Genomic DNA, 57,671 nt, shown 5'->3' on the forward strand with positions numbered 1-57,671 from the left:
ATTATACAGATTCCACAGGAATCAATCACGATAAATTCAGTTTTGGGTTAAAGAAATCGCTTTTTAATTTCATGCACGGAATCTGTTTTGATTACGAATTACAAGATTGGTTCGATTTTAAAATCCCAAAAACTAAAATTGATCCCGATTTTATTTTTAATGCCCTTGAAGAAGGAAATGATTTCAACACAAAACCAAATGCAAAAGTGGTTTGGCTTGGCGGAAGACCTTCGATAGAACATTTTACAAAATCAAAAAAAGGAAATTCATGGGAAATGATGAGTTTTACTTTTCACGATAAAAAAGAAAGTTTCAATCTTCAGACCAACAAAAATGAAGGTGAATGGCTGGTAGAAATTTTAAATAAAATTTCAATTTCTAATGCTAAGAATTATACTTTTCAGGAAATAAAAACAGACTTCGAAACTGAAATAGAGGACTTTGAATTGTTTTGGTATTCAAAGCCGGTTAATACTTTACGAGAGTTTGGGTTGTTGGTCTTGTAGTTTTTTTTTAGGATTTTTCTTATTTTTACTTAAAAATAGAATCTTAATAAATTATGCTCATTCAAGAAGGTTTTCATACTTACTACATCTATATTTTAACGAATAAACCTAGATCCGTTTTCTACACTGGAGTTACCAATAACTTAAGAATTAGATTAAGTCAGCATCAAGAAAATATTTTACTAAAGAAAAGGACATTTACATCAATGTATAATGTTCAATTTTTATTGTACTATGAAAAATTTACGTGGATTCATGAAGCGATTGCTCGTGAGAAAGAAATTAAAGGGTGGGATCGGAAAAAGAAATTAGAACTTATAAAAACAATTAATCCTGACTTTGATTTTTTGAATTACTTATTTGAATAGGATTACGGAGCTACTTGCGGGGATTCCTCGTTCCTCGGAATGACAAACTGGACGTAAACTCTTGATTTATTAATTAAATTATTGACAAAGTAACCGCAAAGTATGTCATTCCGAGGAACGAGGAATCCCCGCAAGAAGCTCGACAAAGATTAGCAAGATTGTATTATTCATAAAGTATGTCATTCCGAGAAACGAGGACACGAACGATAGTGAACTGGCGAAGCAATCCCCGCAAGTAGCTCGACAAAGATTGGAAAATTGTGCAAAGAAGTTCAAAGGAATAAAATCAATACTCCACAAAAGTACCATCCGCAGGAACCGCCGTTTTAGATAACAAGTCATTTTCAGATAAAGCATTTTTTAATTGTTCTCTTGTAGTCGGACAATGATTCAAAGCTTCTAAATGATTGGCGAAAACTTTTCCGGGTGCCAATGCCGTAAACTTCAAAATATCATTCATTCGCATTAGTAATGGCTGACCAATATCAAGTCTTGCAGTTCCGCAGGCGACAGTTGCAATATCAGGTTTAAGTTCAACCAAAACTTTTTGAACATGTGCTGTAAAAATAGTATCAGAACTTATATAAATTGATTTTTCATTTGGTAATTCGAGATGAAAACCCATCACATCGCCCATCAATTTTGCTATAAAACCATAACCGTGAATAGCTGGAATTCCTGTGATTTTTCCGCCTAGAAATGGTTGAGGTTCCCAATAATTTAAAGTTTGAGTGATGTTTAAGCCTCTTTTCGTAAGTTCTTTTTCAATTTGAACACTACAGATGACCGGAATGCTTTTACGTCTTAAAAAGACCTCTCCGGCTTTGTCAATATGATCGGGATGCAAATGTGTAATGAGGCAGTGCGTCACCTTGCTCAAAATTTCCCTGCTGTTTTTAGGCAAAGAAACCCTCGGATTTCTATGTGGTTTATAACGAAAGATGGTGAATGGCGGAATCGTTTTTCTTTTTCCTAACATCGGATCAACTAAAATCACTTGTTGATCAGTTTCAATAACTAATGTGGCGTTACGTAAATGATGTAATTTCATATCGGGGAAAATTAGATATTAAAAATACAAAATTTTTAAAACAATTAAAGTCAATTATTTACATTGTAAACCGAAATCCAATTCCGTGCAGATTTTCTATCGAAATACCGTTTTCATTTGCCAGGATTTTACGCAGTCGCGAAATAAAAACATCCAGACTTCTTCCCATAAAATAATCATCAGTTCCCCAAAGTGAGGTTAAAATTTGTTCTCTTTTTAAAACCGAATTTTTATTATCAAGAAATAATTTCAATAATTCGGCTTCGCGCTGCGTCAGGCCGATTTTTTCATTTTCATTAAATAGAATGAAGTTTTTGGTGTCAAAATGATATTTTCCGATTTCGTAAACTGCTTTTTCTATCGGAATATTTTTCTGCGAACGCTTTAAAAAAATCTCGATTTTCAAAAGCAATTCTTCGATGCTAAAAGGCTTTACCAAATAATCATCAGCACCCAATCGCAATCCTTTTATGCGGTCTTCTTTTAGCGTTTTTGCTGAAAGAAATATAATCGGGATATCAGTATTGGTTTTTCTGATTTCAGTTGCCAATTCAAAACCATCCATTTTCGGCATCATAATATCGAAAATGCAAATGTCAAAATTTTCTTTTTTGAAGGTTTCCAAACCAAGTTGTCCGTCAGGGCAATGAATAACTTCATAATTATTCTGCTCCAGATTATCTTTGGTCAAAAACGCTAAAGTTTCATCATCTTCGGTATAAAGTATTTTGAATTGTTTCATTTTTTATAAGGAATTGACAAGGTTATAGTGATGCCTTTTTCAGAATTATTTTCGGCTTTTATTTTCCAGTTTTGAAGGTTGCAAATCTCTTTTACATAATACAAACCAAGTCCGAAACCATTTACTTCGTTACTTTTTTCGTTTTGGGCGCGATAAAATTTATCAAAGATAAAAGGAATATTTTTAGGAGAAATTCCGATTCCGTTATCAATAAAAGCCACTTTTAAAATTTGGTTTTCTAAGGCGATTTGAATATTAATATCAGGTTTTTCATTGCAATATTTTACAGCATTGTCAAGCAGATTATAAACCAGATTGTTAAAATGAAAAACATCTGTTTCGATTTGATAATCTCTTGAAAGTGTTTCGATTTGGATTTTGGCGTCAGGGTATTTCATCTGAATATTTTCAATCGTTTCTTCAATAATCGGAACAATTAAAACAGTTTCTTTTTTTAGTTCTAAAGGCGCATAATCAGCTTTAGAAATGTTTAGAATCTTCTCAATATGATTGTTCAGTTTATTACTTTGATTGATAATAATGTCGGTATAAGTATGCAGTTTTTTATCTTCTTTAATCGGATTTTGTTCAATTAAATATTTCGAAGCAATTAAAATTGAAGACAACGGCGTTTTGAATTCATGCGTCATATTATTGATAAAATCGCGTTGTAATTCAGAATATTTCTTTTGCTGTAAAAGCGTAAAAATCGAATACACATAAATCAATAAAATTAGAATCAAAGCAATGGAAAGGATAAACCAAAAACGCATCGAACTGAATAAGTAAGTCGTTTCATTAGGAAAACGAACCGCAAAATAGTAAACCAAATCTTTGTGTTTTGGGAAAGAAACTGCTTTTTTATCTTTTCCTTTTTCAGAAGATGAAATGTACTTTCCATAAACCATTTCATCACTTTGACAATTGTAGACCGCATATTCAAAATCAGTTGTAATATGCATTTTCTTGAATTCTGACCTCAGATAAAATTCTAAAATATCAGGTTCAAAAGCATTTTCGATGTTTACGATATAATAATCGTTAGAAATTTTTCGAACAGGATTTTGACAAGATGGCTCATGGTCTTTTCCATTGTATAATTTTCTGGCAACTTCAAGTAAAGCGATATTGGCTTTCTGACTCAGTTTTTTTTGTTCTAAAGTAAAAGCCTCTTTGGTCCAAAGCAATTGTGCCACCAATATGCTGATAATGGCGATCAATCCTAAGAGGATAATACTATTGAGTTTATTTATTTTCAAGAAAAGAGTCTTTTTTAGAATGTAATATTAATGAAAATTATAGTTAAAAATAGCGATTAACAAGTCGTTAACAAAGATTTGAAACCGGTTAACAGCGATTTGATTTTGTCTGAGGTACTTTTGAAATAGAAATTCGAACTATAAACCATTAAATATAATAACTATGAAAATTATTAAAATCTCGATATTGGCTTTAGCTTTAGGTCTAATGTCTTTTTCAGCAATTGTTCCTGTAAAAGTTCTTGCTTCTAAAATTGAGGCTACAGCTTCAACAATTGCCTGGAAAACTGAAACTGTTGATGTAGGTGAAATTCCGCAAGGAACACCAAAAGCAATTGTATATGAATTTAAAAATACAGGAAAAACTGCTATTGTAATTACAAATGTTCAGGGATCTTGCGGATGTACTGCTACAGATTATACAAAAGAACCAATTTTACCTGGTAAAATGGGAAAAATCACAGCAACATATAATGCAGCAAACAAAGGAGCTTTTACAAAAACAGTAACAGTAACAACAAATGCTGAAACAACTCCAAAAATTCTTACCCTCAAAGGAACGGTAATCTAAATAAAGGTTGATTATAAAGGGGAAAACTTCAAATATGTAATGTATTTGGAGTTTTTTTTATGTTCTTTTTTGAATTTGGATTGTATTGAAATTTTATGTTTGTAAAGGCTGTATTAATTTTTTTACAAACGGTTTTTTTTCACCAAAACTTTTTTATTTTTATTAAAAATATTTTTATGAAAATTTTGTCCCCGATTGTCGCTGTTGTCGTTCTGTTTCTGGTTTTTTCATGCAACTCCAAATCAGAAAAAAAAGAAGAAGAGTTACAGAAAACTACAGTGAAAGTAGTACCGGAGCTTAAAATTACAATTGATAGTGTTGAAATTTCTAAATTTTATGAAGCATATCCTAAATTGGCTAAATTTCAAAAAGGAGCTTTAGCCTTGTACAAAAAGAAAAACTCAACTCAATTGTGGCTGGATAATAAAGGCATTGTAGAGTTTGGCCATACATTATTTAATAAATATAAAGGATTAGAGCAAGAAGGTTTGAAGGCCAATTTTCCTTATAATGAAAAGATTAATCCTCTTTTTGAAAATACTTCTGAAAATAAATTATCAAAAGTGGATACAGACTTGATGATCACCAATTTGTATATCTATTACGCACTAAAAGTTTCTGGAGTTGATGAAAAAACAACAAGGTCATTAGAATGGCTTTTACCTCGAAAAAAGGTAAACTATCAGGTATTTTCAGACTCGATTTATAAAAAAGCTACGATAAGCGATGACAAAAAGAGCAAAATGTTCAGCCAATATTATAAACTTCGTGATGCCCTTCATCAATACAGAGAAATTGAAAAAAAAGGTGGCTGGAAAACAATTGAAGTTGGTGAGGATTTTAAAAATTTTAAAATAGGGGATTCTGTTGCTGCTATTGGGCAAATCAGGGAACGACTTTACATTAGCGGAGATTTAAAAGAAAATAATAAAAGTAATGTATGTGATTCGGTTTTGATTGGAACAATGAAGAACTTCGAAGTGCATCATGGATTTACTCCGAAAAGTATAATTTTAAAAGAACATATCGACGAATTGAATGTTCCTGTTTCAGAGAGAATCAAAACCATTATCGCTAACATGGAGCGCTGTCGCTGGATTGATCCTGAATTAGAAAAAGGCAAAGAATATATTGAAGTTAATATCCCGGAATTTAAATTGTATTTGATTCGCGATCATGAAATTGCTTTGACCTCCGCTGTTGTTGTTGGAAAAGCAATGACTAAAACTGTTATTTTCAGTGGAATGATGAATAATATCGTCTTTAGTCCGTATTGGAATGTTCCCACAAGTATCATCAATAAAGAAATCAAACCCGGAATGGCCAAAAATAAAAATTATCTGGCACAGCGAAATCTGGAGTGGAATAATGGCGCAGTTCGACAGCTTCCGGGGAAAAATAATTCACTTGGTTTAGTGAAATTTTTATTCCCAAATTCTAATAATATTTATCTGCATGATACACCTTCAAAAAGTTTGTTTGGTAGCGAAAGCCGTGCTTTTAGCCATGGATGTGTCCGTGTTCAAAAACCTAGGGAATTAGCAATCGAACTTTTGAAACAAGACCCGAAATGGACTCCGGAACGAATTGACAAAGCAATGCACGCCGGAAAAGAAAATTGGGTTTCCCTAAAAAAGAAAATTCCTGTTTATATTGGATATTTTACTGCTTGGGTAGATAGAAAAGGAGAACTTAATTTTTATAAAGATATTTATCAGAGAGACGAGAGTCTGGTGAAATTATTGACCGAGGAATAGTATAAAAAAAGTTGCCACGAATTTCACGAATTTTCACGAATTTTTAAACTCAAGATTGGAAAATTAATTTGTGAAAATTTGTGAAATTCGTGGCGAAAAAACTATTTTGATAAGACATCAATACATTTGTAAAATCGTTTGGTATAATGTTCTGTAGCAAGGGAAGTAATCGTGACGCTGTTTACTTTTCCTGATGAAGCATGAATAAATTTTGACTGCATTCCGTTTGCTTCGCAGATAATTCCGAGATGCCCAATTACGGTTTTGTCTTTATAGCCATAAAAAACTAAAATATCTCCCACTTTAAAATCCTCAGGATTTAATTTGGTTCCTATATCTTTATATTGGCCTGAACTTCTGGGCAAGCTGACATTAAAATGATGAAAGACATAGCTGATAAAACCAGAACAGTCGAATCCTTTTTTTGGATCATTTCCCGCATATAAATAAGGTGTTCCCTGATATTTTTTTGCGTAGGCAATAATAGAATCACGGTCAATTTCTGTTTGTGTTTTTTGAATTTGGACTAATTCACTTTTATGATCTTCTTTTGAAGTGAAACACGAACATAGAATAGCTGTTGAAAAGATGGATATATAAAAGATTGATTTCATTTTTCGTATAGTTGTTTCCTATAAAGATAGGTTGTTTTTAGTTAGCAAAGAAGTGGTTTTAATTGGTTTTGTAGGAATAAAGAATGAAAATTTACTGTTTGATGTATTTATGTGGTGTTTTTTTATTGCTTTTTGATGTTTTAGTACATTAATGTGTAGTTGATTTCAAATATATTTGTGAATACTATTTAGATTTTAACAAATAAATTATGTTTATCAAAAAATTACCTCTTTTAATTTTGCTTTTGATGATTTCGGCTGTTTCGAATGCTCAAAGTAAAACCAATACATTTTTGTACGCTGGCCGTGTTGAAAAACTGCAGGACAATAAAGTTATCTTAATCGGAACGGCTTCTTCAGTGTCTTTCAATTTTACCGGAAATGAATGTTCGATTACATTGCAAAGTGTTGATGCTTATCAACATCACGATTATGTTTCAATAGTTTTGGACGGAAAATATCTTGGGAAAATAAGAATTGAAAAAGGCACAGCACAAACTTTTCCAATAAAAATTGCTACTCCTAAAAAAGAGCATCATATCGAAGTTTATAAAAATACCGAAGCACATACAGGTGGAATTTTATTCGCCGGAACGACTGCAAAACTGACTTCAATTTCGGCAAAAAAGAAAAAGAAAATCGAATTTATAGGAGATTCTATAACGTGCGCGGCAGCAAGTGATTCGGTTGATTGTGATAAAGGTGAATATATGGATCATCATAACAGCTATTATGCTTACGGACCAGTACTTGCAAGAGAAATTGATGCTGATTATTTAGTAAGTTCCGTTTCCGGAATCGGAATGTATCGTAATTGGAATGATGAAGGTAAAGACGTCGCGATTATGCCGGATGTTTATCAGAATTTGTATTTGACCAAAGACGAATCGAAACCTAAATATGATTTTGCTTTTGAGCCAAAAATCATCAGTATTGCGTTAGGAACGAATGATTTTTCTAACGGAGATGGTAAAAAAGAACGTTTGCCTTTTAATCCTGAAAAATATGTTTCGAATTACATTAATTTTATAAAAATGCTTTACGAACACAATCCGAAAGCACAAATTGTAATTACAAATAGCCCGATGGTAAACGGAAAAAACGCAGTGGTTTTTGAAGATTGCCTGAACAAAGTCAAAGAAGCTTTTTCGTCTGATAAAAGTCATATGCCCATCTTGATTTTTAAATTCAAACCCATGACTGCAAAAGGTTGTTTAGGACATCCAGATGTTGCAGATCAGAAAGTGATGGCAGATCAATATGCGCCGTTTTTAAAAAAACTGCTAAATGAAAAATAATATATTTACGTTTGTTTTCTTTCTGATGATTTCCAGTACTATGATGGCAAATGTTTCCCTTCCGAATATTTTTGGCGACAATATGGTGTTGCAGCGCAATTCTGAAGTGAAAATTTGGGGTTGGGGAAATCCAAAAGAAGAAATCAAATTGGTTTCAAGCTGGAACAATCAGGAATACAAAGTTACAGCGAACAATCAGGCACAATGGGAACTTCATATTAAAACACCTGAAGCCGGCGGACCTTACACAATTTCTATAAAGGGATATAATGAAGTCATACTGAAAAATATCCTGATTGGAGAAGTTTGGGTTTGCTCCGGACAATCGAATATGGAAATGTCGGCAAGCTGGGGAATCGACAACGGCGACGAAGAAATGAAAAATGCCACAAATCCTAATATTCGTTTTTTTACCGTTCCGAAATTAACGGCTACTACACCTCAAAATAATCTTTTGGGAAACTGGACAGAATCGACTCCGGAAACCATGAAATATTTTAGCGCCATTGGTTATTTTTTTGCCAAACGTTTGCGCGAAGATCTAAAAAATGTGCCAATAGGGTTAATTTCTTCAAATTGGGGCGGAACTCCGGCTGAAATCTGGATGCCCGAAGAAGTCGTTCAAAACGACCCTGTTTTATTAGAAAATGCCAAAAAACTCAACGAACAGGAATACGGACCAAGACAACCCGGACGTGCTTACAACGCGATGATTTATCCTTTAGTTGGATTTAAAATTGCCGGAACGCTTTGGTATCAGGGCGAATCGAATGTAGGTTCTTTGGTTTATGACAAAACGTTATCGGCTTTGATTACCTCGTGGAGAAAAGCGTGGCAGGACGAATTTCCTTTTTATTTCGTTCAGATTGCACCTTATAAAACCGGAAGCAATAATTTCTCTAATGTTACGGTAAGAAACTCGCAACGAAAAATTTTAAATGAAGTTCCGAAAACCGGAATGGTTTTGACAAGCGATATTTCGGACACGATTGATATTCATCCAAAAAATAAGAAATCGGTTGGGATTCGTTTGGCGAATTTAGCTTTAGCCGAAGTATATAAAAGCAATTCGAATTTGGTAAACGGACCACTTTTTAAAGCGATTAAAATTGAAAAAAATAAAGTGATCGTTTCTTTTGATTATGCTGAAGGATTGTATTTCAAGAATAAAACTTCGAATCAATTTGAAGTGGCCGGAGCCGATGGGGTTTTTCATTTGGCAGAAGCTTCGATTAAAAATAATGAGGTGATTTTGACGAGTAAGAAAGTTCCAAATCCGCTGAAAGTGAGATTTGCGTGGGGAAATACAATTCAATCTGATTTGTTTAATAAAGTGAATTTGCCGGCTTCTTGTTTTATTACGGAGTGAAGGGAATTCGAGCATAGAAAATAGAGTAAAGAATCAAGAGCAAAGATTTTAGACTTTAGATTTTGTGTTCATTTCTTGTAAACTTAGAATCTTAGTCCCTTAGAACCTTAGCCCCTAAAAAAAAACACTATGAAAAATAAAAAAGTACTAATTATTGGGGTTTTTGCCCTGTTTATTGTTGGAAATATGAATGCACAAAATAAGCCTTATCTGGATAAAAATAAAACTGTAGAGGAACGCATTAATCTGCTTTTGCCGTTAATGACTTTGGAGGAAAAAGTGGGGCAAATGAATCAGTATAATGGTTTTTGGGATGTGACGGGACCCGCTCCAAAAGGCGGAACTGCGGAATTGAAATATGAACATTTGCGAAAAGGCTGGGTAGGAAGTATGCTGACGGTTCGGGGTGTGAAAGAAGTTCGTGCGGTGCAGAAAATTGCCGTTGAAGAAACGCGTTTAGGAATTCCGTTAATCATTGGTTTTGATGTGATTCACGGGTATAAAACTTTAAGTCCGATTCCGCTGGCAGAAGCCGCGAGCTGGGATTTGGAAGCGATTAAAAAATCGGCGGCGATTGCTGCTGATGAAGCTTCGGCATCTGGAATCAACTGGACTTTTGGTCCTAATGTAGATGTTGCCAATGACGCGCGCTGGGGTCGTGTGATGGAAGGTGCGGGTGAAGATCCTTATTTAGGAAGTAAAGTTGCCATTGCGAGAGTAAAAGGTTTTCAGGGAGAAACAATTGCTGATTTGGCTAAAGTAAATACGATTGCAGCATGTGCCAAACACTTCGCTGCTTACGGTTATGTTGAGGCTGGTTTGGAATATAATATTGTAGATCTTAGTAATTCGAAATTGTACAATTCGGTTTTACCGCCTTTTGAAGCGGCGGTTCAGGCTGGAGTTCGTACGTTTATGAATTCGTTTAATACGCTGAATGGAGTTCCGGCAACTGGAAATGCATTTTTGCAAAGAGATATTTTGAAAGGAAAATGGAAGTTTGATGGTTTTGTGGTTTCGGATTATGCTTCGGTTCGTGAAATGATCGCGCATGGTTACGCAAAAGATGAAGCTGATGCCACTGCAAAAGCGGCAATCGCAGGTTCTGACATGGATATGGAATCATATTTGTATGTAGCGAAACTGGCTGGTTTGGTGAAAGAAGGGAAAGTAAAAGAATCCGTGATTGATGATGCTGTTCGAAGAATTTTACGAGTGAAATTTGAATTAGGTTTGTTTGATGATCCGTACAGATATTGTGACGAAAAGCGTGAAAAAGCAACTGTTGGAAATAAAGCCAACAATGATGGTGTTTTGGACATGGCGAAGAAATCGATTGTATTGTTGAAAAATGATAAAGATTTACTTCCGTTAAAGAAATCCGGACAAAAAATCGCTTTGATCGGAGCGTTGGCAAATGATAAAAACAGTCCATTAGGAAGCTGGAGAATTGCGGCAGATGATAATACTGCAGTTTCAGTTTTGGAAGGATTGCAACAATATAAAGACAATCAGCTGGTTTTTGAAAAAGGGGCAGATTTGCTTTCTCAAAAGGCTACTTTTTTGACGGAAACTGTTTTCAATACAACTGATAAAAGCGGATTTGAAGCAGCAAAAACGGCTGCTAAAAATGCTGATGTTGTAGTAATGGTTTTAGGAGAATACGGTTTTCAGAGTGGGGAAGGACGCAGCAGAACGGATCTTAATTTACCGGGTATTCAGCAAGAATTGTTGGAAGAAATTTATAAAGTGAATCCAAATATTGTACTGGTTTTAAACAATGGTCGTCCGTTGAGTATTCCGTGGGCTGCTGAACATGTTCCGGCAATTGTTGAAGCGTGGCAGTTGGGAACTCAAACCGGAAATGCAGTGGCGCAGGTTTTATACGGAGATTACAATCCGAGTGGAAAATTGCCAATGTCGTTTCCTAGAAATGTCGGTCAGGTGCCAATTTATTACAACAAATACAGCACCGGAAGACCGGTTGACAGTGATAAAAATGTGTTTTGGTCACATTATATGGATGTGGAGAAAACACCTCAGTTTCCGTTTGGTTTTGGATTGAGCTACACGAAATTTGATTATAAAAACCTGAAAGTGAACAAAGCTTCTTTTGCAAAAGGAGAAAATGTACAGGTTAGTGTTGAGGTTACCAATTCAGGAAATTATGACGGGAAAGAAGTGGTGCAATTGTATATTCATGATGAATTTGCGAGCATCGTTCGTCCAATTAAAGAATTAAAAGGTTTCGAATTGGTAAACCTGAAAAAAGGTGAAACTAAAACTGTAACTTTTACTTTAACGGAGAAGGAGTTAGGTTTTTATAATAATGAAGGAAACTATTTAGTAGAACCGGGAACTTTTAAAATTTTGGTAGGAGGAAGCTCTGATAAAGGTTTAGAAGGTAGTTTTGAGATAAAATAGTAATTTGCCGCGAAGACACTAAGATACAAAGTTTTTAATCTCGGCAAAGTTGCTAAGTTTTTTTTCGCCACGAATTCACGAATTTTTAAACAATAAATTCGTGAATTCGTGGCGATTTCTTTTCTCGCAGATTTAGCAGATAAGGCAGATTTTTTTATCTCTTAAATCTGCAAAATCTGCGAGAGTTTATACTGTAAATGCTGATGCGGCAAGAATATGTTCTTTTTTTAATTCAGGAAAATCTTCGATGATTTCTTCAAAAGACATTCCAGTAGATAACCAGGAAAGAATGTCTGAAACACAAATTCGGGTTCCAATAATTACAGGTTTACCAAATCGTATGTCAGGATTAATCGAAATTAAATTTTGCCAATTATTTTCCATAGTTTTATAATTTAAACAAATTTACAAAAATTAAGTACTATTTCGTTTTAAAATATTCAGGTTAGTTTTTTACCTTTAAAACCTATTAAAATACAACCATAAATAAAAATAATGAAATATAACAGATGCGGAAAAAGCGGGTTATTGTTACCTGAAATTTCTTTAGGATTGTGGCACAACTTTGGGTCAGTAGATAATTTTGACAATGCAGAAAGTATTGCAGTAGAGGCTTTTGATAAAGGAATTACTCATTTTGATTTGGCTAATAATTACGGACCGGTTCCGGGCTCTGCGGAGACTAATTTTGGTAAAATCCTGTGGCATAATTTTCAGGGAAACCTTCGCGATGAAATCATCATTTCGACTAAAGCTGGTTATACAATGTGGGATGGACCTTACGGAGACTGGGGTTCACGTAAATATTTATTGTCTAGTTTAGACCAGAGTTTGAAGAGAATGAAGGTTGATTATGTTGATATTTTCTATTCGCATCGTCCTGATCCTGAAACTCCTATTGAAGAAACTATGATGGCTTTGGATTATGCTGTAAGAAGCGGAAAAGCATTGTATGTTGGGATCAGTAATTATTCTGCAGAGCAGACGAGAGTTGCAGTTGATGTTTTAAAGCAGCTAGGAACGCCCTGTTTAATTCATCAGGCAAAATACTCCATGTTGGTTCGTTGGGTTGAAGAAGGTTTGTTAGATGTTTTAGAAGAAAAAGGAGTGGGCTGTATCGCGTTTTCGCCTTTGGCACAAGGGCTTTTAACGGATAAATATCTAAACGGAATTCCGGAAAATTCAAGAGCACATAATCCAAACGGGCATTTGAAAGAAGATGAAGTTACAGTAGAAAGAATTCAGAAATTAATTCAGCTGAATGAAATTGCTCAAAACAGAAATCAATCTTTGGCACAAATGGCTTTGGCTTGGCTGCAAAAAGACAAACGAATTACTTCGGTTTTAATTGGTGCAAGTTCTGTTAGACAATTAAATAATAATATTGAATGTTTGCAAAGTCTTGATTTTACACAAGATGAATTGAATGCGATTGAGAAGATTTTAGCGTAAAATGTATTTTGTGAAATGTGTTTTGTAAAATGATATAAAAAAATGGACAATTATTTGTCCATTTTTTGTTTACGATTCAAACCCGACAGGTTTTAAAAACCTGTCGGGTTTATATTGTGACGCAATATTTATTTTATAATCATCGCCAAACCTCCGCCGTTTGCTAATTTATATTTTAATTTCGTTGTCGAATCAACGGTTATAATTTCCTTTTTATAATCTGTTGCGGCTTTGTCGGCATTTAATCCATCGGAGAAAATTTCGGCTTGGAATTTTTTGCCTTTTTCGAGGAAAGAAAAATCAATTGTAATATCTCTGGAATCCCAATTTGTAATGGCGCCTAAATACCAAATGTTTGCTTTTCTGCGGGTAATGGCAATATGTTTTCCAACTTCGCCGTCTAAAGCCACAGTTTCATCAAAAGTGGTCGGAATCTTAGCTATAAAATCAGTGCTTTCCTGTTCCTTCATATAAGCACTTGGACTGTCGGCCATCATTTGCAAAGGTGCTTCAAAAATAGTGTAAAGCGCCAATTGATGACATCTTGTTCCCTGACTCATCGGGTTTGAATGACTTGGTTTGAATTCGCTTTTAGTCGCATTACGCATCGCGCCAGGCGTATAATCCATTGGTCCAGCCATCATTCTGATAAACGGAATCGAGCAATCGTAAGTCGGAACATCATCGTTTGGTGTCCACTTATTATTTTCCAATCCTTTAACTCCCTCGAAGTTTAGGATATTCGGAAAAGTTCTCTGAATTCCGGTTGGTTTGTACATGCCGTGAAAATCCAAAAGCAATGTATGGTTCGCTGCTTTTTGTGCAATATCATAAACCGAATTCACCATTTTGGCATCATCACGATCAATAAAATCGACTTTAAAACCTTTGATTCCAAGTTTGGCATAATTTTCAAAAACGCCATCAATATTGTTATTCAAAGCCATCCACGAACTCCACAAAATAATCCCTACGTTTCGTTCTTTCGCGTAAGCAATTAAAACCTCTAAATCCACATTCGGATTGTGTTTCATAATATCCGTTTCCACGCTCCAGCCTTCATCCAAAACCACATATTCGACTTTGTTTTTTGAGGCAAAATCAATGTAATATTTATAAGTTTGCGTATTAATTCCGGCTTTGAAATCGACATTGTAAATATTCCAGTCGTTCCACCAATCCCAGGCTACTTTTCCAGGTTTAATCCACGAAACATCTTTGATTTTTGAAGGTTCAGATAATTTCTGCACCATATCATTATTGGCTAATGCAGCATCATTTTCTGAAATTACAATAATCCTCCACGGAAAATTTCTGGTTCCTTCTGTTTTAACCAAATAATCAGCTCTTTCGGTAATTAATTTGTTGAGGTAATTAAATCCGCCATTGGTTTCCTTCAAAGGATATTTGGAAAAACGAGACTCAAAACCAGATTTTGAACTGTTGTTCGTTACAAATAATCCCGGATAATCTTCAACATTCGCTTCTAAGAAAATGGCCTTTTTATGGTTTTTATAATCAATTAAAAAAGGAAGGAAAGCCAGAGTGTCTTTAGCAAATTCGCTTATTTTTTTATTCTCATAATGGGATTCAAAAGATGAAATAAAAGGATCTTTCGGATTTCTTAAATCGCGAACATACGGCATCAAAGTGTTGTAATCCTGATCGAAATTCAGCACAACTTCTTCATTTTTCACCGTAATATTTTTTTTCTTTTTGGTGATAAAACGGTATGCAACGCCGTCATCAAAAGCACGATATTCAATGCTGAAATCATTTTTAAAATTCAAAGTCAGCTGATTGTATTTGTTTTGAACCGATTTCTTCTTGTAAAACGGTGTTTCAAAAGATGCATTAACACTTTCTTTTTTCGAATTTAAAACAACAGCATTTTTTCCTAAAATAACATTTTCGTCCAAAGTCACAGACATTGCCGAAGGTGCTAAAATCAATTCTTTTTCATGAGAAATCGTCCAGCTTATTTTATCATTTACCAAAATTTTCATTTCAGTTTTTCCGTCAGGTGAAGTCAGAATAAAATCCTGTTTCTTCTGCGAAAAAGAGATATTGAAAAGTAATAGACAAAAAGCAATGATTAGATGTTTCATTTAAAAATAATTTTATTTGTTATGCATAGAGGCGCATAGCAGTGCGTCTCATCATCTGAATTATTTTTTAAATTCAAGATTATATTTCTTCACAAGTTCCAAAGTCGATTTATCTGTACCAAAAACCGAATTTAATCCTTGTGGTTCCTGCGGAGGATCAGTCGTTAAAGGATCGCCGGGACTCCATTTTCCGGTTGCGTTTACCGCTTTTCCTTCGCCGCCAAATCCCCAGAAATTAGCCGCCTGCAACGGACCATTATTTTTAACGCTTTCAGCAATTCTGCTAAAAATATAATTGTAAAATTTATCACGGTTAGCAACAGATGAGTTTGCTGTCAAATTTTCATCTGCTCTTGGCAATCCAAATTCTTCAATGATAATTGGGCGTTTTAAATTGTTCGCCACTTTTACGTGATCGTCAATATATTTTCCCGCATTTTCAATGGTTGTTGGTAAAGTGTTTTCGGCATTTTCAGCTTTAAACCAGTTCCAGTTTTTAGGCCAGATGTGCATCGTCAAATAATCGATTTTCGGATTTTGATGTGTTCTCTCAAAAATTTCCATGCTGTCATTCGAGCTGTTTTTTCCTTCAGAACCAGTCGAAACCAAATGATTTTTATCTAAACTATCAATTAAATCCACAATATTATTCAGCCAGACTGTAAATTTTGTCTCATTTTCAGTCGTAAAAGTTCGCGGCTCATTCCCAACCTGCCAAGCCATAATCGTGTTGTCCTCCGTGTATTTCTTTTTAGAATACGCGTTTGTTCTTCCCAAAATAAACCGAACATGATTTTCCAAAGCTTTCATACAAGGATCACAGCTGTGAAATTGCGCGGTATACGACATAAATTGCGGCCATGTATTTGGAGCGATATTCGGAACCGGAATCGGACCTTTACCGTTCCACTCCAAATATTGCGACATTCCGCCAGACCATTCCCAGTTATTGGTCAGATACAAAACCGCATACATCTTGCGTTTGCTCATTTCACTGATTAAAAAATCCAATCCGTCGAGTAAATCTTTGTCATATTTTCCCTGCTCGTACTGCAGCGCAGGACGGACCGTAAAATCGTATTTTCCGCCATCGGCACCCACCAAAATCCTCAAATTATCGATTCCGTTTTTTTGCATCAAATCGAGTTCTCGAAGCAATCTTTTTCGGTCGCCCACTTTTTTCGAAGCCAATAAACTTCCGTACCAATAATTCGTTCCAATGTAAGAGTAAGGTTTGTCGCCTTTAAAAAATTGCGTTCCTTTCACCGTAATTCTTTCCTGCGCCTGACAAGCCAAAGCAGTAAAAATCAAAGTTAATCCGAGGGTTTTTAGAAATTTATTTTTCATAATTATATTTTTTAGAAGCTATTTACTGCTCCCGAAGCGTCGGGACGGAAAGACTTTTTAATAATCTCGCAAAGACGCCAAGTCGCTAAGTTTTAAATTCTTTGCGCCTCTGCGTCTTTGCGAGATTCTTTTTTTAATTTTATGTTTTAATTCGGCTAATAAGTTCCAAACATGCACGACTGTTATGATACGGACATTTCCAGAAACCGGCTTTGTCTTTTTCAATCAAGGAATAATCGCGGTAAACTCCCCAAAACCATTCGCCATTTTTAGTATCCAGAATATGGTTTTTTATAAAATCCCAATTTTTAAAAACTATGTCTAAATACTTTTCCTCGCCAGTTAATTGATAGGCATTGTAAAAACCAATCAAAGCCTCGGCTTGAACCCACCAGTGTTTCTCTGCGATTAATTCTTTTTTTTTTGGATCAAATTCGTACCACAAACCACCGTCAGTATCTAAACCTTCCTGAGTTACTTCCGTCATTTGAATCGCGTGTTTTTTATAGCTGGCAATCAACGTTTTGTTTCCTGAAATTTCGGCGCATTGTAATAAAAGCCAGGCGGCTTCAATGTCATGGCCATACGAAATAACATCAGGTTTTTCGACCCAGTTTTCATCAAAAAATAAATGTAAATGTCCGGTTTCAGGATTGATGAAATGTTTTTCTATCGTTTGTAATAATTCAACGATATCATTTTGAAGCGTTTTGTCTTTCCAAACCTTAAATAAATTCGCATACGCCTCGACAATATGCAAATGCGTGTTCATGGTTTTTTTCTCGTTGGCATCTTTATCGCTCAAACGCAAATCGTCAATAGGCTGCCAGTCTCTTGTAAAAGCTTCGAGATAGCCCTTGTTTACTGGATCGTAACTGTGTTTTTGTATTTTTAAATATAAATTAATGGCAATTGCCAACGCTTTTTCATCTTTAGAAATTACATAATATTCAGACAATCCATAAATGGCAAAGGCTAAAGCATAAATCTGATTTTTAGTATCTTTTGGAGTGGTATCAGTATTGATGCTCCAAAATAAACCGCCAAATTCGGCGTCATAAAAATATTCTGAAAGAAACTTAAACGCGCGTGCTGCTAATTTTTTATGTTCTTCATTTTTGGTAATTTGATAACTCGCTGAATAAGACCATAAAATTCGGGCGTTTAAAACAGAACCTTTTTCGGCGTTTTCAATCACATTTTCATGATAATCAATCTGACCGATAAAACCATCAGTTTTTAAATCAATAGCGTTCTTGCTCCAATAGTTTAAAATTGAATCAAGTTGAGATGATAGTTCGGTTTTAAGTTGCGCTAGTTGTGTTGACACGATAAGTTATATTGCGTTATTTTTTTCAATTTGCTTGATAATCGTCTGCACAGAACCTGCAGAAATAAAAGTATCTGCCGGTGCATTAGTTACGTAGTCAACCAGTTTTGCAACTGAAGAAACCGCAACATGCATTCTGGTATCTGATGATGCGTAATACACATAAACAGTTCCGTCAGTATCTTCTATCCATCCGTTGGAGAACAAAACATTCGATACGTCGCCCACTCTTTCTATGCCTTCAGGTCCCATAAAATGACCCGCCGGAACGTGTGTCACTTTTGTAATATCATTTAAATCTGTCATGAACATATACAACGTATAGCGTAATCCTGCAGCCGTATTACGAACGCCGTGTGCCAAATGCAGCCAGCCTTTTTCGGTTTTAATAGGAGCAGGGCCGAGACCATTTTTCAATTCGTAAATGGTATGATATTGCTTGCTGAAAATAATTTTTTCCTCTTTTACAACCGGATTTGTCATGTCATCAACATAACCTAAACCAATTCCGCCACCGCTTCCAACATCAATAAAACCATCTTGCGGACGCGTGTACAAAGCATATTTTCCGTTTACGAATTCCGGATGCAAAACCACATTACGCTGTTGTCCGGTGTTCGAAATTAAATCAGGAAGTCTTTCCCAATTTACTAAATCTTTGGTACGCACGATTCCGGCATTGGCTACAGCCGAACTTGTATCACCTTTCGGTGCTTTAGGATCTTTTCTTTCGGTACAAAAAATACCGTAAATCCAACCGTCTTCATGGTTAATCAAACGCATATCGTAAACGTTTGTATCAGGTTCTTCCGTTTGTGGAATCACACATGGTTTTTCCCAAAACTTAAAATTATCGATTCCGTTTGGACTTTCCGCTATAGCGAAAAATGATTTTCTGTCAATTCCTTCCACACGAACAGCAAGAAGGTATTTGTCATTCCATTTCATGGCACCTGCATTAAAAGCCGCATTGATTCCGATTCTTTCCTGCAAAAACGGATTTGTTGTTTCGTTGAAATCAAAACGCCAGTTCAAAGGAGCGTGTGCTGCGGTAACAACAGGATTTTTATAACGATCGTAAATACCGTTTCCTATCGTATCCTGCGGTTCGTTTTTTTGCTCGATTAGTGTTTTATGTTCTTTTTCTAATGCCGTTTTTCTATCCTGAAATGTGATTATTCGTGTCATAGTATTCTATTTCTGTATCTGTAAAAAATTAATTGGTTTGATCTCTTTTTTCGTTTAAATCCTGTTCTATCGTTTGCAGTTTTTCTTCGGATAATGGATAGAATATGATAAAAGCGACCGATATAAATGCAGCCAAAGCCGGAAGTATGCTTAACATTAATTGAATTCCGTTTTGAGTTACTGCGGTTTGCTCCACATTTGCCTGAAAACCATAATATCCTAAAAGCCATCCGGTTCCGGCGCCGCCAATGGTCCAGCCAAATTTTTGTGACATTGATGACGCTGAAAAAACTAATCCTGTTGCTCTGCGTCCTTGTTTCCACTCCGAATAATCAGCGCTGTCAGCATACATCGACCAGATTAAAGGGAAAATGCAGCCAGCACAAATGCTGATTAATACCTGAAAACTCATAATTAAGAAAACATCTTCTTTTCCAAAGAAATAGAAAATCAAACTCAAAAGCGCTGCTAAAGCCATAGCGCCAAAAAAGGTTTTCTTTTTCCCGATCTTATTGGCAATTGGCGTTGCAATAATAACCCCGATGATATTTGCTGCCTGACCTAAAACCAAATAAATTGAGGTTGGCGTCATGTGAAAGTCTGTTCCGAAAAGCGAAAAATCAAAATTTACACTACTGCTTACATAATATTTAAAGTAATAAACTGCTGCGCCATCACGAATGGAATTGAACACCAAAGCACCAATTCCGGCACCAAGCAATATCCACCATGGTTTGTTTTTTAATAAATCTTTTAAGTCTTCTTTTAAATTCGTTTGCTCGTCTGAAATTGGTTTTACCCTTTCTTTGGTGAAGAAAAAACATCCCCAGAAAAAAACAGTTGTTATAACTCCGAATACGCTTATCGTTGCCAGCCAGCCTGATTTAGAGTTTAAACTTCCTCCGAAATAATTCACTAAAGGTTCAATTAGCCAAAGCGCCAAAAGACTTCCTCCAAAAGCAAAAACCATACGATAAGAAGATAAAGTCGTTCTTTCTTTTCGGTCAGATGACATTACGCCTAAAAGTGATGCATACGGAACGTTGATTAAGGAGTAAATCATCATCATTGCTGAATAAGTCACGTAGGCGTAGATTATTTTTCCTTTCTCATCAAAATCTGGTGTGTAAAAAGTCAATACGCCAATTACGGCAAAAGGCACGGCCACCCATAATAAATAAGGTCTGAATTTTCCCCACTTGCTTTTTGTTCTGTCTGCGATGATTCCCACGATTGGATCAAAGCAGGAATCCCAGATTCTCGTAATTAAAAACATGGTTCCGACTACGGCAGGTGCCAATCCGAAAACGTCGGTATAGAAAAAGAGCAGGTACATACTGAAAATTTTCCAGAACATCGATGATGCAGCATCTCCGAGTCCGTAACCTACTTTTTCTTTTAAACTAATTTTGTCGTGCATTGAATATTTTTTAATGTTTGTAATTGAGATTTGGTTAGTTATTTTAACGTTTTTATTGTGTTGAATTTTTTTTGCACGCAGATCACGCAGATTTGAGCGGATTTAAGCGGATTTTTAATTTTTAATTCTCAATTTTTAATTTTTCTTGATGTCTTTTTCAAATAGCGTTTTGTCAAGATTATAAAAATCGACAAAATCTTTTTCGCTTACTTGTCCTGAGTATGGTGCGTAGTAATGCATTTTTTGTTCTTTTTCCTGCCATCCATGGTTTCTCCACAACAAAACATAAGATATTTTATAATCGCCAATCGCTTTGTTCAAAGTTCCTGTCCACCATTTTGGATCTGGAATTGCTTCGTAACCTGCTTCCGCGACAGCGATTAATTTGTGTTTTTCAATGCCGATTTCGTTTACAACTTTTAATTGATTTTGAACTTCTTCAATAAATTTTTTGCCTTCTTTGTCGTCATTATTCTGATAAGAATCAAAACTTATAATATCGGCATAATTATCGCCTGGATAATTGGCTATAAAATCTTCTTTTGATTTAAAACTGCTGGTGTTGTAAACATAAATTAAGTTGTGAACGCCTTTTTTCTGAAGATAATCAATAGTGAATTTCCATAAAGCTTTAAATTCTTCAGGAGTGCAATTTCCTTTTCCCCACCAAAACCAGCCTCCGGTAAGTTCATGATATGGTCTGAAAAGAATCGGAATGTTTTTTCCTTTTTCATCCTTTAGTGATAAAAAGAAGGTAGAAGCTTTGTCTAACCAGGAAATGAATTTTTTATGATTTTCGCCGCCGGGTAAAACTGTTTTTGCTGCGTTTGGCGTATTGTCCCAGGCATTTTTTCCGGTTGCAGGATTATCGAAATGCCAGCTGATGGTTGAAATTCCGCCTCTTTTATTAACGTCTTTTATATATTGTTTCATTTTAATAAAAGGCACGCCGTCAATATTGTTTTCTTTATCGTTTTCTAATCCCGCAATGTCCCAGCCATAGACCGCCGGATAATCTCCGGTAACATCTTTTATATCACTTCGGCCATCTTCATATTTCCATTTTACACCGTAAGCAAGATCATCCTGATGTCCAAAAAGATACCCTTTTGCGGTAAGCTGATTCAGTTTTTTATAAAGAGCTACAGTTTCAGTTGTTGCTTTTTTATCAGAAAGTGACAAATTAGTATTGGAGACAAAAGCTTGTGAAAAGCCTGAAGTTCCGATAAGTACTGTTATTATAAGAATTATTAAGTTGTTTTTCATCTTAGTTGGATATTGTTTCGTTTTGGCAATAAGTACAAATTTGATAGCAATTTCAATTTGTAATTCGCTGTATTTTATGATATAAAATTATTAAAACTTTAAAAAGAACTACTATTAAAAATGATTAATGTTTATTATTAATATAGTTTTTGTAAAATTGATAATTGACTTTTTCAAAGATAATCGGATGTTCATCTTATAATTAGTATTATTTTATCAATTATATATCATATTATTGCAAATAAAAAAAAGGCATTTGTTATGCAAAACAGTTTTTAAAGATGGGTACTACTAAAAATTTTTATAGAGAAATTGCTCCGCTTTCTGCCGGAGACAGTTTTTTGGTTTTTGACAGGGTGAAAGACAGTTTTGATTTTCCGGTGCATTATCATCCTGAATTTGAGATCAATTTTATTTTAAACGGAAAAGGAGTGAAGCGCGTTGTGGGTGACAATATTGAAGAGATTGACAATGTTGAACTGGTTTTGATTGGGCCCAATTTATATCATGGCTGGGAATTAAATAAATGCACCAGTAAAAAAATACATGAAATTACGATTCAGTTTCACAATGATTTATTTCATGAATCTTTATTGTCCAGAAGAATCATGAACCCGATCCGGGATATGTTTAATCGTTCGATTCATGGTATTTTATTTTCAAAAAAAGTAGCCGAAGAATTAACGCCAAGACTCGTAAAGCTCTCTAAATTAGACGGAATGGATTATTTTTTGGAGATTACTTCCTTATTATATGATTTGGCGAATTCCAGAAATCAGCGTTTGCTTTCGACTTATACAGTTGATTATGATACGTTTGATGATTATGATAAAATGAAATTGGTTTACGAATATGTGCAGAAGCATTTTTCTGAGAAAATTACTTTGGAAGATGCTGCTAATGTTGCCAGTATGTCAATAATTTCTTTTAACCGGTTTATTAAAAAACGTACCGGAAAAACTTTTGTCAATTATATAAATGATATTAGGATTGGTTATGCAGCTAGATGGTTGGTTGAGAAAGACATGAGTGTTTCTGAGGTAGCTTTTAGATCTGGTTTTAATAATATTGCCAACTTCAATCGTAGTTTTAAAGCTATAAAAAACTGTACACCAAGTCAATATCGTGAAGATTTTTCCGGACTAAAACGAATATTATAATGATACTTTTTTAGCATAGACAAATATTATTTATAACGAAATCGTTTGATTTTCGAAGTTTCACTAATTTTTATTTATAATAGCGATTAACTAAATCAGTTTTGTTGCGAATAATTCAATTTTAGACATGCTTTGTTTTTATATGTGTTTTTTTAAGCTGTTAAAGTGAAAATATTATCAGTAAATGATGTAATACTATCGATTTAGCTTTTACTTCTGTTGTAGATTTGATCATTGGTTTAGCTTTTGAGTTAGTTTTCAGATATTCCCTAATTGAAAAATTAGGGAATATCTTTTTATAGTATATTTTAAAATTTTTAGTAATGAAAAAAATCATTTTAGCATTTGTTTTAGGAATTTCAAGTTTCGGCTTTAGCCAGGGAAATACACATACGCAAGCATCAGGAAAGTTTGAAGGTTTGGCAATGACGCCTCCGATGGGATGGAATTCATGGAATACCTTTGAAACCAATATCGACGAGAAATTAGTGAAAGAAACTGCTGATATTATGGTTTCGTCGGGAATGGCTGCTGCGGGATATAACTATATTGTACTTGACGATGGCTGGATGACTAAGGAACGTGATGCAGATGGGGATTTAGTTCCGGATCCTGTTAAATTTCCAAACGGAATGAAGGCTGTTATCGATTATGTTCATGGTAAAGGTTTGAAATTCGGTTTGTACAATTGTGCGGGTACGCAAACTTGTGCAGGCTATCCGGGTACACGTGGATACGAATATCAGGATGCGAGATTTTATGCTAAGCTTGGAATCGATTTCTTAAAATACGACTGGTGTAATACGCAGGGAATTTCAGCTAAAGAAGCTTATGCGACAATGAGCAATGCACTTAAAACTGCCGGGAAACCAATTGTTTTCAGCCTTTGTGAATGGGGTGACAATCAGCCGTGGGAGTGGGGCAAACCGATTGGGAATCTTTGGAGAATTTCGGGAGATATTTATCCTTGTTTTGACTGTGAATTCAAACATGTCGAAGGAAATTGGTCTTCATGGGGATTTATGAAAATTGTAGAAATGCGAAAAGATATCCGTAAATATTCTGGCCCGGATCATTGGAATGATTTTGATATGATGGAAGTGGGTGACGGAATGACAAATACGGAAGATAAGTCGCATTTTGCGATGTGGTGTATGATGGCATCGCCTTTAATTGCAGGAAATGATTTCAGAAAAATGTCTAAAGAAACATTAGCAATTTTAACCAATAAAGAATTAATAGCGGTTAATCAGGATAAATTAGGCGTGCAGGGATTTAAATATTCTGCAGAAGATGGATTGGAAGTTTGGGTAAAACCTTTATCAGACGGGAATTGGGCTGTAACTTTTTTAAACAGAAGTGATGTGGTTAAGAAAATCAATTTTGACTGGACGAAACACTTGATTAAAGATACAGATTTTGGTTATGAAGCTGATTTCAGCAAAACAACTTTCAAACTTAAAGATCTTTGGAAGAATAAAGATATCGGGAATACAAAAAAGAATTTTGTAGCTGATATTGCTCCGCATGATGTCATTACATTAAGGCTATTTCCATAAAACTGAATTAAGATGAAATCACAAGCTAAAATTTTCACCATTCTATTATTGTGTGTTTGTTGTATTTCGAAAGCGCAATTTGTAAAACATCATGGAAAATTACATGTTCAGGGAACGCAGTTGACGGATCAGAATAATAATCCTGTTGTACTGCGTGGAATGAGTTTTGGCTGGCATAGTTTATGGCCACGATTTTACAATGAAAAAGCAGTGCATTGGCTTAAGAAAGATTTTAATTGCAATGTTGTTCGTGCTGCGATGGGGGTAGAACTCGGGGACTTGTCTTATATAAAGAACCCGCAATTTTCTAAAGAGAAAATCGAAGCTGTTATAAAAGGAGCTATACAATCGAATATTTATGTTATTATCGATTGGCACAGTCATAATATTAATCTAAAGGAAGCAAAAGTCTTTTTTGCGGAGATGTCTAAAAAGTATGCTAAATACCCTAATATAATATACGAGGTGTTTAATGAGCCAGACCATGAAAGTTGGCCGGAGGTAAAGGCGTACTCTGAAGAGATAATTAAGGTAATTCGAAAAAATGACCCGAACAATATTATTCTGGTTGGTTCGCCGCATTGGGATCAGGATGTTGATCTTCCGGCTGCTGATCCTATAAAAGGGTATTCTAATATAATGTATACCATGCATTTTTACGCTGCGACGCATGGTAAAGGATTAAGGGATAAAACGGATGCAGCGATTAATAAAGGTATTCCGATATTTATTTCAGAATCTGCGGGAATGGAAGCGACTGGTGACGGACCTTTAGATATGAAAGCATGGCAGGAATATATAGATTGGATGGAAAGCCGAAAGTTAAGCTGGGTTACCTGGTCAGTTTCTGATAAAGTAGAAACTTGTTCCATTCTTAAAAAATCGGCAAAATCTGAAGGGAGATGGAAGGATGAAGATTTAAACGAATCCGGAATAAAAGTTCGGGAGTTTCTTAGAAAATACAACACGCAAGAATAGAATAAGTTATTTGCTTTAAAAAAGCCTGCTCAGTTTGAGCAGGCTTTTTTGGTTTTAATTGTAAAACTTTTTGATTTTGATTTCAAAATTTTAATGAGCGTTTAAGGCTTGTGAGGGTGGTTTTGATGATTCATTTTTGTAAGAATTTTTAAATTTTTTATAAATGAATTCAATATCTTTTTAAATTTAGGTTACGAATCTTGTTTTTAGTTATCAATTTTATTTACCCCTATTTTTTATAGGGGTTTTATTTTTAAATCATGTTTTATTGTTGGTTTTTCGACTGTTTGTTAGGGTTATTTGGTTGCTGACCCTAAAAATTTTCTTATTTTTATCAAAAATGCGTTAGGGAATTTTCAAAAATAAATCGGTATTAATGTCAAATCACGATTATTGTTAAATTAATTTTTGTAATCCATAATTCTTCTTTAAAAACATCAAAAAAATAGATTTCAATTCTTTTACTCATACAAAAGTTAATAAATTCGCTAATGAAAATGAAGAGGTTTTAAGGGGAGATTAGAGGTTTTTAAGAGCGACTTATAGTATTAGATACATATATAAAAATTTAACTAACCAGAATCAATTAATAACTAAAACCAATTAAAAATGAAAAAAGTATTACACATTTTAGCCGCGATGTTAACGAGTTCTTTTGCTTTTGCCCAAGATGATACCGATGCTGCAACACCACCGGCAACAACTTGGGGAGGATCAGCAGATGCTTACTATAAATATGATTTTTCAAAACAAATGAACGGATTGACGAGCTTTACCAACTCTCAGGACTCATTTGAATTAGGAATGGCTTCTGTTAATGCGGGACATACCTTCGGAAAAGCATCTGTATTTGTAGATTTAGGATTCGGAAAAAGAGCTGGCGAATTTTCATACAATGAAACAACAGATAAAGATATTAATGCGAAATTTTTAATTAAACAATTATTCTTTACTTATCAGGTTACAGAGAAATTTAAACTTGTTGCCGGTAGTTTTGGTACACATATAGGTTATGAGGTATTGGATGCTGTTGGGAATAAAAACTACAGTATGTCTTATGCCTTCTCTTATGGGCCATTCTTTAATACTGGGGTAAAAGGGCAGTATACTTCAGGAAAGTTTACAGCTATGTTTGGTATCACAAACCCAACAGATTTTAAATCAGCAATGGATGCAGGATCTAGTCAAAAAACATATATAGGACAAGTAGGATATATTGGAGAAACAGGTAGTGCTTATTTGAATTTTACATCAGGAAGTTCAAATCCCGCATCTGACGAAAATAAAACACAATTTGACCTTGTGGCTTCTAAAACGTTAAGTGATTCTTTTGCTTTAGGATTTAATGCTACATATGCTAAAACTGCAAACGACTTTGATAGTACTTTAGATGGTGATTGGTTTTCACTAGTTGGTTATGCTAATTACTCATTCAATCCTTCATTATTATTAGCTTACAGAATGGAATATTTCGATGCTAAAGATGCAGCTCCAAGTTTAGGAACATTGACAGGATCTAATGTATTTGCAAATACTGTTTCATTAAATTACAAAGTTGGAAAACTAACAATAATTCCAGAGTTTAGATACGATGCAGCTTCTGAAGATATCTTTTTAGATAGCGATGCAAACCCGACAGGTGGATCTTTCTTCGGATTAATTGCTACAACATACTCTTTCTAGAGATAAAGATTGATATTTTTTTTTTTTTTTTGGAGCTGTCAAAACATGCAAATGTTTTGGCAGCTTTTTTATTGCAAGATTCTCTTTTATTGCAGACTTACAGAGTATGTGAATCTGTACTGATTGATTGTGTTTTTTTTGCTGCAGATTAAGAATTAAAGGATTACTTTTTCTTTATAGATTAAATGGATGTACTTCAATGATGTTTACATAAGATAGAGATAGTGTTTGATTAATGCGGATATTTAGTATTTCCAAAAAAAGTTAGCACCAACAATGGAATCTTTTTAATCCTGTAATCCGTGGCTAAAAACGCTACGTTCTAATTTGTGTAATTCGTGGCAGCTTTACAACAAAAAAAACGCGCTCTAAATATTTAGAAACGCGTTTTTATATTTTATAAATTGTTTTTTTACTGAATTTGCTTTTTATAAATCGAGTAAATAGTATCAATTGTTTTTCTGTCTAAAACAGCTGTAACATCTGTTTGTATATAATGTAATTTAAAAGCCTGAATTGCAGCTGAAAGATTTTTAGTGTTGTAACCAATAATACGTAAAGCAGGTTCAATTTTAAAATCAAAAGGGGCTTCTTCCAAAACTTCATCTGGCCAGATTCCGAATCCTTTTTCTGCTAAAGTCTTCCATGGAAACAAAGCGCTTGGATCTTGCTTTCGTCCTGGAGCGATGTCAGCGTGTCCTAAAATATTTTGAGTCGGAATATTATAATCTTTTTTTAATTTGGTTAAAAGAGCTACAAGGCTGCTGATTTGTGCTTCTGTAAAAGGTTTAAAGCCATTATTGTCAAGTTCAATTCCAATTGAGCTCGAATTTAAATCAGTATTTTTTCCCCATGTTGCTGCACCTGCATGCCAGGCTCTTAAATAATCATTTAGCATCTGGACTACTTTCCCGTTTTCCGAAATAACGTAATGAGCACTTACTTGGGTTTTTACTTTAGTAAAAGTGTTTATGGTTTGTTGCAGAGAATCTTGTGCTGTGTGGTGAATAATAATAAAACTTGGTTTTCTTAAATTAAAGTTTACAGTTCCTATCCATTCCGTATTGATTCCGTTTAATAAAGCAGTTGAGCCTGTTTTTGATAATGTATCTTTTACGATTCCCAGTTGAGATGCGTACGAGGTATCTATAACTACCGGACTAACTGCTGGAATTGGTTTGGCTTCTTTGCTTGTAATTTGATTTTCTAAGGTTTTAAGCTGTTGATCGTAAGCTTTCTCAGTAGTTTTATATGGGTTTGTCGAGCAAGAAGTAATTATAATTGCTAAAATCAAGTAATAAAAATGCTTTTTCGCCATGGTAGATTGCGTTTTAAGATTGGGTTAAAAACAATTATTCGTGAACTTTTGTTAATTCGTTATCTTTTTTTAGATCTTCTTTAGGTTCGGAATCTTTTTTCTTTTTGTTTTTAGTTTTTTTAATCTCCTTGAAATTAGCCATAAAAGAATTGTATTTTTCCACTTGATCTGGATTTAAAAAAGCGGTTATTTTTTTTGTAGTGCTCTCTCTTAGTGCTTTAATTTGTTCCATTTTTTGATCCTGACTGCTATTTTCATTTTTCAGAAGAATGCCCTGTTCTTTCATGCTGTCAGCTAAAACATTTGTAATTGCAATAGCTTGTAATTCATCAAGATTTACTTCAGGTTTCATTTGTTCAACGATTTTTGCAGCCGTTTCTTCTGCAGGTATTTCTTTAGGCTTGCTTGGACTGCTTTGTGGTCCCTGCATCATGCTTCTGTCCATTCCTCCGCCATAACCGCCACTGCCATAGCCACCGCCACCATATCCATTATTGTATCCATTTCCATATTGTGCCGAAACAGAATTGAAACAGAATAAGGCTAAGACTAAAAGAAATAAGGATTGCGTGGGTTTCATAAAAAAATCGATCTAAAAGTTAATTAACAAAGTTATACCGTAAATTTAAGCAGGTTCTCCGTATAAATCAAATTCTGTTGCTTCTATTATCCTAATATTAACAAATTCTCCAGTTTTTACATAATGTTTAGAAGCGTCAATTAAAACTTCATTGTCAACATCCGGGCTGTCAAACTCAGTTCTTCCGACAAAATGTGCACCTTCTTTTCTGTCAATAATACATTTGTAAACCTGTCCAACTTTCTCCTGATTTAAATCCCATGAAATTTGCGATTGCAATTCCATGATTTCATTAGCCCTGGCTTGTTTTACATCGTCCGGAACATCATCTTCCAATAAATAGGCATGTGTGTTTTCTTCATGAGAATAGGCGAAACATCCCATTCTGTCAAATTTCATTTCCTGAACAAAATCTTTCAAAATCTCAAAATCTTCCTGAGTTTCTCCAGGATATCCAACGATTAATGTTGTTCTAATTGCCATTCCGGGAACTGCAGCGCGGAAATCTTTCAATAACTGAGTCGTTTTAGCTTGTGTAGTACCGCGACGCATCGATTTTAGAATAGAATCTGAGATATGTTGCAAAGGAATGTCAATATAATTACAGATTTTCGGCTCGCGTTTCATAACTTCCAAAACATCCATCGGGAAACCAGTAGGAAAGGCATAGTGCAAGCGAATCCACTCGATTCCTTCTACTTTTACTAAAGCTTCTAAAAGTTCAGCAAGATTTCTCTTTTTATAAATATCAAGACCGTAGTAAGTCAAGTCCTGTGCGATCAAAATCAATTCTTTTACACCGTTTTTAGCTAAACCTTCAGCTTCTTTAACTAATTTTTCGATAGTCTGCGAAACGTGTTTACCACGCATTAGCGGAATTGCACAAAAACTGCAAGGTCTGTCGCAGCCTTCCGCAATTTTTAAATAGGCATAATTTTTAGGAGTTGTGGTCAAACGTTCTCCTAATAATTCATGTTTATAATCAGCTCCTAAAGCTTTCAATAGTTGAGGTAATTCTGTAGTACCAAAATACTGATCCACATTCGGAATTTCTTTTTCTAAATCAGGTCTGTAACGCTCAGATAAACATCCTGTTACGAATACTTTGTCAACTAAACCTTTGTCTTTTTTATCAGCATATTCCAAAATCATGTTTACAGATTCTGCTTTAGCATTATCAATAAATCCACAAGTGTTGATGACGATAATGTTTCCTTCTTCTGCTGCAGGTGCCTCATGTTGTACTTCTTTACCATTGGCACGAAGCTGTCCCATTAGCACTTCACTGTCATATACATTCTTCGAACACCCAAGAGTGATTACGTTAATTTTGTTCTTTTTTAAAGACTTGGTTCTCATACTTTTATAAATTGGAGTGCAAAATTACACTTTTTTATTCAAACACCACTTGTTTCGGTTTCTTTTAGGTGTTTTTTATGAAGCTAATCCTGCTGTTCGCGATATCTTTTCCTAGCTAAAGAAGCTAGAAAAAGGATGTCGCTTCCATCAGGGCTAAAAAAAAATCCGTCAAGTAAAAGCCTGACGGAAATTTAAATTAATCTATTTATTCTTTAATTACAATTCAAATAATAAAGTCATAGAAACATTATTTAGTTTCGATGTTATGTTTGCACCATCAGTAAATCCGGTAGCAAAAAATCCCTGATTTGATTTTCTTTCTAAATAGGAGTAAGCTAAATCTATTTTTGTAGCCCCAAAACTATAACCTAAACCAGCTGAATAGCTGTTTAAGTCACCAATTGTTGTTCCGTTTTTATAAGGACTTCCTTCAAATCGGTATCCACCACGTAAACTTAGTCGTTCTATTTTATATTCACCACCAATTCTTAATTCGCCATTGTTGGTTAACTGATTTCTCATATCATTATTTACTCCTCCAAAACCTGGGTCACTCGTTGGTTTGTATTTCGTGTTGCTGTAGTCTTTAAAAGCGTAGTCAATGCTGATTAATCCTGATTTTCCAATTATATACGCCGCGCTTAAAGTTATTTTTCCAGGCGTCTGTAAAGTGTATGATTGGTAAACATTGATCACATTAGGGTTAATGTTCTCATGAATTATTTCTCCGCCTGCTGCTTGTCTTGTTGTTTGAAGGCTTTGAGCAGTTTCGTCATATAGCGCATACCATGTATTTGATTCGTATGCTAAACCAAGTCTAAAGGCTTTGGTAACTTTTGCAATTGCTCCAAGCTGAAAAGAGAATCCGTTTCCGTACGTATAAAGGTCATTATTGAAACGTAAGTTAGAAATGGTTTCGGTTGGTTCCAAAGGATTGTTGTTGTCCTCATAAAAGCTACTCGATCTTCTATAATCAGTAATATGAAGATTTAAGTTTGCTCCAAGATAAATTCTGTCTTTATAAGAGGTTGCTATGTTAAAACTTAATTTGCTGTTGTATCCCCATGCGTATACTTCATTTTCCTGGTAATAATTACCGCCGGCAGGAACATTAGTGGTGTATTGAGTGTTATTGCCGTCATTTTCATTAACAGGATCAATTACATGTCCCCAATAACCTAAATGTGCCTGTTGTTCATTATAATTTAAATCGCTGTATTCTAATCCGTCGATAATATTTAAAGGAATACCGTTAGCGTACTTTAGGAAATATTGGTCAATAGAGTTTCTGGGATTTGTTCCTGCAGAAAAAACATCACTATTGAAATTGTTTGTATTCTCGTAAGTACCTGCAATTGCAATTTTTTTCCAGTTGGCATTTGGGTTATGATTGTTAAAAATAAAAACACCACTAGCTTGATTTAATATAAAAGAATTGTCTTTATCACTGGTTTGAGTTCCGAAGTAATTGGAATTATTTTTAATATTTTGGTTGCTGAAAGTTATTCCAACCTGATTGTTTATGAATATTGCCGAACCTGCCGGGTTTAAGGTTAAAGCGGATAAATCTCCTCCAACGGCTCCAAAGGCACCGCCCATTGCTCTGAATCGTGCGGTTCCGGTTATATTGTCCTGAGCTAAACGAACAGCATCCGACACTTCCTGAGAATATGATGCGCTAACGGTTAGTCCTGCAATAAATAGGAAAAATATTTTTTTCATGGGGTTAAGTTTTAAATGTGATTTATCGATTTTATGAAAAAAGGATTATCTTCTTCCGCCGCCACCGCCACCGTAAGATCTTCCGCCACCGCCACCGCCGCCAGATGATCTCATGCTTCCGCCACTGCTGTTCATAGAGCGAGATGGGCCAGGAGAGTATGATCTGGACGAAGAGCTGTTGCTGTTGTTGTAATTGTAGCTTCTATTTGTTGCAGCATTCGAGCTTCTATTAGTATAGTTGTAACTGTTTTGTCCTTGAGTAGAGCTTCTTCTGTTTGTGAAAGTTGGGCTGCTGTTTCGAGACATGGTAGAGCTTCTTCTGAAATCAGAATAAGAACTGCTTCTGTTAGTGTTATAGCTATTTCTATTGTTTGTGTAGCTACCACTTCTATTAGTAGAATACCCTCTGTTTGTAGCGTAATTTCTAGATCCATAATACGAAGCTGATCCTCTTCTTCCGTAGCTATAAGCATAGTTGTTGTAGCCATAACCATAATAAGGGGGGTAATATCCCGGATAACCCCAACCTGGGTAACCCCATCCATAATAAGGATAGCCCCACCCGTAGCCATATCCGTAATATGGGTAACCCCATCCAAATCCAATTCCAAATGACCACATTGGGTCTGAGTAAACGGTTACTGCTACGTCAGAAGTTGCGCTTCCCCAGGCAGGGTAAGCTGCGGGAGCGGTTTGTGTACTGTCATTTTGAGCATAATTACCATAGCTGTCGACATCGGTAAAGATGTCATCTGATTGTCCGTCGTTCTGTAATGATTTGAAATAACTTTTATATTGACTATTTGTATTTGTTGTAGTTTGAGTATAAGTGGTAGGTGTATTACCATAAACACCATCATTGTCGTGATAGGATGAATTTTGGTAAGAACCACACGATGCAAGCAGAAAACTCAGCATTCCAATTAAGTAAAAATGACTTGAGTTTTGGCGGAGAGATGTAGAAGTTTTCATATCTGTGGTGTTTTTTATTGTTGCACATTACAAAAATAGTTAGTTTTGTCAAACTATTTAGTTAAAAATTATTAAAACAAAATTTGTGCCAAACTATTCAATATGAGTAAGAACCTCACTACAAGATCAGAAGATTATTCGAAATGGTATAACGAGCTGGTTGTAAAAGCAGATTTAGCTGAAAACTCGGGCGTTAGGGGCTGTATGGTGATTAAACCTTACGGATATGCTATTTGGGAAAAAATGCAGGCGGAGTTAGATAGAATGTTTAAAGAGACAGGACATCAAAATGCGTACTTTCCTTTGTTCGTGCCGAAAAGCATGTTTGAGGCGGAAGAAAAAAATGCAGAAGGATTTGCAAAAGAATGTGCTATTGTAACGCATTATAGATTAAAAAATGACCCGGAAAAACCTGGAAAACTAATGGTTGATCCGAATGCTAAATTGGAGGAAGAGCTTATTGTTCGTCCAACTAGTGAAGCTATTATTTGGTCTACATATAAAGGATGGGTACAGTCTTATAGAGATTTACCTTTATTAATTAATCAATGGGCAAATGTTGTGCGTTGGGAAATGCGTACGCGTTTGTTTTTAAGAACGGCAGAGTTTTTATGGCAAGAAGGTCATACGGCTCATGCTACAAAAGCAGAAGCACTTGAGGAATCTGAAAAAATGATGAATGTTTATGCTGATTTTGCGGAGAACTTCATGGCGATTCCGGTTGTAAAAGGTATAAAAACTGAAACAGAACGTTTTGCAGGTGCTGATGAAACATATTGTATTGAAGCCTTAATGCAGGATGGAAAAGCTTTGCAGGCAGGAACTTCTCACTTTTTAGGACAGAATTTTGCAAAAGCTTTTGATGTGAAGTTTGCAAATGCCGAAGGAAAACAAGAACATGTTTGGGGAACTTCATGGGGAGTTTCGACTCGTTTGATGGGGGCTTTGGTTATGACGCACTCTGATGATCAGGGATTGGTTTTGCCTCCTAATTTGGCACCAATTCAAGTTGTAATTGTTCCTATATATAAGACAGATGAGCAATTAGCTGAAATTACCACTGCGGTAAATGATTTGACTGCGAAGTTGAAGAAGTTGAAGATTTCGGTTAAATATGATGATAGAACAACTCAAAAACCAGGATTTAAATTTGCTGAATGGGAATTGAAAGGTGTACCTGTTAGAATTGCTGTTGGTCCAAAAGATCTGGAAAACGGAACTTTTGAGGTTGCAAGACGAGATACATTGACAAAAGAAGTGGTTTCAGCTGAAGGAATCGTTACTTATGTAAATGATCTTTTAGAGCAGATTCAGGCTGATTTATTTAATAAAGCATTGGATTATCGTAATACACATATTACGGAAGTGAATAGTTTTGAGGAATTTAAGGAAGTTTTAGAAGGGAAAGCAGGTTTTGTGTCAGCTCATTGGGATGGTACAGCTGCTACTGAAGAGAAAATAAAAGACTTGACAAAAGCAACGATTCGTTGCATTCCTTTGGATAGTGTGGAGGAAGCGGGAACCTGTGTGTTTACTGGTAATCCGTCTACCAAAAGAGTGTTATTTGCGAAGGCATATTAAAAAATAATAATTTTTTTTACATCAGGTATTGTACATCTTAAAAATAGTTGTATTTTTGCATCCGCATTAGAGAAGCAGGCCCGTTCGTCTATCGGTTAGGACGCATGGTTTTCATCCATGTAAGAGCGGTTCGATTCCGCTACGGGCTACTATTTTTTTACTGCGAATTTGTTCTTGAAATATTGAGAATTAAAATGGCCCGTTCGTCTATCGGTTAGGACGCATGGTTTTCATCCATGTAAGAGCGGTTCGATTCCGCTACGGGCTACAAATTTCAATTTATTTAAATTGGAAAAAAACTTAGAAGAATATGGTCTGTTCGTCTAGGGGTTAGGACTCCAGGCTTTCGTCCTGGTAACAGGGGTTCGATTCCCTTACAGACTACTAAATTAGTTGTGAATAAGTTTTATAAAATAAAAATTGGTGTCTCGGTTTTTGTTTTATTAGTTAAAACCAAAGTGATTGTTTTGCAATTGTGGGAGGTTTTTCTTTTTTAACTAGTATTTATAATAATTTTTACATCTAAAATAAAAAGAAAATGGCAAATCATAAGTCAGCATTAAAAAGAATCAGAAGTAACGAAAAAAGAAGAGTTCTTAACAGATACCAACATAAAACTACTCGTAATGCAATTAAAGCATTAAGATTAGCTACTGAAAAATCTGATGCAGCTTCTAAATTATCAACTGTAATCTCTATGATTGATAAATTAGCTAAAAAGAACATCATTCACGATAATAAAGCTTCTAACTTGAAGTCTAAATTAACGAAACATGTTGCTAAATTGTAATTAACTACAATTTATTAAATATATAAAAAGTCCTCTTTTAGAGGACTTTTTTTGTTTGGATATAACTGGGTTAAAATTTAAATTCCAAATTCCAATACTTTGTCCTTTTTATGTGAGGGTTAAGTTGGGATTTGGAATTTTTTTATTGGAGTTTATTTCTTTTGAAAAAAAACTAATTCCATTTACCTATGATCGCGTTAGGGATAGAAGCGATACCTTTTTGTGACGAATAAGTTGTTTTGGCTTATTTTGGTAGTTACCGAGTAAAAGATTTAGCGGAAAGCCGATCCGTCGCGGCTGAAAACGCCATAATTGTTTTTGTCGGAAAATAAATTCAAAGATAAGGTGAGCAATGTTTAAATGTCAATTTTCCTTTTCAGGTATTCCAGCATGGGAATAGTGATTGGTTTTGATAAGAAGTCAATGATTATGGGGTATTTCTTTGCTTTGGCCAGATCTTCAGGGTCTATAGTAGAGGATAGAACAATGACATTTGCTGTGTTGAACTCGGCATAATCTTCAGATGTAAAATGATCCAGGAACTCCCAGCCTCCCATTACCGGCATGTTAAGATCCAGAAAAATCAGTTCAGGTTTTTTGTTGACATTATTTTTACTGTTGGTGTACTTTAGGGTATTGAAATGAAGCAGTGCTTCCTCGCCATTTTGAGCTGTGATAATTTCATTCGAAAATTCGGATTTTGAAATTACTTTTTTGCATAACATTAATGTGATCGGATCATCGTCAATGCATAGAATTTGCTCAAGCATAATAAATTAATTTTTAAACGTTATTGTAAATGTGGTGCCTTTGTTGACTTCGCTATCTATACTTATAGTTCCGCCCATGGTTTCTACCTGCGATTTTACCAGATATAGCCCTAGTCCTTTACTGTCTGGATAGTTATGAAATCTTTGATAAAGTCCGAAAACTTTGTCGCGATTTCTTTCTAAATCGATCCCAATTCCATTGTCTTTAAAAGTTAAAATGGCTTTGTGATCTATTTGTTCGGCTGTGATTGATATTTTTAATTTTCGATTTTCCGATTTGTACTTAATGGAATTCGTTAGTAGGTTGAGTAAAATACTTTCTATGTAGGCTTTGTTTGTGGTTAATAGCGGAACTCTGTCGAATTTGAGTTTTATAATTGGTTTGTGTAATTCTATTTGAAAAGAGAGTTGGTTGAATACATTTTCGAAAACTTCTTTTAAAGAAACTTCTTCTTTTTGCATCGAAGGATTGTCTTTAATGATGATGACTTTTACGAGGTCATTGATGGTTTCGTTTAATAAATGTGTTGATTTGGTAAATCCAGTCAGGATTTCTTCAAGTTCAGGATTATCAATCGGAATATCCTCTATAAGATTTAAAAGACCGATTAAATTGGATAATGGTGCTCTAAGATTGTGTGATGTGATGTATGAAAACTGTTTTAAATCTTTATTGTTTTGGGTCAGTTCACGAATAAGATGTTCTTTTTCTGTTTCTAATTTTTTTTCATCAGTGATGTCTCTTTGTATTGAAATCCAGTGCGAAATTACGCCTTCGTTGTTAAAAATAGGGATCATAGAAAAGCGAACCCAGTATTCTTCTTTTTTCTTGGTGTAACTTATGGTTTCGATTAAACACTCTTCCTCGTTTTTAATTGCTCGTAAAAGCTTTTTTAGTTCGTCTGAGTCTGATTTTGGTCCTTTGAAAATATTTGGAGATTTTCCGATTATTTCGTTAGATTGATATCCTGACATTTGAGAAAATGCCGGATTTACATAGACAATTTTTGGAATTTTTCGAACTGCAGAATTTGCTTCTGTAATTAAAATTGAATCTTTAGATTGTGTTATTACTGTTTCTAAAAGTTTTAATCGTTGTTCTTCTTCTTTTTGCTTTGTGATATCCTGAATGGCTCCAATCATTCTAATGGCTCGCCCTTTTTCATCTTTTAATAAAAAACCCCGGTCAAGGACATATTTATAGGTTCCGTCGGCACATCTGAAACGATATTGATCTTGCCATTTTTCTGTTTTTTGTTCAATGAAGGAATAGAGTTTAATAGACATTCGAATACTGTCTTCAGGGTGGATTTTGTCAAACCACCATTTTGATGTTTTTCCTACTTCTTCCTGATTGTATCCAAAAATACCTTCGATTCCTCTGTTCCAACTAATGCTGTCTTCCTGAATTTTCCAGTCCCAAATGGTATCGCTTGTTGCTTTGGCTACGATGTCATATTTTTCGTTCGATTCTTTAATTTCTTCATTGGTCTGTTTTAGTTTTTCGAAAACAGAAACATTTTTAATGTCGTTTTTAGATAGTATGTATTTGAATACCAGTCCTGTGATTAAAATGTAAAGAATGTCTTTTATAAGGAATAAATAGTAATTTTCTGTCGAAGAAAAGTAATTAGTGAGTAATTTATGACAAACTATTGCCATAAATAACGAAATGATAATATAAACTAGAGTAATTTGGAGAGTTTTACTTTTCATTACTCAAATATAGTTAAATTAACTATAATTCTGCAATAAATAGGGTTCAAATTGATAGTTAATTTTACATTGTTTAACGAACTAATTACTTGGATATACGCAAACTATCTAAGAAACGTTTTTTATATCAAAATAAAGTGTACCTTTGCACCCATTAAAAATCACAGATGGAATCTATTAGAAACATTGCAATTATTGCCCACGTCGATCACGGTAAAACCACTTTGGTTGATAAAATTATGTATCACTGTCAATTATTTCGTGACAACGAAAATACAGGTGATTTAATTCTTGATAATAACGATTTAGAGCGTGAGAGAGGTATTACTATTACTTCTAAAAACGTATCAGTTCAATATAAAGGAACAAAAATCAATATTATTGACACTCCAGGCCACGCCGATTTTGGAGGTGAAGTAGAACGTGTATTGAACATGGCCGATGGTGTATGTTTGCTAGTGGATGCTTTTGAAGGTCCGATGCCACAAACTCGTTTCGTATTACAAAAAGCTATTGACTTAGGTCTTAAGCCATGCGTAGTTATCAATAAAGTAGACAAAGAAAACTGTACTCCTGAAGAAGTTCATGAAAAAGTTTTTGACTTAATGTTTGAATTAGGTGCTGAAGAATGGCAGTTGGATTTTCCAACAGTTTATGGTTCTGCTAAAAACAACTGGATGTCTGATCATTGGGAAAACGTAACTGATAATGTTGAAGCATTATTGGATATGGTTGTTGAAAATGTACCTGCTCCTAAAGTTTCTGAAGGAACACCACAAATGTTGATTACATCTTTGGATTTCTCAGCTTTTACAGGTCGTATTGCTATTGGTCGTTTAGAAAGAGGAGTTTTAAAAGAAGGAATGCCAATCTCTTTGGTAAAAAGAGACGGTACTATTTCTAAATCACGTATTAAGGAATTACATACTTTTGAAGGACTTGGTCGTAAAAAAGTACAGGAAGTAATTGCTGGAGATATTTGTGCTATCATTGGAGTTGAAGGATTTGAAATTGGAGATACAATCGCTGATCATGAAAACCCTGAAGGTTTAAAAACAATTGATATTGACGAGCCTACAATGAGTATGTTGTTTACTATCAATGACTCACCTTTCTTTGGTAAAGAGGGTAAATTTGTAACTTCTCGCCACATTAGAGAAAGATTAACAAAAGAATTAGAGAAAAACTTAGCTATGAAGTTAGGTGAAACTGATTCTGCTGATAAATTCATGGTTTTTGGTCGTGGAGTACTTCACTTATCTGTTCTTATTGAAACAATGAGAAGAGAAGGGTATGAGTTACAAATCGGTCAGCCACAAGTTATCATCAAAGAAATTGATGGTAAAAAATGTGAGCCAATTGAAGAGTTAACAATCGACTTACCAGAAAATCTTTCAGGTAGAGCAGTTGAATTCGTTACTATGCGTAAAGGAGAAATGCTTTCTATGGAAACTAAAGGTGAACGTATGATTGTTAAATTTAATATTCCATCACGTGGAATTATTGGATTACGTAACCAATTGCTTACTGCAACAGCTGGTGAGGCTATTATGGCGCACCGTTTTATTGGATACGAGCCTTACAAAGGCGAAATTGCCGGACGTAACAAAGGTTCATTAATTTCTATGGAAAAAGGTAAAGCTATTCCTTACTCTATCGATAAATTACAAGATCGTGGTAAATTCTTCGTTGAACCAAATGCTGAAATTTACGAAGGTCAGGTAATTGGAGAAAACTCTCGTGGAGATGATATGTGTGTAAACGTAACAAAAGAGAAAAAACAATCTAACGTACGTTCTTCTGGAAATGATGAAAAAGCCAGAATTATCCCTCCAATTATTTTCTCTCTTGAAGAAGCTTTAGAGTATATTCAAAAAGATGAGTATGTAGAGGTTACACCAAAATCTATTCGTTTAAGAAAGATTTATTTAACTGAAACTGATAGAAAAAGATTTAAAATCTAATTTCTAAAATTCAATATAAAAATCCCAAATTCCTTCTGGAATTTGGGATTTTTTTTGTTTTCAAGCCTAATGTTGGAATTTGGAATTTTGAAATTTGGAATTTGGAATTTTGAAATTTGAAATTTGATATTTTCAGGTTTATCTTTTCAAACTAAAATGGCCTTTAGCTTCACGTCCATCTTCGAGTTTTATAGTGTACCAGTAATCATCAGCAGGCATTGGACTGCCGATGTAAGTTCCGTCCCAGCCATTGCCTGATGCCGTAATCTCCTTAATTAGTTTGCCATATCGATCGAAAATTAGAATTTTTGCACCCGAATTAAAAGTATCATTTGCACCTTTTATGTTCCAGTAATCATTATATCCATCATTATTAGGAGTGAAAAATTTAGGGATTCCGAGAACAGCAATAGTTTTTGAAATTGTCCCGCAACCATTTTTATCATTAATATAAAGATCATGTATTCCCGGAACAACATTTTCAAAGAAATTAGATTCTTGAAAAGGACCGTTTGCTTCGTCAATACTATACTCATAGTTTCCAGCTCCGGAAACGTCTGCTGTAACAGTGTTGTAATCAGATAAGTCTGAAATGGAAACAGAATCCAGATGCGCAATATCAGATGCGGTTACGGTAATGGTTCGTATTCTGCTACAGCTATTTTCGCCTTTAGTAAAAACTTCTACGCTATATTTTCCTTCTTCATTTACATCTAAAGTTTCAATATTTTCTCCCGGAATTATACTCCCATCTTTTGACCAGACATAAGTATAGGTGCTGGCAGGTAAATTACCAATAATTCCTGCATCGAGTTTAACAAAAAAGGATGGTAAATTCGAACATACTAATTGGTTGGCACTCTGATTACTGTTGACGTCAATATCAGGTCTCGGATTTACTTTAAGATTGACATATGCTCCTAATCCAAAACAGGCATTGTCCAGATTGCTGTCTACACGCACCCAAATTTCTTGCTGAATTGGTGTTGTATTTCTGTAATTTGAAGCATTTGTAATTACATTCGTTTCTGCTAAAGCATTAGCTTGATCTGGATAATACTTTATGGAGTAATTTGTACTTGCAGAAGGAAGCATCGCCTGAATGTCAGCTGTAACACTGCTAAAATCAAAGACAGCAATTCCGTCCTTATCATCATTGACCGCATCAATAAAATCATCACAAACATTAAATGATCGTTTAAAACCCGGATCGATTTGTGTTGTCGAAACAACCAGATTTAATTGAGCAGTCGAAAAACACCCGTTTGAATTCTCTACTCTTGTCCAAATAGTCTTATTGCTACTTGTATACGCCAGAGAATTTGAAATTAGCTTAGTAAGATCTTTGGTGTTAGCTCCTGCTAAAGTGGTATAATAAGAGAATGTTTCGTTGGCGAAATTGTCTGAAATAAAACTGTTTTTCTCCGTTACATTAAAGTTAGAAATTCCGTCAGTATCGTCATCACATTGAACAATAGTAATGGGAGAATTTAAAATAGGTAAAGCCAAGAGAATTAGTTTTACAGAATTGGCCGAAGTTACTCCACAGGCATTATTAAGTCGATTTAAAAAAGCACGATAATAATACCCATTCATTGCCGAACTTGTTTTTTGGATGGTTAACGTAGGGGTTTTGCTTCCGGAATAAATCGTATTATCCGTTAATGTATTCCATGTATTTCCGTTGTCTGTTGAAAGTTGCCACTGAAAACTATCAGCATTGGACTCGATACTGAAAGTTGCCTTTTGCAATTCACAAACCGTTTGGTTTTCGGGCTGTTTGCTAATTATAATTGGAGTTGCAATAATATAATTGCCATTTGGAGTCGTGTATCCGTCGGTTCTACTGGTCACAATTCCATTTGTGTTTATTGCAAGGGGTATGTTTCCTAAAAGACCATCAAAATTAGGATCTGTAAATCCGGCTTCTATAACATCATTACAGCCATCATTATCACTGTCTTTCTCGGTGTAGTTTTTAATGCCATCATTGTCAGAATCTGAGACAGAATATTTTAAGATACCACTGTCAGAATTTGTTTCTAAAGAATCTGCTAATCCATTAGTTCCAAAGTTCGTTATGTCAATAATTCCATCTTTGTTAAGATCTGGAGTATTGCTTCCTGACTCAACCAAATCGTAAATACCATCATTATCACTATCTAAGTCAAGATAATTTGGTACCCCATCATTATCGGTATCAATCGGTGCTGCAGTAGAGTCAAATATTTCATCCAAACCATCTAAATTGCTATCTGCGTTTGATAGTGCTATTGGTTTTGTTTGTGATTCGGTGCTATCTGGCACGCCATCATTGTCTGAATCTAAATCCAATTGATCCGGAATTCCATCACCATCGGTATCTTTTGGAATACAAGTTGCGATTAATCTAAAAGTTGATTTATTTCCTGCAGTATCTAACAAATTTTTATGTGTAATTTTAAATGTCTGCGTCTGGTAAGACTGGAATTTGAATGTACCTGTTCCCGGCTGTAATGGAACACTCCCGTTCAATCGAAAACGAATTTCGAAGGAGGAGAACTGAGTAACGCCGCTTTCGTAAATTCCGTCGTAATTCGTGTCAATTAATAATTGATTGGTTGGATTCAGGACAGTGACAGTTTTATTAATGTCCGAATTGATTACATACTCGGAGTCGGAATTTAGTAAGTCGTTTGTATTAGCAGTTGCGATATATTCTAAACTTAGATTTATTGGTTTTGTAAAAATCAAACTATAGCTTACAGAAAAACCTTTTCCGGCCACAACTTCTGTAACAAAACTACCATCGGCCTTGCCGTCAAAAGGAATTGCCGCTGCGGGAGTTGTGTTGCTAATTGTACCTGAAAATGAATTAGAATACGTTCCTGTTTGCACTAAACCTGAATTTGGGTTTGAGATATTTAGAGAAACATCTCCATAAGATTCATTGCAGTTTGTTAGTCCGTCATTATCATAATCGATATCTACGTTATCATTTGCTAAGTCGTTGTCAAGATTAACAGGACAGTCACTCACCGGAATTTTATCTGAGAAAACATCGCTTACACAACCTGAAATGCTTCCCTTTACCTGATAAAATCCAGGTTGCGTTGGGCTAAAGTTGTTATTGTTTTCACCCGGAATTATGACATCGTCTTTGTACCATTGAAAAGTGTCGTAAGAGGATAAAGAATTGATTCTTAAAGACACATTTGGAATACAGGACGAGCTGGTTAAAGTAATTTTACCACTAACAATTTCCGGTTTTAAATCAAAACCCGAATAATAGCCACCATAAGTTGCTGCTCCATTGGTTCCAAAATAAGAAACATATACTTGCTTAGTCGATTTGACGGCAATATTTCCTGATAAATCAGCTACATTATACCTGACAAATGCAGTTGTTCCTTCGATTGCAACAGGAAGTGAATTTATAGGGCTGTTGTTTAATAAAACTGTAGCGCCTGTTTCGGTAACAATGTTTAGAAATCCATTAAATGTGTTATTTCCAATTGATTGTATTTGTGGAATGTTGTCTACTGTATTTGGCGTAGCACAATTAATAGGAGGAACAAAAAATAAGTTCTGATTGGCAGGATTCGTTTTTCCTCCAATGCTTTGATAAGCAAAAACATTAGCAGAAGTTTTTATATATAAACTACCATTAATGAACTGGTCGCCATTAATTGTAATGTATTCGCCGCTATTAAGTGTCATGTAGGAAGAGGGAGAACCGTTAAGAAATATTTCTGTATTATTATCATGGGCTACTAATAAAACGCGCTCTAGTTCATCTGTTCCGAGGCCTTTTATAAATATGTATTCTCTTCCTGTTTTTTCTAATGAAACAATTTGGTCGAAACCTACGTCTCTTCCTGCCGGAGCCAAACCACCACCCTGAGTAGATCCTAATAATGTACTGTTACTTCCTCCAAACGAACCTGAATTGACTGCCACCGGTTTATCTGAAGTAACTAACGCTCCAATTATTTTAGAACTATTGGATTTTATCTGACCATCGTTATAGTTTTTTAAAGCCAATACATAACTTTCATTTTTATTTAGCGTAACAGTTATTGGTCCGGAAATAGTTGTTCCATCTATCAGCTTAGCTCCGTTTTGAATATTTGAAATAGTGACCTGAGTTCCATTTTCAGTCGCCATGATTGAAGTAAAATTCAATAATGTTTCATCGTAAAGCGGATTTAGCATTGCACCTAATCTAAAAGTATTACCGAGTGCACTATTTCCTTTAGAGACTAATCCTCCTGCATGACTGTAAGAGCCGTTGTTGAGGCCTGCATTTACTCTGGCGCTAACGTAAATTAGATCTTCAGCTTCAATAATATATCCTCGATTCGCTACAATTCCTAGGTTGCCTGAAGGTGCGAATAGCTGCGTGTTGCTGCCCGCTCCGATGTAATATTGGTAGGGACTATTACTATTTACGGTTCCGGTGATTACACTTCCTCCGTTGGCTATAATTTTAAAATTTACATTGGTAAGGCTGGGAGTAGAGATGTATAGATATTGATCGCCAGCAAGTCCTGTAACAGAAGTTAAAGGCGGTATGTAGTGCGTTTTACTAAATTGTGAGAAACAATTTAATGTGTAAAACAGAATCAACAAGAAATGTAAAGTTTTTTTCATTGGTCCAATAACTAAATCAAATTGATTCACTTCAACCAAAAATAAGTTTTATTTTAATTCCTTTGCCAGATATGTTGTTTTTTTATTTATAAATAGTTGAATGTGAGGTTTATTTGAAATTGGCTTTTTTTTGAAGATAGAATTATTGACTCAACAAGTTATGAAAGTGAAGATAGCGTGTTGTCTATATTGTTTAAAAATAATTTTATCTTTTTAAGCTAAAATGACCTTTGACAGTTCTTCCATCTGCAAAAAGCAAATTAAACCAGTAATCGCTTGAAGGTAATTGCTCTCCATTAAATATTCCGTTCCAGCCACCACTGTTTTGATTCATTTGTTTTAATAATTTTCCATAACGATCAAAAATAGAAATAGTGAAATCCGGAAGCTGATTTGAATTTTCTATGTACCATAAATCATTATAAGTATCTCCGTTTGGTGTGAAAAATCTTGGATAATCCAAAACATACAATGGATATATGTTGGAAAGTCCACAACCATTTTTATCTCTTGCAATTGCATTATAAACACCCGGTTTTACATTTTCAAATAAAGGTTCATCTTGAAAAATAATGCCATCTAATGAAAATTCATAGTTTCCACTACCTGAATATTGAAGTAAAACTGAATTTTGATTAGCGGCAAAATCTTCTATTTCTGCTCCGGTTATCATTGCCGGTTCTGATAATATAACCTTGTATTTTTTAGTTTTTTTACAACCATTGTTATCTGTAACAGTAACTTGATAATCACCTGCAGTATTCACACGTATAAAGTTGTCTGTGCTTCCGGTATTCCATAAGTAGCTGCTAAAACCAGTAGCAACCGTTAATGTGGTTTCACTTCCTTTACATAGTGATTGTGTTTCTTCTTCAAAATTTGGAGGATCAAAGGTATTTACAACAAGTTTAACGGGTACTACATCATAACAACTTGGGCCATTAACAACTCGGGCATAAATAGTTTGATTAAATGCAATTGTATTATTGAAAATATTTGGCAATGGATTTGTTTCTGTTAAGGCATTATTGGCTGTTAAATAATAAATCGCTGTTAAACCACTTGGAAGACCTGCACCTTCGGTGATTTCTGGAGTAACTTCGGTATCCAGATTAAAATGATATAATCCGTCTTGAATTTCATCTCCATCGCAAGTATTTATTGGGTTTGGATCTGCAATTGGCGTATTGGCAATTTGTAAAGTTACTTGAGCTATTTTATAGCATCCAAAAGTGTTCTCAAGCCGTGCATATACAAGTTGATTATTACTCTGATTAATATAATTTCCAGGCGTTGCAATTTGATTTGTTTTGTTTTGTGCATTGGCTAATGTTTCATAATAGCCTTCATTAGAAATATCTGCGACATTATTCTTTACAATATTATTTACTTTATTCAAATCAAAAATTGAAATTCCGTCTGCATCATCATCACATTGCAGAAGAGGGGTATCTGTCGAAAGAATTTCTGGAGCATATTCAACTTTGATTTCTCCTGATAATATACATGCTGTTCCGTTTACAGTAGCTTCAACTTTGTAATTTCCTGCTTCTGTCACTTCAAAAGTTGAATTTGTACCTAAAATAACAGCAGGATTGTCTTTTTTGTACCATTTAAAAGTATAATCAGCAGTTGTTAATTTACTGTCTAATAGAATTGTTTCTCCAAAACAAGCAGGATTATTACTTGCAATTGTTCGGTCATTTCCAAGAGTAATTTTTGAAGCAAAACTTCCCGCTTCTAGAAAAATTGCAGAATTTTGGTACCTAACGTCGGCATCGCCAATTACTAGTTTTACGTGATATTTTTTTCCTGCAGTTACGGTACTTTGAGCGGTCATAACAACCGTTTGTCCGGCATAATTTACCGGACTGGTATTTGTATTTAGACCGTTAAAGTAACTTTCGTTTGAAGCGGCACAACCTTGATAAACAACGCCTCCAGGTCTTGTTCCCGGCTCAATCTTTGGGCGAATATTTACAGAAGAAACAGGTGTATTTGTATTGGGTAATACCGCTAAATTTTTATAAGGATCAGTAGTTCCGACTTCTTTGATTAGAAAAGCAAATCCATCAGAATACTGACACGGATAATTATATTGATATTCATTTGAAGCAAAAATATAATTAAAACTCAACGAACTTGTATAAGCAATAAAATCAAATTCTAAGACTGTTGTATTAAGAGACCTAATACCTAATATTTCATCAAGATCGCTGTCATGACCCCATTGAGGACTATCATTGGCACCTTCATTTACATCACTAACAAACGGTCCCACAGCACTTTGAGCTGTTGATGAAACTAGTACAATCCCGTCGCTAAAAGGAAAACTGCTTCCGTGACTATTAAAATAGGCAAAACTTTGTCTTCCGGGCCTAAAAGTATCTCCGCTTCCTGTAGAATTTGATGCAGAAGCACAAGAACTATTTATCAAAATATTTTGAATAAGGTACTGCGGTGTTTTCGTATCATCAATAGTTATAAATTGCGCATTAACCTTTGTAGGAAGGCAACAAATAAACAAGAGAATAATAAAACTTTTAAAATAATTCATAGTAAAACAAATATACTATAAATCTCTATTTTTTAATAATTTGTAAGAAAAATAAACAAATAAAAATGTCCAGACTAAAACGATTAAAATAGCCGAATAATGCACGCTGTAATCCATCGTAGTATCGATTCCTATTTGGTTACCAATAGTTTTTACAACAGCTAATCTCGGAGCAGGATTGACTATTAGATTGGACATAGATTCTAGTGGCAGAAATTGCACAATATTATCGGCTGTGTTGCTATTCGGGAAAACTTTAAAAGTCAGGAATCCTCTTATTATCGCTTCAATAATACTCCAAACCAAAAGAAAACCTAAAGCAAAGGCAGAACGTTTAACTAAAATTCCAAGAAATAAACAGAAAGAAAAGAAACCGGTTAACTTTACAAAAAAGGCTAATAAATAATCTAAATCCATAAAGATTATATCAAATTGGGTGTAAGATGAAAAACTTAATCCCAAAAGTAAACTCATTACAAAAACAAAAACAGTAGAGCATAAAGCAAAAAGAGCAACGGTTAAAAATTTAGACAAAATAAATTCTTTTTTACTGAGTCCGTCAATCAGATTTTGTTTCAGAGTCCCGTAGCTGTATTCATTAGCCATCATCGAAACAATTACAATGGCTAAGAAAAATTTAAGCCAGGCCGCCACATAAGTATTAAAATGCCATATAAAAGGAAAGTTAAAAATTCCCATTTCGGCCAAATGAAATTTAAAAGGACCAATATCAAATTTTATCGAGGCTATTAACGCAATGAATGACAGTAAAATAAAATACGTTAAAGTTAAAATACGACTGGCTTTGTTTTTCCAGATTTTTTGTAATTCTATAGAAATAAGTCTGTTCATGGCTTAGTTGCTTTTGGTTGTAGCGGTTTTGGTTAATTCTAAAAATTGGGCTTCTAAACTGTTTTTTCGTTTTACTAAATGGCTCAGAATAATATTTTTAGAAAACAAAAACTGATTTAGTTCTGAAGCTGATAATTCTGATTTTAAATACACCAATATTTTTCCCTCTTCTTCCGTAATTCTGTCTATCGACGGATGTTCCTGTAAAGCCGTTTTCAATAGTAAATTATCATTTGACTGAACCTCAAAGAAACCCTCATTGGCAGACATGCCGTCAACTGAACCCGAATATAAAATTTCACCTTTTCTTAAAACAACCACGTGCGAACATACTTTTTCGACTTCATCCAATAAATGCGAAGCCAGTAAAATAGTAGTTCCCTGCGAAGCAATTTTTCTGATAATATCGCGAATCTGATGAATTCCCTGCGGATCCAAACCATTCGTCGGTTCATCCAAAATCAAAATCTCAGGATCGTTTAAAAGCGCCGAAGCAATGGCTAAACGCTGTTTCATCCCCAAAGAAAAAGTACTGAATTTGCTGTCTTTTCTTTCGGTCAAACCTACCAAATCAAGCTTTTCGTTGATTTTAGCATAATTGATGCTTTTTATTTTGCATACCAATTTTAGGTTTTCCTCGGCCGTCATATAAGGGTAGAAGTTCGGTCTCTCTATAATAGCACCTACTTTTTTCAAAGCTTCGTGAGTCTGAACTTGGCCGTTAAACCAGCGGTAATTGCCTGAAGTCCTGTTGACAACATTCAGGACAATTCCTAAAGTCGTTGATTTTCCACTTCCGTTTGGGCCTAAAATTCCGTACACGCGGCCTTTTTGTATTTCAAAAGATATATTTTTCAAGGCCTGAATGCGCCCGTATCTTTTGCTAAGATTTTCAATGGTAAGGATGGTTTCCAAATTTATTTCGGTTTTAGTTTTTTAGTAAGACGATTCAACTTGTTTATTGTTACGTTAAATTTTATTTATATCATCGTATTGATGTAAATTTGTAATAAAGATATTCAAAAAAATGAGTGAGCCTTTAATGGTTTTAAAAAAGCCATCTTATCCCTTAACATCAGCTCTTTTAAGTTATTTAGAACGGTACGAACGAATTTCGAAAGTGTCTGTATTCTATGATGATTTATTGCGTTTTTCCGGTTCGGTAAATGTGTATGATAAAAATGAAACAGATACGCTCTGGATTCGTGTTTACTACAGTGAATTTGAGCGAAATGAAATTGATCTGAATCTCAAAAAAATCTATTCGCTTTTGCATTCTGATGGAAATAGCGAAATCATTCAGTTCTTAAATATTGATGCAATTGATTATTGTACTTTCGGAAATTCAAAACCTTTCAGAATTAAAGTCCGAAATATTCTCAATGACAATTACGTTCACTTTTATATCAAAAAAGCCGATGCTTCCCGAATTTACGGATTAGAATTAGAAGATATTCTTTCGCCCGATAAAATAAACTTTTTAGTTTTTAAAGACACTTTGATTGAAGAACATATCATCGGAATTCCGGGGGATGTTTTTATGGATACCTTATTGGATAGTTGTACCGAGATGGAAAAATCTCAAATTGCAAAAGAGTTTGTAAAGTTCAATGAGCGCTGTATGATCAGGCTTTTGGGTGATATGCGCGCGTACAATTACGTGATTGTCCCAATTCACGATTTTGATCAGGTAGTATATAAAATTCGCCCGATTGATTTTGATCAGCAATGTTACGAAGGAAATTTCAAAGTATATCGTCCGCAGTTTTTTAAGGAAAACTATCCGATGATAAAACTCATCAAAGATAAATTAGAAGAACGGTCGATTATTCAGTATAAAGATGAAGAAAGAGCGATTTTAGCCAAACGTATTCATTCTGCCGAAAACAGAATCAAGAAACTTTTGAATATCATGTGTCACGATACCATTTCCACAGAAGAACATCTGAATCAACTAAAAATGGAATTATACCGTTATACCAATGATATGAAATTTAAAAATGCCAAATCGATGGGACATATTATGTTTGCAGCTTTTGAGTTTATCACCCGTAATTTTAAAAACACCAATTTAATTTGAGGTTTTGCCACAGATGACACCGATTAAATAGATTTTTAAATCAATCTAATCCTTTTAATTTTTGGCAAAATAATAAAAAAAATAATCCTATGAAAAAGTCTCTTTTAATAGCAGCTTCAATTGTTTTATTAGCTTGTCAGCAGCAATCAAATGGTGATTTTAAAAAGATTTATTCATTGCCTAAAGTGCTGAAAGAAGTTTCTGGAATAGTATATTTTCCAGAGAAAAAGCTAATATATACTTTAGAAGACAGCGGTAATAAAAATGCAATCTACGCGTTAGATTCAGAAGGGAAGTTGGCCAAAACTATTACTATTGCAAATGCGAAAAATGTAGATTGGGAAGATATTACGAAAGATAAAAGTGGTAATATCTACATAGGCGATTTTGGAAATAATGATAATCTGCGCAAAGATTTATGTATTTATAAAATCAATAAAAATCAGCTTAATAAAGATGTAGCATCCGCCGAATATATAGTTTCATTTTCGTATCCGGAGCAAACCGAATTTCCGCCAAAGAAAAAAGAAATGTTTTATGATGTAGAAGGCTTTTTTGAACTTGGAAATTACTTTTATCTTTTTACAAAAAATCGCAGTAAAGGATTTGACGGAACTGCATTTATCTACAAAATACCAAATAGATCCGGAACTCAAAAAGCTACCAAAATAGGCGAATTTAAAACCTGTAATAATTATAATCATTGTGTTTTAACCAGCGCAACCATTAGCCCTGACGGAAAAAAGGTAGTTTTGTTAAGTCACGATAAAATTGTTTTATTCAAAAACTTTAAAGGAGATTTATTCCACAAAGGCACTCAAACCGAAATCAAACTAAATCACTATTCTCAAAAAGAAGCCATAGTTTTCAAAGACAACAATACCCTAATAATCGCCGACGAAAAAACAAATAAAGTAGGCGGAAATGTTTACGAGTTTAAACTTGAATAAGGTTCTAAGATGCTAAGGTACTAAGTCTCTAAGGTTTTTGCGATTGTAAAAAAAAACTTAGTACTCAAACTTAAGGATAAAAACTAGTACTCAGTAGACTAAAAATAATAAGCTACGAATTCACGAATTACTTTTAATAAAATTCGTGAATTCGTGGCGAAAAAAACCTTTGTTACTTCGTAACTATGAACCTTTGACCCCTTTCAAAAAAAAACTCAGAACCTTAGCCCCTCAGTACCTCAGAAACTTTTTTAGAAGCTATATGCCGCTCCAAAAATAACCCTTCCCGTTTCGTCAGGAGCTTTGAAGTAAGAAACTCTCGCAGTTATAATATTGATGGCATTTAACCAAAGTCCACCACCAAAATCCTGATGCCATTTTTTGGAATTTTCGCCATCAAGCCAAATTCTTCCGTAGTCGAAACCACCTAAAATTCCGTAAGTCAAAGGAGCAACAGTACGCTGAATTTTACCAATGCTAAAGCGTAAATCAGAGCTGTGGGAAAAATATGAATTTCCTAAAAAGCGTTCGTTTCTATAGCCACGCAAATCAGTATCGCCACCTAAAGCCGCACCATGATAAAAATCGAAATTGTTATTCAAAACTGCTTTTCCTTTAAGTATTGTGGCTAAAACTAATTTTCCATTACGATCAAGTTTATAGGTAAAGCCTAAAAGGGTTTCAATCGTTGGGAAATTTTGTTTCGTGTCATTAAAATTTGCTAACCAGGTTGCTGACGCCATAAATGCCATTCCTAACGTTGGTTTCGAGGTGAAATCGGCATTTTTAAAAAGATATTTAGCTTTTAGCCCTCCATAAACCTGACTGTCAAAAACGTTTGGATTAACGATATTTGGAATGCCAATATATCTATCTTCCGTTTGTTCAACTCTCATCTGTTGTAATAATGGCTGAAAACTAAATTCGCCACCATATCTTCCTACATGTCTGATGGCCCCGGAAACATTAAATCTCTGGATACGAACGCGGTTATAATCCATTCCAAATTCATCTGTATTATTTACGCTTTCGTTTCCGAAGCCAAAATAATTCATTGCGAAGTTTGGTGTGGTATATTGAGATTCCACATCAATAACCCATTTTCCCAATAATCCCGGGAAATGTGCAACGTAATTAAACTCAAGACCGCCTGTAGCAAAATAATAGAAACCATTTAAAATGTGTCTTTGCGTATACGGATTTTGTTTGAAATTATTAACGGTGTAATTTAAGTTGAAACCAACTTTTACCCCATCATCAGGATTATATCCAATGTTCGGAAGTCCCGCAACAACATTGTATTTAGGTTTTTGATAATTGTACAAATTGATATCATAATCATCCGTTAACTGCGTTTGCGTTTTTTTGTCAAGGTTATATGTGTTTTCTTTTGATTTAAAATCGTAAACAATAACTTTTCTTCCGTTTTCGATATTGTAAGTATCATTGTTCTGGCCACCAATCAAACGAATTTTAATATCAGATTTTTGATCTCCTTTAACCTGAAATTCATCAGCATCATCTAAACCGTAAATCCATAGATTTTTAGTTTTAGCGTCGGTTACATTTTTAGTGTAAACCAATTCATCGCCTTCTTTTTTTATTCTGTAAACCTGAATTTCAATGCTTTTTTTGGCGTTATGATTCAAAACAAATTTGTCTTTTTTATCAGTTCCCGCAATCATTAAAGTTCGGTTTAACACATCCGAATATTCAGAAGCATACTTTTGAAGGTCTTTTTTTCTGTTTTTTAACTTTCTTGCAATCTCATCAATTGTTCCGTCCTGAACTTCTTTTGGTAAATTTTTGAAAGCTTTGTCAATATCACTGTCTGATAAATGTTCCTGAATATATTTGGCCTGTTCAATCCAGTCTTTTTCTTCAGCTGTTTTCAAGAAAGCCAAATCTAACGGATAAGGTTCTCTGTTCAGCCATTTTACATTGTCAATTTTATCCTTGTAAGTTCGCATATGACGAATCGCCGGAACGTTCATTAAAAGCGAAAGTAAAGTTCCGTCATACTTAGGAAAAGCCTGATCACGGTCACGAGGAATCGGTTTGTAAATGACTTTGTCGCCTACTTTATGTTCAGCCCAACGCCATTGATCAGCGTGCCTGTCCCAATCGCCAAGAAGCATATCAAACAAACGCACGCGCATATATTCTTTTTCATCAACCGAATATTTTTCATCTTTATGAAGGTTCATCATCATATCATCAGTGCTGATAATATTGGTAGGATTCCCAAAGTTTTTTCCATCAAGATGATTATCAGCAGGTCTTTCTTCAATCATGTATAATTGATCTCCAAAATTCGAATTGAATTCTTTCAAACCATCTTGTTTCGGAATATAATATAAAATCGGATTGGTGTGCAAAAGCCCTAATCGATCTGATAAACCGGCAATTGCATACGGTGTGTAAGGATGGGTAGTAGTGTAAAAATCCAACAGAAAATCTTCAGCATATGTGCTTTCAAAATCATTAACAACGTATTGATCCTTAAATGCAACCGACTGCAAAAAAACTGTCGCGCTTTTTTTCATGGCACGCATGATATATTCTCTTCCTTTCGGGTCTGACATTCTTAAAGAAACAGATTGATGTCCTCCGCCTTCACGAATAGGTTTTAAACCGCCTTTTAAGGTATCTAAAGTAGCCGTTCCGGCTTCAATAGGCATGCTGTAATATTTTCTGTAATGCTGTCCGAATAAGAATTTATGAAACAAACTTTTATCCGTCATTTTTGGTGAATAAATAGATGTTGTAACTGTTGCTGGAAATTTGTTCGGAACTGTTGAAGCCCAGTTTATTTCTTTGGCTTTTATGATTTCATGCTCAAAAAGCATTTTTTCTTTATTATTTTCATTTCCGAAGAAAGTCACTTTCGCATCTCCGCTTTTAAATAAAGTCAAAGTTGCGTAACCATTTCCTCCATATGAGAAATCAGTTGGGCTGATGGCTCGTGCGGCTTCAGATTTTGACCCTGCGCCACTTATAATCTGGTTGATGTTTTCTTTATTTACATACTGCAAATTGTGATCGTGTCCTGAAACTACAATTACATTTTTCTGCCCTTGCAGGAGTGTTTTAATGCGCTTGGCGTAAATTGTATATTGTTTATTTTGAAGGTCCTGCGGGTTTATTCCTGAAGTCTTTCGAATTAAATTAATCAAAGAACCAATTATAGGCAGCGGAATTTTTTGTTCTAAAGGAAACAATTGTTTCTCCCATGAATATTGCCCGCCATGCGATCCGTTGCTTAATAACGGATGGTGAATCGCCAATACTACTGTTTTCTCCTGATTTTTGGTTAAGACGTTTTCCAGTTCCTTAAAAAAATCTTCTCTGGTTTTTATGTCGCAATTGTCATTAATCGTTGGGTGATTGTTCCAGTCTTCCAGAAACCATTCACTGTCAACAGTAATTAACGTGGTGGTACTATCAATTTTCACATCTTCAATCGGGCAGCTTTTTCGGGGAAGAAATGCTTTTTTATCGTTAAGATATTTGGTTACAAAATCTGCCTGAAGCTCTAAACCTTTTATTCCGCTGTACCAGTCATGATTTCCCGGAATTACAATGGTTTTTCCTTTAAATCCTTTAGTTAATTTTAATTGGTTTGTCAGTTTTGTTTCAGCTAAAGCCTTTTCAGACGCATTCTTGTCCGCCGGAAAACCTTTCGGATATATATTATCACCCAACACTATCAAGGTCGATTTTTTATTTGCCTTTTTTAGTTTTTGGTGCAGCAATTCTAAAGTTTGCTGTGCCTGCTCCTGATCAGCATTTCCGGCATCGCCTACTAAGAAAAGCGTATGGGCAATTTTTATGGTATCTGTTGCGTTTTCAGTTTCGTATGCGCTTACGTTTTTTCCATATTGAGCTTTATGTGTGGCGCATGAATTTAGCAAAAGCAATATGATTATTACGATAGAATAAGTTTTAATCTTCGTAATAAAATGATTATACAAAAACAATTTCATAATTTAGTGGTATAAAAATATTCTCTATGAATCTTATAGAACAATCCGAAGATTTCGTCAGTAATTTACTCAAAGATAAACTTTCTAATTTATATTCTTACCATAATATCAATCATACTTTAACAGTTGTAAGGGCTGTAAAAGAGTTATGTAAGAAAGAAGACGTGTCTGGAGACGATAAAGAAGCACTTTTAGTAGCCGCATGGTTTCATGATACCGGATATATTGAAGGGTATGAAGACCATGAAAAGGAAAGCGTGAAAATCGCGACTGCGTTTCTGAAAGAGAAAGGCCAGTCTGATGAATTTATTGAAAAAGTATCTAATTTGATTCTGACGACCGTTAAAGAATATATTCCGAAAACACATTTAGAAAAAATTATAAAAGATGCTGATTATGCGCATCTTATGGGTGTTGAGTATGCAGTTACCTGCGAATTATTACGCCAGGAATTAAAAAATTCCCTGAATGTTTCTTTTTCTAATGCGGAATGGGCGAAGGAAAATTTGAATTTTTTAATGAACAAACATCGTTTTTATACTGATTATGCTTTGAAAAAATGGCAGCCTCTCAAAGAAAGAAATTTACTTCTGGTACAGAAAAAAATCGAAAAGCAGGAAAAAAAGGAAGCTGTTAAATTGGAAGACGAAAACAAAAAGAAAGATAAAATAGAAAAACCGGATCGTGGAGTTGATACTTTATTTCGTGTCACACTTGGAAATCATACTCGCTTAAGCGGAATTGCGGATAGCAAAGCCAATATATTATTGTCTGTAAATGCAATTATTATTTCGATTGCACTTTCTTCTATAATTCCAAAATTAGACAGTCCGAAAAATGCACATCTGGTGATTCCAACTTTCATAATGTTGATATCTAGTGTTATCACTATTATTTTTGCCATTCTTTCGACTCGTCCGAAAGTAACTACGGGAGTTTTTACCCGTGAAGATATCGAAGCAAAGAAAATTAATTTATTGTTTTTTGGGAATTTCTATAAAATGCCTTTAGAAGAATACGACTGGGCAATGAATGAAATGATGAAAGACCGTGATTATTTGTACTCTACCATGATCAAAGATTTGTATTACCTCGGATTGGTTTTACAGCGAAAATATAATTTATTACGAATAGCCTACAATATTTTCATGGTTGGAATTATTGTTACTGTTATTGCGTTCGTAATTGCTTTTAAAGGAGTTAGCGTATAAAAAAAAGCTCAACTAATTTAGTTGAGCTCATCTAATAAATCCTGATAAGTGATTTTCTTTGCTGCTGAATTGCGCGTATTGTTAATCACTTTAACGCGAATTGCTCTCAGGCCGGAAACACCCTGTAGGTCTTCAATTTCAAACTGTTCAATAGAAGGCTCCAATATTTTTTTATGCTGCAAATACTTAATGTATTTTAAATATTCTGCTTCCTCACTATTTTGCGAATACACGATTGTAATTTTTTCTTTCTCGGTAATTCGTTCTTTTGTGCCTTTGATATTTGATTTGTCGATACGTTTTTTAACTACTTCATATCTCGCATTGTACGTTCCATCAACATCAAAACGTTTTTCATCCATTCTAAAACGGATAGAAAGCGGTGCGCTAAATACCAAAATCAAAGAGGTAACATCCAATTCGTACGGCAGCGATTCTTTAAGCTGATGATGTTCTAACTCCATTTCACATAAAGTCTGCAATTGCCACAAACGCAAATTATGCAAATACATAATATCGAAGGGTTTTGCTGGCGCTATTGACGCTCCAATGTATAAATTATGTTCAACGCCATCGGTTTTAAAACGTTCGTAATAATGCGGATAAATCTGTTGTGCTTCAACTTGTTTTCGGTCTAAAACAGTAGCCAGTTTTTTATTGATAATCGACATTGCATTATCAAATTTCTTTCTTTCCTGATAAAACAATCCTGTCTTTTCGTCCAAACTTTCAAAATACAAACGTTCCAGTTTTTCGCTTTTTTCTGTTTCTTTTGTGTTTTTTAAAAGTGGATGAATTTCTTCTTCGATATAACGCTGAATGTGCTGTTCTGTATCTGCTTTTAAAGGGGAATCTAATTCGGTTCGGAATGATTCCAATTCAAATTTTCTTTGTTCCAAAAGCACCAGGTTCGTATTTGGGTCCTGCGATTCAAAGATTTCTAATAAAGCTGAAAGCTGGTTTTTAAGATCTGTTTTTACCGTTTCATTTCGGTGTTCCGATGAACCTTTTATATCAATTTGTCCGTACAGTGGATATACATTTTTGAAGACAATTTCCTTGAAAATATAATCTTTTGTGTGATTGGTGTTTTGAAAATAATTCTGAGATTCTTTCTTAAATTTCCAATATACACTTGGATGGATTGTAGTATATTCTCGTTGAATAATTGCCTCAATCTG

At 34.7% G+C, this 57,671-nt stretch carries 42 protein-coding genes and 3 tRNA genes (2 of these 45 running past the window's edge); 21 read left to right on the top strand and 24 right to left on the bottom strand.

Features of this window, described 5'->3' with window-relative positions; translation table 11 throughout:
* Both J2X17_RS09770 and J2X17_RS09775 read left to right on the top strand, forming a co-directional pair.
* Positions 1 to 506, top strand: the final stretch of a protein-coding gene (locus tag J2X17_RS09770) for a B12-binding domain-containing radical SAM protein (RefSeq protein WP_310297005.1). 1,699 nt of this gene lie to the left of the window's left edge; only the last 506 of its 2,205 coding nucleotides appear in the window; its start codon lies beyond the left edge, outside the window; the stop codon is at positions 504 to 506.
* Positions 507 to 559: 53 nt separating this feature from the next.
* Positions 560 to 874, top strand: coding sequence for a GIY-YIG nuclease family protein (locus J2X17_RS09775; RefSeq protein ID WP_409025257.1), 315 nt, complete (start codon positions 560 to 562; stop codon positions 872 to 874).
* 286 nt (positions 875 to 1,160) lie between these two features.
* On the opposite strand, the gene J2X17_RS09780 is transcribed toward J2X17_RS09775, so the two are convergent.
* Genes J2X17_RS09780 through J2X17_RS09790 form a run of 3 tightly spaced genes read right to left on the bottom strand, consistent with a single transcriptional unit; the run spans position 1,161 to position 3,926 of the window.
* Positions 1,161 to 1,925 carry an MBL fold metallo-hydrolase gene (locus tag J2X17_RS09780; protein ID WP_310297008.1) on the bottom strand — a complete coding sequence of 255 codons (765 nt, stop codon included), beginning with the start codon at positions 1,923 to 1,925 and terminating at the stop codon, positions 1,161 to 1,163.
* Between the two features lie 58 nt (positions 1,926 to 1,983).
* The gene (locus J2X17_RS09785) at positions 1,984 to 2,667 is read right to left on the bottom strand and encodes a response regulator transcription factor (RefSeq protein ID WP_310297012.1); all 684 of its coding nucleotides are present in this window, start codon (positions 2,665 to 2,667) and stop codon (positions 1,984 to 1,986) included.
* Entirely contained in the window at positions 2,664 to 3,926 is a 1,263-nt protein-coding gene (locus tag J2X17_RS09790; RefSeq protein WP_310297014.1) for a sensor histidine kinase, read from the bottom strand. The genes J2X17_RS09785 and J2X17_RS09790 overlap by 4 nt, the downstream gene beginning before the upstream one ends.
* A 163-nt stretch (positions 3,927 to 4,089) precedes the next feature.
* Between J2X17_RS09790 and J2X17_RS09795 the strand changes: the two genes are divergently transcribed.
* Both J2X17_RS09795 and J2X17_RS09800 read left to right on the top strand, forming a co-directional pair.
* On the top strand, positions 4,090 to 4,497 hold the full coding sequence (locus tag J2X17_RS09795; RefSeq protein ID WP_310297017.1) for a DUF1573 domain-containing protein: 408 nt from the start codon (positions 4,090 to 4,092) through the stop codon (positions 4,495 to 4,497).
* 176 nt (positions 4,498 to 4,673) lie between these two features.
* The gene (locus tag J2X17_RS09800) at positions 4,674 to 6,254 is read left to right on the top strand and encodes a L,D-transpeptidase family protein (protein WP_310297019.1); all 1,581 of its coding nucleotides are present in this window, start codon (positions 4,674 to 4,676) and stop codon (positions 6,252 to 6,254) included.
* A gap of 101 nt (positions 6,255 to 6,355) precedes the next feature.
* Here J2X17_RS09800 and J2X17_RS09805 read toward each other — a convergent pair whose 3' ends face one another.
* Entirely contained in the window at positions 6,356 to 6,868 is a 513-nt protein-coding gene (locus J2X17_RS09805; protein ID WP_310297021.1) for a C40 family peptidase, read from the bottom strand.
* Between the two features lie 209 nt (positions 6,869 to 7,077).
* Between J2X17_RS09805 and J2X17_RS09810 the strand changes: the two genes are divergently transcribed.
* From J2X17_RS09810 to bglX, 3 genes are all read left to right on the top strand, one after another.
* Positions 7,078 to 8,166: an SGNH/GDSL hydrolase family protein gene (locus tag J2X17_RS09810; protein WP_310297024.1), complete on the top strand. Its 1,089-nt coding sequence runs from the start codon at positions 7,078 to 7,080 to the stop codon at positions 8,164 to 8,166.
* Positions 8,156 to 9,535 (top strand): sialate O-acetylesterase, encoded by a 1,380-nt coding sequence (locus tag J2X17_RS09815; protein ID WP_310297027.1) that lies wholly within the window; start codon positions 8,156 to 8,158, stop codon positions 9,533 to 9,535. Before J2X17_RS09810 ends, J2X17_RS09815 begins: the two co-directional genes overlap by 11 nt.
* A gap of 129 nt (positions 9,536 to 9,664) precedes the next feature.
* Positions 9,665 to 11,959, top strand: coding sequence for a beta-glucosidase BglX (gene bglX / locus J2X17_RS09820; protein ID WP_310297030.1), 2,295 nt, complete (start codon positions 9,665 to 9,667; stop codon positions 11,957 to 11,959).
* Between the two features lie 186 nt (positions 11,960 to 12,145).
* Here the strand turns inward: bglX and J2X17_RS09825 are convergent, their stop codons facing one another.
* Positions 12,146 to 12,343: a DUF433 domain-containing protein gene (locus J2X17_RS09825; protein WP_310297035.1), complete on the bottom strand. Its 198-nt coding sequence runs from the start codon at positions 12,341 to 12,343 to the stop codon at positions 12,146 to 12,148.
* A 111-nt stretch (positions 12,344 to 12,454) separates the two neighbouring features.
* Here J2X17_RS09825 and J2X17_RS09830 point away from each other — a divergent pair, with 111 nt between their 5' ends.
* A complete protein-coding gene (locus J2X17_RS09830; RefSeq protein WP_310297038.1) occupies positions 12,455 to 13,411 on the top strand; it encodes an aldo/keto reductase in 957 nt (318 codons plus the stop codon).
* Between the two features lie 128 nt (positions 13,412 to 13,539).
* On the opposite strand, the gene J2X17_RS09835 is transcribed toward J2X17_RS09830, so the two are convergent.
* The 6 genes from J2X17_RS09835 to J2X17_RS09860 form a co-directional block, all read right to left on the bottom strand.
* Positions 13,540 to 15,519: a glycoside hydrolase family 97 protein gene (locus tag J2X17_RS09835; RefSeq protein WP_310297041.1), complete on the bottom strand. Its 1,980-nt coding sequence runs from the start codon at positions 15,517 to 15,519 to the stop codon at positions 13,540 to 13,542.
* Positions 15,520 to 15,579: 60 nt separating this feature from the next.
* Positions 15,580 to 16,866 carry a glycoside hydrolase 5 family protein gene (locus J2X17_RS09840; protein WP_310297044.1) on the bottom strand — a complete coding sequence of 429 codons (1,287 nt, stop codon included), beginning with the start codon at positions 16,864 to 16,866 and terminating at the stop codon, positions 15,580 to 15,582.
* Positions 16,867 to 17,005: 139 nt separating this feature from the next.
* Positions 17,006 to 18,196, bottom strand: coding sequence for an AGE family epimerase/isomerase (locus J2X17_RS09845; protein ID WP_310297047.1), 1,191 nt, complete (start codon positions 18,194 to 18,196; stop codon positions 17,006 to 17,008).
* 6 nt (positions 18,197 to 18,202) lie between these two features.
* Positions 18,203 to 19,384 carry a glycoside hydrolase family 130 protein gene (locus J2X17_RS09850; RefSeq protein ID WP_310297050.1) on the bottom strand — a complete coding sequence of 394 codons (1,182 nt, stop codon included), beginning with the start codon at positions 19,382 to 19,384 and terminating at the stop codon, positions 18,203 to 18,205.
* A 28-nt stretch (positions 19,385 to 19,412) separates the two neighbouring features.
* Positions 19,413 to 20,804 (bottom strand): MFS transporter, encoded by a 1,392-nt coding sequence (locus tag J2X17_RS09855; protein ID WP_310297053.1) that lies wholly within the window; start codon positions 20,802 to 20,804, stop codon positions 19,413 to 19,415.
* A gap of 135 nt (positions 20,805 to 20,939) precedes the next feature.
* On the bottom strand, positions 20,940 to 22,070 hold the full coding sequence (locus J2X17_RS09860) for a glycoside hydrolase family 26 protein (RefSeq protein ID WP_310297056.1): 1,131 nt from the start codon (positions 22,068 to 22,070) through the stop codon (positions 20,940 to 20,942).
* A gap of 281 nt (positions 22,071 to 22,351) precedes the next feature.
* On the opposite strand from J2X17_RS09860, the gene J2X17_RS09865 reads away from it, so the two are divergent.
* From J2X17_RS09865 to J2X17_RS09880, 4 genes are all read left to right on the top strand, one after another.
* On the top strand, positions 22,352 to 23,230 hold the full coding sequence (locus J2X17_RS09865; protein WP_310297059.1) for an AraC family transcriptional regulator: 879 nt from the start codon (positions 22,352 to 22,354) through the stop codon (positions 23,228 to 23,230).
* A gap of 323 nt (positions 23,231 to 23,553) precedes the next feature.
* The gene (locus J2X17_RS09870; RefSeq protein ID WP_310297063.1) at positions 23,554 to 24,789 is read left to right on the top strand and encodes a glycoside hydrolase family 27 protein; all 1,236 of its coding nucleotides are present in this window, start codon (positions 23,554 to 23,556) and stop codon (positions 24,787 to 24,789) included.
* A gap of 12 nt (positions 24,790 to 24,801) precedes the next feature.
* On the top strand, positions 24,802 to 25,767 hold the full coding sequence (locus tag J2X17_RS09875; RefSeq protein WP_310297066.1) for a glycoside hydrolase family 5 protein: 966 nt from the start codon (positions 24,802 to 24,804) through the stop codon (positions 25,765 to 25,767).
* Positions 25,768 to 26,376: 609 nt separating this feature from the next.
* Positions 26,377 to 27,450 (top strand): outer membrane beta-barrel protein, encoded by a 1,074-nt coding sequence (locus J2X17_RS09880; RefSeq protein WP_310297069.1) that lies wholly within the window; start codon positions 26,377 to 26,379, stop codon positions 27,448 to 27,450.
* A 412-nt stretch (positions 27,451 to 27,862) separates the two neighbouring features.
* Here the strand turns inward: J2X17_RS09880 and J2X17_RS09885 are convergent, their stop codons facing one another.
* From J2X17_RS09885 to J2X17_RS09905, 5 genes are all read right to left on the bottom strand, one after another.
* Positions 27,863 to 28,768 (bottom strand): N-acetylmuramoyl-L-alanine amidase, encoded by a 906-nt coding sequence (locus J2X17_RS09885; RefSeq protein WP_310297071.1) that lies wholly within the window; start codon positions 28,766 to 28,768, stop codon positions 27,863 to 27,865.
* A 34-nt stretch (positions 28,769 to 28,802) separates the two neighbouring features.
* Positions 28,803 to 29,348 carry a hypothetical protein gene (locus J2X17_RS09890; RefSeq protein ID WP_310297074.1) on the bottom strand — a complete coding sequence of 182 codons (546 nt, stop codon included), beginning with the start codon at positions 29,346 to 29,348 and terminating at the stop codon, positions 28,803 to 28,805.
* Positions 29,349 to 29,393: 45 nt separating this feature from the next.
* Positions 29,394 to 30,707 (bottom strand): 30S ribosomal protein S12 methylthiotransferase RimO, encoded by a 1,314-nt coding sequence (gene rimO, locus J2X17_RS09895; RefSeq protein ID WP_194657072.1) that lies wholly within the window; start codon positions 30,705 to 30,707, stop codon positions 29,394 to 29,396.
* 216 nt (positions 30,708 to 30,923) lie between these two features.
* Positions 30,924 to 32,429: an OmpP1/FadL family transporter gene (locus J2X17_RS09900; protein ID WP_310297078.1), complete on the bottom strand. Its 1,506-nt coding sequence runs from the start codon at positions 32,427 to 32,429 to the stop codon at positions 30,924 to 30,926.
* Between the two features lie 45 nt (positions 32,430 to 32,474).
* Complete coding sequence (locus tag J2X17_RS09905) at positions 32,475 to 33,401, bottom strand: hypothetical protein (protein WP_310297081.1); 927 nt, start codon at positions 33,399 to 33,401, stop codon at positions 32,475 to 32,477.
* 102 nt (positions 33,402 to 33,503) lie between these two features.
* Between J2X17_RS09905 and proS the strand changes: the two genes are divergently transcribed.
* The 5 genes from proS (at position 33,504) to rpsT (ending at position 35,772) form a co-directional block, all read left to right on the top strand.
* Positions 33,504 to 34,982, top strand: coding sequence for a proline--tRNA ligase (gene proS, locus J2X17_RS09910; protein ID WP_310297084.1), 1,479 nt, complete (start codon positions 33,504 to 33,506; stop codon positions 34,980 to 34,982).
* Positions 34,983 to 35,059: 77 nt separating this feature from the next.
* Positions 35,060 to 35,131 (top strand) — tRNA-Glu (locus J2X17_RS09915).
* Positions 35,132 to 35,178: 47 nt separating this feature from the next.
* Positions 35,179 to 35,250, top strand: a tRNA-Glu gene (locus J2X17_RS09920).
* A 44-nt stretch (positions 35,251 to 35,294) separates the two neighbouring features.
* A tRNA-Glu gene (locus J2X17_RS09925) sits at positions 35,295 to 35,366 on the top strand.
* A 154-nt stretch (positions 35,367 to 35,520) separates the two neighbouring features.
* Positions 35,521 to 35,772 carry a 30S ribosomal protein S20 gene (rpsT, locus tag J2X17_RS09930; protein ID WP_007803459.1) on the top strand — a complete coding sequence of 84 codons (252 nt, stop codon included), beginning with the start codon at positions 35,521 to 35,523 and terminating at the stop codon, positions 35,770 to 35,772.
* 356 nt (positions 35,773 to 36,128) lie between these two features.
* On the opposite strand, the gene J2X17_RS09935 is transcribed toward rpsT, so the two are convergent.
* Both J2X17_RS09935 and J2X17_RS09940 read right to left on the bottom strand, forming a co-directional pair.
* Positions 36,129 to 36,542 carry a response regulator gene (locus tag J2X17_RS09935; RefSeq protein WP_310297087.1) on the bottom strand — a complete coding sequence of 138 codons (414 nt, stop codon included), beginning with the start codon at positions 36,540 to 36,542 and terminating at the stop codon, positions 36,129 to 36,131.
* 6 nt (positions 36,543 to 36,548) lie between these two features.
* Positions 36,549 to 38,258: a PAS domain-containing sensor histidine kinase gene (locus J2X17_RS09940; RefSeq protein WP_310297090.1), complete on the bottom strand. Its 1,710-nt coding sequence runs from the start codon at positions 38,256 to 38,258 to the stop codon at positions 36,549 to 36,551.
* A gap of 167 nt (positions 38,259 to 38,425) precedes the next feature.
* On the opposite strand from J2X17_RS09940, the gene typA reads away from it, so the two are divergent.
* Complete coding sequence (typA, locus tag J2X17_RS09945) at positions 38,426 to 40,222, top strand: translational GTPase TypA (protein ID WP_310297093.1); 1,797 nt, start codon at positions 38,426 to 38,428, stop codon at positions 40,220 to 40,222.
* Between the two features lie 138 nt (positions 40,223 to 40,360).
* Here typA and J2X17_RS09950 read toward each other — a convergent pair whose 3' ends face one another.
* The 4 genes from J2X17_RS09950 to J2X17_RS09965 all read right to left on the bottom strand — a co-directional run bounded on the left by J2X17_RS09950 (position 40,361) and on the right by J2X17_RS09965 (position 49,178).
* Entirely contained in the window at positions 40,361 to 44,854 is a 4,494-nt protein-coding gene (locus J2X17_RS09950; RefSeq protein ID WP_310297096.1) for a T9SS type B sorting domain-containing protein, read from the bottom strand.
* 205 nt (positions 44,855 to 45,059) lie between these two features.
* Entirely contained in the window at positions 45,060 to 47,291 is a 2,232-nt protein-coding gene (locus J2X17_RS09955) for a T9SS type B sorting domain-containing protein (protein ID WP_310297098.1), read from the bottom strand.
* A gap of 135 nt (positions 47,292 to 47,426) precedes the next feature.
* A complete protein-coding gene (locus J2X17_RS09960) occupies positions 47,427 to 48,263 on the bottom strand; it encodes an ABC transporter permease (protein ID WP_310297100.1) in 837 nt (278 codons plus the stop codon).
* Between the two features lie 3 nt (positions 48,264 to 48,266).
* On the bottom strand, positions 48,267 to 49,178 hold the full coding sequence (locus J2X17_RS09965; protein WP_310297103.1) for an ABC transporter ATP-binding protein: 912 nt from the start codon (positions 49,176 to 49,178) through the stop codon (positions 48,267 to 48,269).
* A gap of 112 nt (positions 49,179 to 49,290) precedes the next feature.
* Here J2X17_RS09965 and J2X17_RS09970 point away from each other — a divergent pair, with 112 nt between their 5' ends.
* A complete protein-coding gene (locus J2X17_RS09970) occupies positions 49,291 to 50,343 on the top strand; it encodes a hypothetical protein (protein WP_310297106.1) in 1,053 nt (350 codons plus the stop codon).
* 89 nt (positions 50,344 to 50,432) lie between these two features.
* A complete protein-coding gene (locus J2X17_RS09975) occupies positions 50,433 to 51,293 on the top strand; it encodes a hypothetical protein (RefSeq protein ID WP_310297108.1) in 861 nt (286 codons plus the stop codon).
* 251 nt (positions 51,294 to 51,544) lie between these two features.
* On the opposite strand, the gene J2X17_RS09980 is transcribed toward J2X17_RS09975, so the two are convergent.
* The gene (locus J2X17_RS09980) at positions 51,545 to 55,279 is read right to left on the bottom strand and encodes a metallophosphoesterase (RefSeq protein ID WP_310297110.1); all 3,735 of its coding nucleotides are present in this window, start codon (positions 55,277 to 55,279) and stop codon (positions 51,545 to 51,547) included.
* Between the two features lie 26 nt (positions 55,280 to 55,305).
* Between J2X17_RS09980 and J2X17_RS09985 the strand changes: the two genes are divergently transcribed.
* Positions 55,306 to 56,490, top strand: coding sequence for a Pycsar system effector family protein (locus J2X17_RS09985; RefSeq protein ID WP_310297112.1), 1,185 nt, complete (start codon positions 55,306 to 55,308; stop codon positions 56,488 to 56,490).
* A 17-nt stretch (positions 56,491 to 56,507) separates the two neighbouring features.
* On the opposite strand, the gene J2X17_RS09990 is transcribed toward J2X17_RS09985, so the two are convergent.
* Positions 56,508 to 57,671 carry the final stretch of a GAF domain-containing protein gene (locus J2X17_RS09990; protein WP_310297115.1) on the bottom strand. It continues 1,206 nt past the right edge of the window, so 1,164 of the gene's 2,370 nt are visible here — the last part of the coding sequence; its start codon lies off the right edge, out of view; it ends in the stop codon at positions 56,508 to 56,510.

The sequence above is a fragment of the Flavobacterium aquidurense genome (assembly GCF_031458035.1).
Lineage (GTDB): Bacteria > Bacteroidota > Bacteroidia > Flavobacteriales > Flavobacteriaceae > Flavobacterium > Flavobacterium aquidurense_C.

What these genes read in the sequence shown, in the direction of transcription:
- J2X17_RS09775 (WP_409025257.1), top strand. Translation starts at nt 560, where the DNA reads ATGCTCATTCAAGAAGGTTTTCATACTTACTACATCTATATTTTAACG.
- J2X17_RS09780 (WP_310297008.1), bottom strand. Translation starts at nt 1,925, where the DNA reads ATGAAATTACATCATTTACGTAACGCCACATTAGTTATTGAAACTGAT.
- J2X17_RS09785 (WP_310297012.1), bottom strand. Translation starts at nt 2,667, where the DNA reads ATGAAACAATTCAAAATACTTTATACCGAAGATGATGAAACTTTAGCG.
- J2X17_RS09795 (WP_310297017.1), top strand. Translation starts at nt 4,090, where the DNA reads ATGAAAATTATTAAAATCTCGATATTGGCTTTAGCTTTAGGTCTAATG.
- J2X17_RS09800 (WP_310297019.1), top strand. Translation starts at nt 4,674, where the DNA reads ATGAAAATTTTGTCCCCGATTGTCGCTGTTGTCGTTCTGTTTCTGGTT.
- J2X17_RS09805 (WP_310297021.1), bottom strand. Translation starts at nt 6,868, where the DNA reads ATGAAATCAATCTTTTATATATCCATCTTTTCAACAGCTATTCTATGT.
- J2X17_RS09810 (WP_310297024.1), top strand. Translation starts at nt 7,078, where the DNA reads ATGTTTATCAAAAAATTACCTCTTTTAATTTTGCTTTTGATGATTTCG.
- J2X17_RS09815 (WP_310297027.1), top strand. Translation starts at nt 8,156, where the DNA reads ATGAAAAATAATATATTTACGTTTGTTTTCTTTCTGATGATTTCCAGT.
- bglX (WP_310297030.1), top strand. Translation starts at nt 9,665, where the DNA reads ATGAAAAATAAAAAAGTACTAATTATTGGGGTTTTTGCCCTGTTTATT.
- J2X17_RS09825 (WP_310297035.1), bottom strand. Translation starts at nt 12,343, where the DNA reads ATGGAAAATAATTGGCAAAATTTAATTTCGATTAATCCTGACATACGA.
- J2X17_RS09830 (WP_310297038.1), top strand. Translation starts at nt 12,455, where the DNA reads ATGAAATATAACAGATGCGGAAAAAGCGGGTTATTGTTACCTGAAATT.
- J2X17_RS09835 (WP_310297041.1), bottom strand. Translation starts at nt 15,519, where the DNA reads ATGAAACATCTAATCATTGCTTTTTGTCTATTACTTTTCAATATCTCT.
- J2X17_RS09840 (WP_310297044.1), bottom strand. Translation starts at nt 16,866, where the DNA reads ATGAAAAATAAATTTCTAAAAACCCTCGGATTAACTTTGATTTTTACT.
- J2X17_RS09850 (WP_310297050.1), bottom strand. Translation starts at nt 19,384, where the DNA reads ATGACACGAATAATCACATTTCAGGATAGAAAAACGGCATTAGAAAAA.
- J2X17_RS09855 (WP_310297053.1), bottom strand. Translation starts at nt 20,804, where the DNA reads ATGCACGACAAAATTAGTTTAAAAGAAAAAGTAGGTTACGGACTCGGA.
- J2X17_RS09860 (WP_310297056.1), bottom strand. Translation starts at nt 22,070, where the DNA reads ATGAAAAACAACTTAATAATTCTTATAATAACAGTACTTATCGGAACT.
- J2X17_RS09865 (WP_310297059.1), top strand. Translation starts at nt 22,352, where the DNA reads ATGGGTACTACTAAAAATTTTTATAGAGAAATTGCTCCGCTTTCTGCC.
- J2X17_RS09870 (WP_310297063.1), top strand. Translation starts at nt 23,554, where the DNA reads ATGAAAAAAATCATTTTAGCATTTGTTTTAGGAATTTCAAGTTTCGGC.
- J2X17_RS09875 (WP_310297066.1), top strand. Translation starts at nt 24,802, where the DNA reads ATGAAATCACAAGCTAAAATTTTCACCATTCTATTATTGTGTGTTTGT.
- J2X17_RS09880 (WP_310297069.1), top strand. Translation starts at nt 26,377, where the DNA reads ATGAAAAAAGTATTACACATTTTAGCCGCGATGTTAACGAGTTCTTTT.
- J2X17_RS09885 (WP_310297071.1), bottom strand. Translation starts at nt 28,768, where the DNA reads ATGGCGAAAAAGCATTTTTATTACTTGATTTTAGCAATTATAATTACT.
- J2X17_RS09890 (WP_310297074.1), bottom strand. Translation starts at nt 29,348, where the DNA reads ATGAAACCCACGCAATCCTTATTTCTTTTAGTCTTAGCCTTATTCTGT.
- rimO (WP_194657072.1), bottom strand. Translation starts at nt 30,707, where the DNA reads ATGAGAACCAAGTCTTTAAAAAAGAACAAAATTAACGTAATCACTCTT.
- J2X17_RS09900 (WP_310297078.1), bottom strand. Translation starts at nt 32,429, where the DNA reads ATGAAAAAAATATTTTTCCTATTTATTGCAGGACTAACCGTTAGCGCA.
- J2X17_RS09905 (WP_310297081.1), bottom strand. Translation starts at nt 33,401, where the DNA reads ATGAAAACTTCTACATCTCTCCGCCAAAACTCAAGTCATTTTTACTTA.
- proS (WP_310297084.1), top strand. Translation starts at nt 33,504, where the DNA reads ATGAGTAAGAACCTCACTACAAGATCAGAAGATTATTCGAAATGGTAT.
- rpsT (WP_007803459.1), top strand. Translation starts at nt 35,521, where the DNA reads ATGGCAAATCATAAGTCAGCATTAAAAAGAATCAGAAGTAACGAAAAA.
- J2X17_RS09935 (WP_310297087.1), bottom strand. Translation starts at nt 36,542, where the DNA reads ATGCTTGAGCAAATTCTATGCATTGACGATGATCCGATCACATTAATG.
- J2X17_RS09940 (WP_310297090.1), bottom strand. Translation starts at nt 38,258, where the DNA reads ATGAAAAGTAAAACTCTCCAAATTACTCTAGTTTATATTATCATTTCG.
- typA (WP_310297093.1), top strand. Translation starts at nt 38,426, where the DNA reads ATGGAATCTATTAGAAACATTGCAATTATTGCCCACGTCGATCACGGT.
- J2X17_RS09950 (WP_310297096.1), bottom strand. Translation starts at nt 44,854, where the DNA reads ATGAAAAAAACTTTACATTTCTTGTTGATTCTGTTTTACACATTAAAT.
- J2X17_RS09960 (WP_310297100.1), bottom strand. Translation starts at nt 48,263, where the DNA reads ATGAACAGACTTATTTCTATAGAATTACAAAAAATCTGGAAAAACAAA.
- J2X17_RS09970 (WP_310297106.1), top strand. Translation starts at nt 49,291, where the DNA reads ATGAGTGAGCCTTTAATGGTTTTAAAAAAGCCATCTTATCCCTTAACA.
- J2X17_RS09975 (WP_310297108.1), top strand. Translation starts at nt 50,433, where the DNA reads ATGAAAAAGTCTCTTTTAATAGCAGCTTCAATTGTTTTATTAGCTTGT.
- J2X17_RS09980 (WP_310297110.1), bottom strand. Translation starts at nt 55,279, where the DNA reads ATGAAATTGTTTTTGTATAATCATTTTATTACGAAGATTAAAACTTAT.
- J2X17_RS09985 (WP_310297112.1), top strand. Translation starts at nt 55,306, where the DNA reads ATGAATCTTATAGAACAATCCGAAGATTTCGTCAGTAATTTACTCAAA.